Source organism: bacterium (assembly GCA_040755755.1).
Lineage (GTDB): Bacteria > SZUA-182 > SZUA-182 > DTGQ01 > DTGQ01 > DTGQ01.
Map to the genome: position 1 here is coordinate 115,344 of JBFLZW010000001.1, position 57,671 is coordinate 173,014.

At 50.6% G+C, this 57,671-nt stretch carries 46 protein-coding genes and 1 tRNA gene (2 of these 47 cut by a window edge); 24 read left to right on the forward strand and 23 right to left on the reverse strand.

The features are described from left to right. On the reverse strand, positions 1-378 hold the start of the coding sequence (gene terL, locus AB1611_00565; protein MEW6378077.1) for a phage terminase large subunit. 1,158 nt of this gene lie to the left of the window's left edge; the window shows 378 of its 1,536 coding nt (coding positions 1-378); it begins with the start codon at positions 376-378; its stop codon lies off the left edge, out of view. 556 nt (positions 379-934) lie between these two features. After that, a complete protein-coding gene (locus AB1611_00570) occupies positions 935-2,455 on the reverse strand; it encodes a radical SAM protein (GenBank protein ID MEW6378078.1) in 1,521 nt (506 codons plus the stop codon). A gap of 511 nt (positions 2,456-2,966) precedes the next feature. Between AB1611_00570 and AB1611_00575 the strand changes: the two genes are divergently transcribed. From AB1611_00575 to AB1611_00600, 6 genes are all read left to right on the forward strand, one after another. Then, positions 2,967-3,521 (forward strand): hypothetical protein, encoded by a 555-nt coding sequence (locus AB1611_00575; protein MEW6378079.1) that lies wholly within the window; start codon positions 2,967-2,969, stop codon positions 3,519-3,521. A 299-nt stretch (positions 3,522-3,820) separates the two neighbouring features. Beyond that, the gene (gene dusB / locus AB1611_00580) at positions 3,821-4,780 is read left to right on the forward strand and encodes a tRNA dihydrouridine synthase DusB (protein MEW6378080.1); all 960 of its coding nucleotides are present in this window, start codon (positions 3,821-3,823) and stop codon (positions 4,778-4,780) included. A 126-nt stretch (positions 4,781-4,906) separates the two neighbouring features. Next, a complete protein-coding gene (locus AB1611_00585) occupies positions 4,907-5,113 on the forward strand; it encodes a hypothetical protein (GenBank protein MEW6378081.1) in 207 nt (68 codons plus the stop codon). After that, complete coding sequence (locus AB1611_00590) at positions 5,103-5,510, forward strand: PIN domain-containing protein (GenBank protein ID MEW6378082.1); 408 nt, start codon at positions 5,103-5,105, stop codon at positions 5,508-5,510. The genes AB1611_00585 and AB1611_00590 overlap by 11 nt, the downstream gene beginning before the upstream one ends. A gap of 264 nt (positions 5,511-5,774) precedes the next feature. Continuing rightward, the gene (gene uvrA, locus AB1611_00595; protein ID MEW6378083.1) at positions 5,775-8,711 is read left to right on the forward strand and encodes an excinuclease ABC subunit UvrA; all 2,937 of its coding nucleotides are present in this window, start codon (positions 5,775-5,777) and stop codon (positions 8,709-8,711) included. Between the two features lie 276 nt (positions 8,712-8,987). Continuing rightward, positions 8,988-10,505: an AMP-binding protein gene (locus AB1611_00600; protein MEW6378084.1), complete on the forward strand. Its 1,518-nt coding sequence runs from the start codon at positions 8,988-8,990 to the stop codon at positions 10,503-10,505. 32 nt (positions 10,506-10,537) lie between these two features. Here AB1611_00600 and cas4 read toward each other — a convergent pair whose 3' ends face one another. From cas4 to AB1611_00615, 3 genes are all read right to left on the reverse strand, one after another. Next, a complete protein-coding gene (gene cas4, locus AB1611_00605; GenBank protein MEW6378085.1) occupies positions 10,538-11,128 on the reverse strand; it encodes a CRISPR-associated protein Cas4 in 591 nt (196 codons plus the stop codon). Between the two features lie 11 nt (positions 11,129-11,139). Beyond that, positions 11,140-12,351 (reverse strand): CRISPR-associated endonuclease Cas1, encoded by a 1,212-nt coding sequence (gene cas1 / locus AB1611_00610; GenBank protein MEW6378086.1) that lies wholly within the window; start codon positions 12,349-12,351, stop codon positions 11,140-11,142. Positions 12,352-12,716: 365 nt separating this feature from the next. Further along, a complete protein-coding gene (locus tag AB1611_00615) occupies positions 12,717-13,529 on the reverse strand; it encodes a PEP-CTERM sorting domain-containing protein (GenBank protein MEW6378087.1) in 813 nt (270 codons plus the stop codon). A 1,137-nt stretch (positions 13,530-14,666) separates the two neighbouring features. On the opposite strand from AB1611_00615, the gene AB1611_00620 reads away from it, so the two are divergent. From AB1611_00620 to AB1611_00660, 9 genes are all read left to right on the forward strand, one after another. Further along, the gene (locus AB1611_00620) at positions 14,667-15,575 is read left to right on the forward strand and encodes a biotin--[acetyl-CoA-carboxylase] ligase (GenBank protein ID MEW6378088.1); all 909 of its coding nucleotides are present in this window, start codon (positions 14,667-14,669) and stop codon (positions 15,573-15,575) included. Between the two features lie 73 nt (positions 15,576-15,648). Next, positions 15,649-19,344 carry a pyruvate carboxylase gene (locus tag AB1611_00625; protein ID MEW6378089.1) on the forward strand — a complete coding sequence of 1,232 codons (3,696 nt, stop codon included), beginning with the start codon at positions 15,649-15,651 and terminating at the stop codon, positions 19,342-19,344. Between the two features lie 82 nt (positions 19,345-19,426). Beyond that, entirely contained in the window at positions 19,427-19,729 is a 303-nt protein-coding gene (locus AB1611_00630) for a DUF4258 domain-containing protein (protein MEW6378090.1), read from the forward strand. Between the two features lie 3 nt (positions 19,730-19,732). Further along, entirely contained in the window at positions 19,733-19,981 is a 249-nt protein-coding gene (locus AB1611_00635) for a YgiT-type zinc finger protein (GenBank protein ID MEW6378091.1), read from the forward strand. Between the two features lie 235 nt (positions 19,982-20,216). Beyond that, the gene (locus AB1611_00640; protein MEW6378092.1) at positions 20,217-20,465 is read left to right on the forward strand and encodes a hypothetical protein; all 249 of its coding nucleotides are present in this window, start codon (positions 20,217-20,219) and stop codon (positions 20,463-20,465) included. 34 nt (positions 20,466-20,499) lie between these two features. Beyond that, positions 20,500-22,533, forward strand: coding sequence for a tetratricopeptide repeat protein (locus AB1611_00645; GenBank protein ID MEW6378093.1), 2,034 nt, complete (start codon positions 20,500-20,502; stop codon positions 22,531-22,533). Between the two features lie 283 nt (positions 22,534-22,816). Then, positions 22,817-23,197: a HEPN domain-containing protein gene (locus AB1611_00650; GenBank protein ID MEW6378094.1), complete on the forward strand. Its 381-nt coding sequence runs from the start codon at positions 22,817-22,819 to the stop codon at positions 23,195-23,197. Beyond that, complete coding sequence (locus AB1611_00655) at positions 23,176-23,493, forward strand: nucleotidyltransferase domain-containing protein (protein MEW6378095.1); 318 nt, start codon at positions 23,176-23,178, stop codon at positions 23,491-23,493. The genes AB1611_00650 and AB1611_00655 overlap by 22 nt, the downstream gene beginning before the upstream one ends. 19 nt (positions 23,494-23,512) lie before the next feature. Next, positions 23,513-24,580: a 2-dehydropantoate 2-reductase gene (locus tag AB1611_00660; GenBank protein MEW6378096.1), complete on the forward strand. Its 1,068-nt coding sequence runs from the start codon at positions 23,513-23,515 to the stop codon at positions 24,578-24,580. A gap of 9 nt (positions 24,581-24,589) precedes the next feature. Here AB1611_00660 and AB1611_00665 read toward each other — a convergent pair whose 3' ends face one another. Next, on the reverse strand, positions 24,590-26,713 hold the full coding sequence (locus tag AB1611_00665; GenBank protein MEW6378097.1) for a PBP1A family penicillin-binding protein: 2,124 nt from the start codon (positions 26,711-26,713) through the stop codon (positions 24,590-24,592). A gap of 376 nt (positions 26,714-27,089) precedes the next feature. On the opposite strand from AB1611_00665, the gene AB1611_00670 reads away from it, so the two are divergent. Further along, positions 27,090-27,161, forward strand: a tRNA-Gly gene (locus tag AB1611_00670). A 268-nt stretch (positions 27,162-27,429) separates the two neighbouring features. On the opposite strand, the gene larC is transcribed toward AB1611_00670, so the two are convergent. The 3 genes from larC to AB1611_00685 are packed head-to-tail and all read right to left on the reverse strand — an operon-like array spanning position 27,430 to position 31,480. Beyond that, positions 27,430-28,647: a nickel pincer cofactor biosynthesis protein LarC gene (larC, locus tag AB1611_00675; GenBank protein MEW6378098.1), complete on the reverse strand. Its 1,218-nt coding sequence runs from the start codon at positions 28,645-28,647 to the stop codon at positions 27,430-27,432. A gap of 20 nt (positions 28,648-28,667) precedes the next feature. After that, complete coding sequence (gene larB, locus AB1611_00680) at positions 28,668-29,447, reverse strand: nickel pincer cofactor biosynthesis protein LarB (protein ID MEW6378099.1); 780 nt, start codon at positions 29,445-29,447, stop codon at positions 28,668-28,670. A gap of 59 nt (positions 29,448-29,506) precedes the next feature. Then, positions 29,507-31,480, reverse strand: a complete 1,974-nt coding sequence (locus AB1611_00685; protein MEW6378100.1) for a hypothetical protein — start codon at positions 31,478-31,480, stop codon at positions 29,507-29,509. Positions 31,481-31,620: 140 nt separating this feature from the next. On the opposite strand from AB1611_00685, the gene AB1611_00690 reads away from it, so the two are divergent. Together AB1611_00690 and AB1611_00695 are read left to right on the forward strand one after the other, a co-directional pair. Then, positions 31,621-31,860, forward strand: coding sequence for a hypothetical protein (locus tag AB1611_00690; protein ID MEW6378101.1), 240 nt, complete (start codon positions 31,621-31,623; stop codon positions 31,858-31,860). Between the two features lie 49 nt (positions 31,861-31,909). Continuing rightward, positions 31,910-33,076: a hypothetical protein gene (locus AB1611_00695; GenBank protein MEW6378102.1), complete on the forward strand. Its 1,167-nt coding sequence runs from the start codon at positions 31,910-31,912 to the stop codon at positions 33,074-33,076. A 1-nt stretch (position 33,077) separates the two neighbouring features. Here the strand turns inward: AB1611_00695 and AB1611_00700 are convergent, their stop codons facing one another. From AB1611_00700 to AB1611_00710, 3 genes are all read right to left on the reverse strand, one after another. Beyond that, complete coding sequence (locus AB1611_00700) at positions 33,078-33,839, reverse strand: NapC/NirT family cytochrome c (protein MEW6378103.1); 762 nt, start codon at positions 33,837-33,839, stop codon at positions 33,078-33,080. A 735-nt stretch (positions 33,840-34,574) separates the two neighbouring features. Then, positions 34,575-35,786: a tetratricopeptide repeat protein gene (locus AB1611_00705; protein MEW6378104.1), complete on the reverse strand. Its 1,212-nt coding sequence runs from the start codon at positions 35,784-35,786 to the stop codon at positions 34,575-34,577. Between the two features lie 8 nt (positions 35,787-35,794). Further along, positions 35,795-36,712 (reverse strand): hypothetical protein, encoded by a 918-nt coding sequence (locus tag AB1611_00710; protein MEW6378105.1) that lies wholly within the window; start codon positions 36,710-36,712, stop codon positions 35,795-35,797. A 442-nt stretch (positions 36,713-37,154) separates the two neighbouring features. On the opposite strand from AB1611_00710, the gene AB1611_00715 reads away from it, so the two are divergent. The 3 genes from AB1611_00715 to AB1611_00725 all read left to right on the forward strand — a co-directional run bounded on the left by AB1611_00715 (position 37,155) and on the right by AB1611_00725 (position 42,854). After that, a complete protein-coding gene (locus AB1611_00715; protein MEW6378106.1) occupies positions 37,155-40,235 on the forward strand; it encodes a PEP/pyruvate-binding domain-containing protein in 3,081 nt (1,026 codons plus the stop codon). A 92-nt stretch (positions 40,236-40,327) separates the two neighbouring features. Beyond that, positions 40,328-41,536, forward strand: coding sequence for a dual specificity protein phosphatase (locus AB1611_00720; GenBank protein MEW6378107.1), 1,209 nt, complete (start codon positions 40,328-40,330; stop codon positions 41,534-41,536). A gap of 103 nt (positions 41,537-41,639) precedes the next feature. Further along, positions 41,640-42,854 (forward strand): radical SAM protein, encoded by a 1,215-nt coding sequence (locus tag AB1611_00725; GenBank protein ID MEW6378108.1) that lies wholly within the window; start codon positions 41,640-41,642, stop codon positions 42,852-42,854. A gap of 86 nt (positions 42,855-42,940) precedes the next feature. Here the strand turns inward: AB1611_00725 and AB1611_00730 are convergent, their stop codons facing one another. The 10 genes from AB1611_00730 to mqnB all read right to left on the reverse strand — a co-directional run bounded on the left by AB1611_00730 (position 42,941) and on the right by mqnB (position 50,723). After that, positions 42,941-43,684, reverse strand: coding sequence for a Nif3-like dinuclear metal center hexameric protein (locus AB1611_00730; GenBank protein ID MEW6378109.1), 744 nt, complete (start codon positions 43,682-43,684; stop codon positions 42,941-42,943). A gap of 121 nt (positions 43,685-43,805) precedes the next feature. Further along, entirely contained in the window at positions 43,806-45,050 is a 1,245-nt protein-coding gene (gene argJ / locus AB1611_00735; protein MEW6378110.1) for a bifunctional glutamate N-acetyltransferase/amino-acid acetyltransferase ArgJ, read from the reverse strand. Between the two features lie 94 nt (positions 45,051-45,144). Then, positions 45,145-46,191, reverse strand: coding sequence for an N-acetyl-gamma-glutamyl-phosphate reductase (gene argC, locus AB1611_00740; protein MEW6378111.1), 1,047 nt, complete (start codon positions 46,189-46,191; stop codon positions 45,145-45,147). Positions 46,192-46,214: 23 nt separating this feature from the next. Continuing rightward, complete coding sequence (gene rpsI, locus AB1611_00745; protein ID MEW6378112.1) at positions 46,215-46,607, reverse strand: 30S ribosomal protein S9; 393 nt, start codon at positions 46,605-46,607, stop codon at positions 46,215-46,217. 61 nt (positions 46,608-46,668) lie between these two features. After that, positions 46,669-47,169 carry a hypothetical protein gene (locus tag AB1611_00750; protein MEW6378113.1) on the reverse strand — a complete coding sequence of 167 codons (501 nt, stop codon included), beginning with the start codon at positions 47,167-47,169 and terminating at the stop codon, positions 46,669-46,671. Positions 47,170-47,217: 48 nt separating this feature from the next. Continuing rightward, positions 47,218-47,805 (reverse strand): methyl-accepting chemotaxis protein, encoded by a 588-nt coding sequence (locus tag AB1611_00755; GenBank protein MEW6378114.1) that lies wholly within the window; start codon positions 47,803-47,805, stop codon positions 47,218-47,220. Positions 47,806-47,854: 49 nt separating this feature from the next. Continuing rightward, on the reverse strand, positions 47,855-48,286 hold the full coding sequence (gene rplM / locus AB1611_00760) for a 50S ribosomal protein L13 (protein ID MEW6378115.1): 432 nt from the start codon (positions 48,284-48,286) through the stop codon (positions 47,855-47,857). Between the two features lie 262 nt (positions 48,287-48,548). Further along, a complete protein-coding gene (locus AB1611_00765) occupies positions 48,549-48,992 on the reverse strand; it encodes a PPC domain-containing DNA-binding protein (GenBank protein MEW6378116.1) in 444 nt (147 codons plus the stop codon). A gap of 176 nt (positions 48,993-49,168) precedes the next feature. After that, a complete protein-coding gene (locus AB1611_00770; protein MEW6378117.1) occupies positions 49,169-50,008 on the reverse strand; it encodes a 1,4-dihydroxy-6-naphthoate synthase in 840 nt (279 codons plus the stop codon). Continuing rightward, on the reverse strand, positions 50,001-50,723 hold the full coding sequence (gene mqnB / locus AB1611_00775) for a futalosine hydrolase (protein ID MEW6378118.1): 723 nt from the start codon (positions 50,721-50,723) through the stop codon (positions 50,001-50,003). The genes AB1611_00770 and mqnB overlap by 8 nt, the downstream gene beginning before the upstream one ends. Positions 50,724-50,927: 204 nt before the next feature. Here mqnB and AB1611_00780 point away from each other — a divergent pair, with 204 nt between their 5' ends. Continuing rightward, positions 50,928-53,600: a hypothetical protein gene (locus AB1611_00780; GenBank protein MEW6378119.1), complete on the forward strand. Its 2,673-nt coding sequence runs from the start codon at positions 50,928-50,930 to the stop codon at positions 53,598-53,600. Between the two features lie 21 nt (positions 53,601-53,621). On the opposite strand, the gene AB1611_00785 is transcribed toward AB1611_00780, so the two are convergent. Continuing rightward, a complete protein-coding gene (locus AB1611_00785) occupies positions 53,622-54,500 on the reverse strand; it encodes a decaprenyl-phosphate phosphoribosyltransferase (protein ID MEW6378120.1) in 879 nt (292 codons plus the stop codon). Between the two features lie 340 nt (positions 54,501-54,840). Here AB1611_00785 and AB1611_00790 point away from each other — a divergent pair, with 340 nt between their 5' ends. Both AB1611_00790 and AB1611_00795 read left to right on the forward strand, forming a co-directional pair. Continuing rightward, on the forward strand, positions 54,841-55,593 hold the full coding sequence (locus AB1611_00790; protein ID MEW6378121.1) for a NapC/NirT family cytochrome c: 753 nt from the start codon (positions 54,841-54,843) through the stop codon (positions 55,591-55,593). A 486-nt stretch (positions 55,594-56,079) separates the two neighbouring features. Continuing rightward, positions 56,080-57,671 carry the 5' portion of a hypothetical protein gene (locus AB1611_00795; GenBank protein MEW6378122.1) on the forward strand. It continues 1,120 nt past the right edge of the window, so 1,592 of the gene's 2,712 nt are visible here — the first part of the coding sequence; the start codon lies at positions 56,080-56,082; its stop codon lies beyond the right edge, outside the window.

The window sequence follows — 57,671 nt, forward strand, 5'->3', positions numbered from 1 at the left end:
GGTCGCCAGGGCATCCTTGTGCGATCCGGTCAAAAATCGCTTGGTCGGATCCTGCAGCCAGACCCAAACCGGCCACATGACTGAAACAATGGTCGATTTGGATGTCCGGTACGGGACATTAATCACCAGACGACGGATCTCACCTCTGGCCACAGCCTCAAGATGATTGCAGATCGAATCAATATGCCAGTTATCGACAAAGGAACGACCGGGCTCAACTACCGGCCATGCCGCCTCGATGAAGGAGCGAAGGGACTTTTCAGCCCCCTCGTACATTTCCCGCTCAGCAGCGGAAAGTCCGGTCTCCTGACCGCAGGCACCGTATGCTTCCTGAGCACCTTCCCGTACTGCATCCTGCACTTTTGTCCTCTTCTTCATTGCATTATCCTCCAGGTTGCTTTTCATGCTGGGGCTTGTATGCCCCGATGATAATTACCCAGATTACCCAGCGGCTGCAGCCCGAAAAACAAAAAAGCCCGGTAAAACCATCTCTGGTTTCGACCGGGCTTCAAGGTACGCTTTTTCAGAAAGCGTCTTTCAGTAACCGTTACTTATTGATTCAATTGAAGAACTGAACATCCCCTGCACTGCGTTATGAGGTGCGGAGGATGTCAATTTATTTTATTATTATGATATTTATAATTTGCACCCTAGTTTATTATTGGATCGATATGTTTAATTTTTATAACTATATTTTTAATATATCAAACATCAATCGAGATTTCAAGTATTATTTTTATCAAAATTGCCTAAAATTATTTTTCGGCCGTTGGGCGAGAAATCCTAAATTCAGGATCATTCCAGAGTTTTTCAAAATAATCATTATAATATTCAAATCCATTTGAATTAGCCCTAAATTCATAGCCCTCATCTTTCTGAAATCTCTCTATAAAAACCACAAAAAAGGAGGGAGGATATTTACCATGTCCGAAACTCACCTGATAAACTGGTTCAAATACCGTTTGAATCCTTCCTTGAAATAGCTTGGCATGACCTTGAATGTTCTCAGGTAGCTGCCATTCTGTGAAAGCCTGATTACCTGGAAATAGGTAAGTGGCTCACGGATGAACAGAGAGAACAATCGAGCCAGGGTAAAGGTAATTTTAAATCCGAAGGATTCAGGGTCTTTTTTATAGAGGTCCAGCACTTTGTGCATATGCTCTTTCCTGAGAAAAGTGGAGATTCTCAGCATATCGTTGAGGGTGCTTTTCTTGTATACCAGATAATCCTTCCTGAGAGAGCTTTCCATGCTCAGGGAATTCTGCTCTGCTTTTGTGTATAATTCGGTCCCCAGATACAGGCTCAGTGAAAAAAACTGGGTATAGAACGGCTTTGGGGTCTCCATAAGGGTTTGTATTGTTTCAAGCTGGTCTTCCTCTGTTTCAAATGGATTATCGAGAATAACATCGTAAAAAGCAGCTATCTGAAAATCCCTGATAAGACCCGCTGCCTTGAGGAAGTCTGCCTTTAATGACCTTCGCTGATAGATTTCCCTGCAAACCCGGTCGCTTCCGCTTTGCAGGCCAACACTGATCCAGGCAAGCCCGGCCCTTTTCAAGGATTCCATTTTATCCCGGGTGATATAGGTAGGAATGCTTCTCACGATAAAGGGCTTTTTCACCTTTTCCTGATACGCTTCACAAAATTCCCTGAGATATTCGCCGGTGCAGGCTAAAAAGCAATCGTCCTGGAAATTGATGTACTCGATCTCCGGGTTATTCTGCACAGCCCTCTCAAGCTCACTGATAACATTGCCGATGCTCCGCCGCCTGACCTTTTTGGACCCATAGAGCCGTGAGATAAAGTTGTTGCAGCAGTAAGTGCAGGAAAACGGGCATCCTCTGGAGCTCATGACACTATAGGTTGTCCCTGAATACCGGGCATGCTTCTGAAAAGAGCGTTTGCTGACCGGTGCTATGCCCTTATGGTCCTGAACATAGCAGTGAACCGGAATATGATCATAAAACGGGATTTCATCCAGATTTTCGATAAGCGGATACAAGGGGTTTTTCCTGAGCTGCCCATGAACTCTGAAGCAAAGGTTGTTGATGTTGGCCAGGCTTTCGTTTCTGTCAATGGCTCCGGCTGCATCCAGGATCGTTCTCTCGCCTTCTCCGATGCAGACGTAATCAGCGTAATCCAGACACATTTCCGGCGCAATAGTCGGATGTATGCCTCCCCAGATAATTGGAATTGATGGAAAACAGCTTTTCAGATAGGCAGTTAAGCAGCAGGCATTATCATACTCAACCGACATCAAGCTTATTCCGATCAATCCGGGCGAACGATCAGAAACAAATTCCCTGATCTGTTCAAGGGCTTTGGCATCATTCGGGTTAAAGGCTGGTAAACAAAGGAAGAGAGAATCGCAGGAGTTATTGAGTAAGGTATAGTGAAGATATTTCAGTCCGAGAATGTCCAAGTCCTTCTGTAATGAAATCAACAGGATGCTCATTTCTCTTATCCCTGTTTCCGGAAAAATAAGGCTTATTGACTATTTATTATAACTTTATCGGTGATAACACTACTATCCTAATTCATGTATCAGCCAATAGTCAAATATTCATAACTACTCAGGCACAAAGGGGCAAAAGGGCAAAGGCAGAGGTACAAATGTGCCTTTGTGCCTGAGTAGTTACCGCATTTCTTTTAATTTTGGCGTCATAGGGGTTATGAAATCTCTATATAATTTTAAGGAAAGGCATGCTGTTTCTATTACCTGTTAAGGTGATAATAAGTAGTATTACTCATAATTAGGAGAATAATTACTTTCTTCTAATATAGCCTTGTACTCATTTCACTGGTATCAATCTTGCCTTAATAAATCGGCAGACATACTCAAAAAATTAAACTAAGAAAAAGGAGATGAAAAGAGAAGAAAGAGCAAAAGCTAAGAGCATACTGAAAACATACATTGAAATCCTTTAGAAGAACTGCTTTGCGGGTTGGAAAGGGGAATTTCCAAAATGATGATCAAGAAGAGGCTCTCATGGTTATCTTTCACAGCGGTTACTGTATCATTCGCTCTATTCTTAATGTATTCACCCACACCCATAGCTCATGCACAAAACTGGGCAGCCTTACCACCTTATAATACCTTATGGCCTTTATGGTCGTCGGCTCTATCACCTCTCGATGCTGGCGGGGTGCCGGTCCCAATAGTAAGTGAATTAACCAAGTCTACTATCTTGCCTGTTGAACCCGGGTTAACTTGGAATCCATCACTAAACTACCCATGGCTTCTTTATAATACACCATTGGGTATGGCCTATTTTGATCCAATTGGTGGTGTCGATTTCTGGCCCCCTTCAAGCTTAATAAAATCAAACGGATCAATTAAGGTTTTAACCCTTCCAACAGACTACGCAGCATTGCCGGTGACCTCTTCAAGCTTTATAACAGATTTTCTTCCAGTGGCCAATCCAGCAGCCGTAGGGTTTTTAGCTGCTATTCCAGGAGCATTCCCAAACGGTATACTTCCTGTCTATTTAGGTGCCAGCGCCCTTCTTCCTATACTGTAATGCGATTGAAAAGGTGCGCGTGTTCCCCACGGGCGTAGGGATGAACCGCGCACCCATGCCGACAATGGGCCTTGCTCTGGGAGCGGGAATCCAGACAGCCCCTTAAAGATAGCCTTGACAGGGCACTAGATTATTGCTATAGAGAACATGCCGGGAACAAAGACAAGAGAATTTCCCCCGTTGAATAAAAACAGGAGAATTTTCCACTTTCCAGGATGGGAACATGGTATTGACATTGTCCCCTCAGGCTACGTGAGGATATCTCTTTATAAGATCATCTCTTTATAAGACCGCCACGTATGGACCGAAGCGATTTCAGGAAGTTACTCATTCAGGAAAAACTGGTTCTGCCTCCCCTGTGCGGCTACACGGATTATCCCTATCGAAGGATATTAGCCAGATTTGGAGGCATCATCCTTATTACGGAAATGGTCAAGGCCAGGGCTATCCTGGTCAATAATGAGCGAACCATGAAGATGCTGGTGCGCTCAGAGGAAGAGACCTGCACCGGGGCCCAATTGCTGGGCTCTGAGCCCGAGATTATGGCCAGGGCTGCGCTTGTCTGCCAGAACCTGGGCTTTTCCTTTGTGGATATCAATCTGGGGTGTCCGGCCAGAAAAGTGCTCTCCAAACAGGAGGGCGGAGCCCTGCTGAAAAACCCTGACCAGATCGGAAGGATTCTGGGAGCGGTTCGCCGGGCCATAAACATCCCTCTGACCATCAAGATGCGGCTGGGATTTCGGACGAACGAGTTGACTGCCCTGGTTGTGGCCAGGATGGCTGAAGAAAACGGGGTTGACGCTATCACGGTTCATGGCCGCAGCGTGGAGCAGGGGTATTCCGGTCCGGTGGACTGGCAGCGGATCAAAGAGATAGCCCAGTCTGTCAGCGTGCCGGTGATTGCCAATGGCGGCATAGGAACGGCATTTATGCCCAGAGAAATCCTCCAGCAAACCGGGGCAATGGCCGTCATGCCGGGCAGGGCCATTCTGGGCAATCCCTGGCTGATCGGCGAAATCCTGCATCAGTTGCATGGCCGGGAGATAGGCCAATCCCGGTCTATTGACAAAATTAAAGAAACCGCTCTGGATCATTTTGACAGTCTGGCCAGGTTTTATGATGAAAGATCGGCTTGCCTGAGCATGAGGAGATTTCTCTCTTTCTATTTTAAGGGCACACCCCGGATAGTGGAAATGCGAAGAAAACTGAGTACACTGAATAGCCGGTCGGACTTCATCCTACTGCTGGGACAGGGCTAGTCCCCCACCCCCCTGGCCTTTGCTGCCAACTTCCCCCACCCCCATCTTGACCCGCACGCATATTTGCCGTATCATAGTGGAATATGAAAGCTAGTAGTAAGACTTTGAGAAAAGGTGAGTAAAGAGATGAAAGCTATTGAGTTTAAAGCCAGAGTAGATAAAGGGGTCATTAAAATTCCTGACGAGTTCAGAAATAAAATTGACCATGAGGTAAGAGTTATTCTTTTGCTGGAAGAGGAAAAAAAGGAATATGTAGGCAAACCCCGGTTTACCGCAGTCAAAATAAAAACCAAAAGTTTCAAGTTTAACCGGGAAGAGGCCAATGAAAGATAAAGCTTTTATTGACACCAATGTTTTGATTTATTTATATTCGGAAGATGAAACTGAAAAACGGCAGGTTGCAGAAAACCTGGTGGACAATTCTCCACCGATAATCAGCATCCAGGTATTAAATGAAATCTCCAACGTGATGGTAAAGAAACTGAAACTCGCTCCCAAGGCCATTTCCAGGGTAATCGAGGAACTCTCCAGACATTGTATGGTAAGAGAAATAACTGTAGATACGATTCAATCAGCATTAAAGATTGCTGAAAAGTATAGATATTCTTATTATGACAGTCTGATTGTGGCAAGTGCTCTGGAGGATCAATGTAAGATTCTCTATTCCGAAGACATGCAGTCTGGGCAATATATCGAAGATCAGCTAAGAATTACTAATCCCTTTTTATAATAAACAGAACAGGGAGATCATGGAATATTATACTAAAATCTCTCATATATGGTAGCCATCACACTGTTTGGATCTGATGCCTTTAGCGAAGTGAAAATCCTATAGAGGGGATTTCCCGCAGAGACGCAGAGGCGCAGAGAAAATAATTTTGTCTTTTTTACCTCTGCGCCTCTGCGTCTCTGCGGGAGAAATATTAATGTGTTGTCTTACCAATATGAGCGACTAAAATTGACATAATTTTCCATTACCTTACTATATCGAAGTATGAAATTAAGCGATCATGATTATTCCTCCCTGGAGCTCAAGAGCCTGATCATTCAGGGGGCCAGGGAGCATAATCTCAAAAATATCGATCTTGAAATCCCCAAAAAGAAAATGGTGGTTTTCACCGGCGTGAGCGGTTCCGGAAAATCCTCGCTGGCGTTCGATACTATCTATGCCGAAGGACAGCGCCGCTATGTAGAATCGCTGTCCAGCTATGCCCGCCAGTTTCTGGGACAGATGGAAAAGCCCCACTACGACTATATCCGGGGGCTTTCGCCTACCATTGCCATCGAGCAAAAGGCAGCCAGTAAAAATCCCCGCTCGACCGTGGGCACGCTGACCGAAATCTATGACTACCTTCGGGTGTTCTTTGCCCGCCTGGGGGTACAGCACTGCTACCGCTGCGGACGTCCGATCGGCGCCCAATCGCCGGAGCAGATCGTGGCCGAGGTCCTGCGGCTTCCGCCAAAGACCAAAATCCTGCTGCTGGCACCCCTGGTGCGCCAGCGAAAAGGGGAATTCCGAGACCTTCTGACCGAGGTCCAGCGGGGCGGCTTTGTCCGGGTGCGAGTTGACGGCCAGGTGCTGGAGCTTTCTGAAATTCCCGGCCTGGATAAAAAGAAAAAGCACACCATCGAGGTAGTAGTGGATCGGCTGATCATCACCGATCAGGTCAAGGAGCGGCTGACCGATTCGGTCGAGACCGCCCTCCGGGTAGGCAAAGGGCAACTGGTGGTTTCCTGCCTGGCCGATGCCTCCCCCGACAGTGCATCCCGCAGCAGCAGTGCATCCTCATCACCAGGCGGCAGTCAGCAGCCAGCCTGCCAGGATATCCCCTTCAGCGAGCACCTGGCCTGTGACCTGTGCGGGCTCAGTTGTCCTGAGCTTTCGCCGCAGCTTTTCTCCTTCAACAGCCCCCTGGGCATGTGCCGGGAGTGCAACGGCCTTGGCACGCGGGCTGAAATCGACCCCAGCCTGATCGTGCCGGACCCGACCAAGTCCATTCATGAAGGTGCGCTCGAAGCCATCGGCTTTACCATGAAAAACCAGAAGGGCTGGTCGTATCAGATATTTTCCGCTATCGCCAGGGAACTTGGCATCGACCTTGATACTCCCTTTGGCCAGCTCAGCAGGGAGCATCAGCAGGCTATTCTCTATGGCTCAGGCGACCGGGAATTTGTGGTCAATTATACCGGCCAGAAGTTCGATCTTGATTACACTACCAAAAACGAGGGCATTATCCCGACCCTCCTTCGCCGTATGAAACAGACAACCTCAGAGAGTCAGAAGACCCGGTATGAACAGTACATGAGCGACATTCCCTGCACTGACTGCCAGGGAACGCGGCTTCGGCCCGAAGCCCGCAGCGTGCGGGTGGGAGGAAAGACCCTGCCCGAACTCACCTCCATGAGTATCGAGCATTTGTACGGCTTTTTCGATGCCCTTAAGGTCGAGGGCAGCAGCCGGGCACTGATTGCCGCTGAGCTGGTCAAGGAGCTGCAATCCCGGCTGCGGTTCCTGCTGAATGTGGGGCTTGGATATCTGTCCCTCAACAGGTCCGGCCCGTCGCTTTCGGGCGGCGAGTCCCAGCGGCTTCGCCTGGCCAGCCAGATGGGCACCGAGCTGACCGGCGTCCTCTATGTGCTCGATGAGCCGAGCATCGGGCTTCATCAGCGGGATAACCAGAAGCTCCTGAGAGCCCTTCTCCACCTCCGGGATATCGGCAATTCCCTGATCGTGGTCGAACATGACCGCGAGACGATCGAGGCCGCAGATCATGTGGTTGACTTTGGGCCGGGTGCTGGTGTGCATGGCGGAGAAGTTATTTTTTCCGGCCCTCCTGAAATGATGAAAAAGGACCTTAACTCTCTGACCGGCCAATATCTGTCTGGCCACAAGGAAATTCCGGTCCCCACAACCCGCAGGTCTCCCACAGGGTGGATCACCATCCAGGGGGCCAGTGAAAATAACCTCAAAGACATCGATGTCCCCATCCCCCTTGGGGTGCTCTGCTTTGTGACCGGCGTGTCCGGGGCAGGGAAAAGCAGCCTCATCCGCCAGATCCTCTATCCGGCTGCGGCTAACCGCCTGCACAATGCCCGGCTGGCTGTCGGCAGGCATCGAGGCATTCAGGGCTTCGAGCAGCTCGATAAAATCATCAATATTGACCAGCGGCCCATTGGCCGCACTCCCCGCTCCAATCCAGCCACCTACGTCAAGGTCTTTGACCTTATCCGGGAGGTGTTTTCCTGGCAGACCGAGGCCAGGGTCGCCGGATACGGCAAGGAAAGGTTCAGCTTCAATCTGAAGGGCGGGCGGTGCGAGGCATGTTCCGGCGACGGCATGGTCAGGGTGGAGATGCACTTTCTGCCCGATGTCTACGTACCCTGCGAGGTCTGCCACGGGAGCCGCTTTAACGAGGCAACGCTGCGCATCACCTACAAGGGAAAGAACATCGCCCAGGTCCTCGATATGACCGTGGAAGAGGCCATGTCACTGTTTTCCAACCACCCCAAAATCCTCCGCATCCTGCAAACCCTTTCCGATGTGGGACTTGAGTACATCAAGCTTGGCCAGCCCTCCACTACCCTGTCCGGCGGTGAGGCCCAGCGGATAAAGCTCTCCCGTGAGCTGGCCCGGATCGACACCGGAAGAACCCTCTACCTGCTCGACGAGCCGACAACAGGGCTGCATTTTGAGGATATCCGCAAGCTCCTTATCGTCCTCAACCGCCTGGTGGATGCAGGCAACAGCGTCCTGGTCATCGAGCACAACCTGGATACCATCAAGACCGCAGATTACATCCTCGATCTTGGCCCTGAAGGGGGAGACCAGGGCGGCAGGCTGGTGGCTGCCGGAACGCCGGAGGAGGTCTGCCGCGTTCCTGAATCACCGACAGGTCAGGTGCTGCGGGAATTGGTTGGGAGTGGTTGGTGATTAGGGGTCAGTGGTCAGTGGTCAGTAAAAAATACGGAGTACCCCTCATTCCCGCGAAAGCGGGAATCCAGTGGTTTCTTCTAAATAGCCTAAACCCAACATTCAGGACACCATTGGACCTGGCGGCTCATGGGTCAAATGTTGGGTTTACTCCAAGATGGGAAACATCTGTGCCCTGGGGCCAAATTTACCAGCCTTGATTTCTGCCTTAGCTTATGATAAATTAAATGAAGGATAAATTATTTACGGATATCAAGAAAAAGTTAAGGGTCAAAAATGCTTTTACACCAGCAATTTGTATCCGTGGCCAAAAAATATCCAGGCAAACTCTCCATCATTGACCGTACTACGGGGAAGCAGCTTACTTTCTCCAGTGCTCTTGTGGCGTCCCTCATCCTGGCTGATAAATTCCGGGAATATGAACCCGGTTATCTCGGCATCATGATTCCGACCTCTGCGGGTTGTGCCCTGGCTATTTTGGCTGCTTTAATGAGCGGCAGGATTCCGGTCATGATCAACTATTCAACCGGAGCTGCCTATAATGCCGAATTTGCCCGGAAAAAATGCGGCTTCAAGACCATCATCACTTCAAGAACCCTGGTGGAGAAGATACATTGCCGCCTGGTCAGGGGAATGGTCTTCATCGAGGATATCATGAAGAGCATTTCCACGGCAGACAAATTCAAGGCAGCGCTCAAGTCAAGATTACCGCTGCCGCTTCTTCTCAAAGCCATCCATCGAGGGGATGAAGACGACAATCTCGTCATCCTGTTCACCAGCGGCAGTGAAAAAGAGCCGAAAGCCGTCCAGTTGACTCACCGGAATATCGTCTCGAATGTCGAAGGTCTGACCGAAATGTTCGGGTTTTCGGCAAAGGACCGTATGCTGGCCAATCTGCCCTATTTCCATGTGTTTGGTCAGACAGCCAACCTCTGGCTGCCCGTCTATCACGGAATGACGATTATCGCTTATTCCAACCCGCTCGACTATAAGACCATCTGCACCATTGTTCGTGAGGAAAAACCGACCTTAATGGCCGGAACCCCATTTTTTTTCAAAGGCTATCTTCACAAGTCGGAACCGGGTGATTTTCAGAGCATCCGCATCGCCCTGACTGGTGCTGATCGATGCCCGGAGGCGCTGCGCAGGGGATTTATGGATAAACACCGGATACCGCTGCTCGACGCCTATGGAACCACGGAGACATCACCGGCCATTTCCGCCAACACCCCAGAGTTCAACCGGCCCGGCAGTGTCGGCAGGATTCTTCCGAATATACAGGTGAGAATTGAAAATTACGAGACCGGCCGGGAATGCGCTGCCGGTGAAGTTGGCAGGATCCTGGTCAGGGGCGCTTCCGTGATGAAGGGATATCTTCATGATTTTGAAGAGACTTCACTGCACCTTCGGAATGGCTGGTACGATACCGGCGATATGGGATTTATGGACGTGGAAGGTTATCTCTGGCATGTCGGCAGGTTGAGGCGATTCGTTAAAATCGGAGGCGAAATGGTCTCGCTGGTTCGCGTGGAAACCATTCTGGAAAGGCTGCTTCCGGAAAATGTTTCCTGCTGTGTGGTTGAGATCCCCGATGCCCTGAAAGGGACCAGAATAGTGGCTGCGGTTACCCGGAAAGTCGATGAAAAGCGCATCCTGGAACAGATGGCAGAGCTGCTTCCCAACCTTGCCCTTCCAAAGCAGTTTGTGGTTATCGAGGACCTTCCCGGTCTTGAAAGCGTCAAGACAGACTTTCAGGCTGTTTCCGAGATGGTGCGCGCCAGATTGGGGAAGTGAGAAGGGGGAGAGTGTTCCTCCTGCTTCTTTTCCTACCAGACATCGGCGCAAAAGTTTTGGTATGTACATCCGGTACATTGGCCCCGGTTTTTCGTCTGACCGGGCAGCCGCTCTTTCTGCAGCATTTCCCGGATAGAAGATACGAGTTTCAGCACTTCTTCCTTGAGCTCTCCGGTAACGTGAAAGACCTCAACATCCTGGAGCGCAAGCAGATAGACAAACCCTTGGCTGACCTGTACCCCGGAGATATCTTCCAGCAGCAGAGCGTAAGCTGTCAGCGGGTAAAGAGAGCTTTTCGATGGTTTGGGGGCAGTGGTATCACTGAATTCGACGGGAAACAGCCCTTCGCTGGACTTGACGATCATATCCGGCTGTCCGCTCAACCCCAGTCTCGATGATGTCAGGGCAGGCTGAAACACCCGTTCTCCTTCATCCAGGTGGTATTTTCCCAGCTTGCGCCGATGTTCGAGCTTTTCAAGGATGATCTGGTAACACCGGGAGCGTTCCTGGTATTCTGGCGCAGGTTCAGCTTCCGGCCACTGAAGGGATAAAAAATAGGTAAAGAACACTATCCGCGGACAGTTAATATACTGCTTGATATCGGTAACCGTAAGATTTATCACTGTCGGCAGCCTCACCATTTGAAGCGGAAAGGCTTGTATTTGCCCTCCTCGCCTCTGAGAAAAGAGGCCAGATGCCGGGCCTGAATCTGGATAATCGATCTGATCTGATATTCCCGGTCCTCAGAGATCTGCGTCGATCCAAGCCGTTCCAGGATTTTTTGGCCGATGGACTCTCGTGTCTCCGGATCCAGGAGTCCATTGTGCACGCGGTTGATCTCTCCCAGATTCACCTGACTTATGATTGGCAGATCCACTACCGGCTGGCCGAATTCCTCAGCCAGGTCGAGCACGAGCGAGGACCTGCCCGGCTGGTCAACATGCAGAAAGCCTGCAAAGGGTTCAAGACCGGCCTGCAAAACCGCACCCCAGATTTGAGAATATAAAAGACCGTATCCGTAATTGAGCATCGAGCGGATGGCCTCCGCAGCCTGCTGGTGAACCCGGCCCAGGAATTCGAATTTCCGGTCGATAATTTTCCTGACGGCCTCCCAGTACATTCTGTTTCCCTCTTCTTCGACTTCCAGCAGTGCGGCCCGGATTTCATCGATGCTCTCTCCGGTGATCTTTTTGACCTTGCCTCTCAGCACTGTGATGGACCGGGCAGCTTCCTGTATCTTTTCCGCCCGCTGCGGGTCTTTTTGTTTGAGAGATTTATGGAAGAGGAGAACCAGTTTTTCCTGGTTATGGAACTTTCCCGACAGAATGGCTTTGCTCACTTCCACTCCCCGCTGGTCCTGAAAAGCCAGAATCTGTTCCCGCCGGATAAGGGTGGTGGATGTCAGCAGGGGAGAAGTAATCATGGCCAGGGGTCTTCCCGTAGAGCTCAGCAGGCTGAGCCGTATCCCACGCTGGCATAAATCTGCAATCAGGCCACTGGAAATGGAGATTCCCCTTGAAGAAATGATAACCTCATTCATATGGTGCAGAGGAAATTTATAGACTGTTTTCCCCTCCCTGCTCACGATCAGCCGTTCATTCTCCTGCTCAAGAAACACTCCGAACCCGGAGATGAGAAGTTGAGAGGAGTTTTTATTTTTGATCATCGAAAGTCCCTCATCGATGATCACCTCCTCCCCTTCGTCAGGCTCCCAATGAATTCCTATGGGAATTGGATCCGGGGTGCTGGTGAAAAGGGCCAATTGCCGGGGATGGTAAACCCTGGCCGGCCCGGGTGAATAGCCGGGATGCCCGGAGCAGACTTTCAGTCTAGCCTTGGCCTGCATAGCTTTTTCTCCCTCTCTCTCTTTATTTTTTGCTACTAGAGCCAATCTGATACGGATTCAGTTATTGGTGATGACAGATATCTTTTTTCTGCGCCTTTGATCACCTCATAAAACAATTATGGTAGACTTTTATTAATATACCATAATAATACATAAAAATAAACATTTTTTCCAATATGGAAAGAAAGAAAAAATCTCTTGAAGGTTATCTATCCAGGAGAGGATTCGGTAAGGTCTTACGGAAAAAGAATAATTTGATAATTTGTTCTCCAGATTCATCCACCTCATCATAAGACAGCCAGTAGCAATAAAAAAGGCAGAGTCATCCTGACTCTGCCTTTTAAAACTTTCAAATGAAATTTGGATCATCCTCTCCGAACCCTTTTCTTAATCCCACCAACACCGAGCAAGCCAAAGAAGCCAAAGCCAAAAAGAACTATGGTGGAGGGTTCGGGGATAGGACATGCAAAGCTATGCCCTTGAACTGTATAAGTTGTCCCATCCCACGTAAAGGAATGATCTACATTTACTATTTGTGGAAGTGACAGTGTGCCTTGTGTAGGATCATAAGTATACTCGCCTATCCATGACACTCTTACGGGATCGCCATTTGTTCTTATACATTCGCCACTTCCCTCAAAAGTGATACTACCAGGCCCATTGGGTGTTAATAATTGAGACCAAGGAGAAATGGAGACTATATCAATAGGTCCACCATATGTTCCCTCCCAATGAGAATTAACTTCAACTTGCCCTCCTCCTAAGTTCCTAACCTCATAAGTCATATTAGTTTGACTACCATCCTCGTAAAACAACGTCCTTGAGGCATTATAATTCCAGTCTGTAAGTTCATATAACAGTGTTGTATTAGCAGGTGCTAAAGGACACAGTCCAATTCCATTACAACATACTACACAGAGAAAAGAGCTTAATGACCATGCGGCTGGATGAAAATTTATAGGCGTAGTATTAAAAACAACAGAACCGTCTAAATAACCTGTATCTGTCTCAACGCTTCCTGCAAGAACTCCATCAAAAGGCATACCATTAAATATTCCATCTGTTACACCCGTCAATGTTATATTTGTAGCCTGAGCCCATGATCCATGTAACAAAAATATTGCTACCGACAAAATAAGTATAATTTTATAATACCCTTTCATATCAATTTCCTCCATTTTACCAATACCTCTCTCAAGATACATTAGGAATTGGAAATAAATGAGTCTATTGAAATTTACTATGATCTTGAGAATTTTCCAAATTGTGATTCAATGAAAACAATATGTTATGACTACCATTTGGGGAAAAATTCCTCAATTTTGGACTAAATAAACAGAGTCATAAATAAGTAAAGCGATTTTGGGATTTATTATCCCCCATGTCATTTAGTCAAAAGGACAGAAATGGGCTCCTTATTTATTTACGCTGTCTTAGCCATACTATAGAACTTCCCCGCCACTGGTTCCGGAACTGGAAGCGTTATAGAATTACTATTCACTACCGGACACTTTTTCTGTCATTCCCGCGAAAGCGGGAATCCATGCATGGTTGCAGCAAACCCCTGGATTCAAGCCTACGCGGGAATGACGTGAAATACCTGCACTTACAGACGCATACAGAGTCGGGAATAAAAAGTGTCCGGCAGTGAGAATTACTGTTGAATATATGCATTTTTTATTCCAGATAATAAGTTATTGATATTTAACAGAAATTATCTTACTGACAAAGCTAAAATATGTAGCTTTTAACTACAATTATGGTAATTATTTAAGTAGCTAATTAATCACATGATATTATTGATACTAAAAACAGGGTGATTGTAGTGATTTACTACACTTATAGCCATTTACTGATAAGATTATCAAAGATGCATGAAAAGGGCACAATACATGCCAGAGAAAAACATCTAAATTCTTATTGTGGTTGGTTGTAACCATGATCGGTAGAAAAATCAGGTCCCCCTTTTTTCTTCAGACAGACATCATGAGACGCCCGGAAATGGCTCGAAGTATGTGATATGATAATTTCCCCTTTATGGCCTGAAGGTCGAATAGATGTCAGCGTGCGACTGGTGAATTACCTCATCGATTTTTCCTTTGAAATAAGAGAGCAAGGATGCTCAATATTTTCCTTACTAAAACCGATGAGCGGCTATTTTTTCATGCGGGCCTGCCTGGAAGAACACAGTCACCCTGAAAAAATAATGCTGGCATTTTTTTCCAAAAATAGATTATACTCTGTGAAGGTATGGAAAGTTAATAAAATCAGCTATTGGTCAGTCGTCAATTTTCAACGGCAGGTACGTTCTCCTTATGGCAGGAATTCTCCTCTGGGGGACCGGCCTCTGCGGCAGAGCCGAAGAGACCAGTCCTGATCTACTGTCAAAAGCGGCCCCGCCAGGGGTAGTCGATATTTTGGAATTGTCGCCCTGGTTTGATCTTTCCATCGTCAGGGAGGGGCCGAAAAGCAGGTGCTGGGTATCGTCGCAGTGCCGGGAGGGTCCACCTCTGATCATTACCGGCAGTTGCTCTTCCAGTCTCGATCTGGCCTGGCACTTTCATCGGATGGGTATTCTTCCGGTCTGGGGTTCGGTTCTGTCTCACAGCCAATGGGCGGGAAGAGGGCAATTTGGCCGGGTATGGCTTTCTCCGCCGGGGAATATTTATGCTGCCTGGCGTCTGCCCAATCCTCCAAGGCCCTGGGCTGACATGCTTTCCCTGGTGGTGGGATACATGATTATCCGGGGCCTCATGAGCGAGGGGATTTCGGTCCGGCTCAAGTGGCCCAATGACCTTGTTATCGACAGGAAAAAGGTTGGCGGAATTCTGATTGAGGCTAAACGGGATGCGATTATTGCCGGTGTGGGCATTAACCTGGTTTCAAGCCCGGAGAAATTACAGCTCGATGACCCTTTGGCACTTCCACCCATCTCCCTGAAGGCAGCCGGGTATTCGGCCAGACTGCTTGATCTTTGGAACAGGCTGGTATTGATTGGCCAGTCCTGCTGCCATGAAACGATCTTCTCCGGCTCGCCAGAGCGGTTTATTTCGTATCTCCAGCCTCACCTCGCTTTTATGGGCGAAGAGGTCACCATCGACGACCATCGCGGCGCGGGGCTCTATCGGGCGGAAACTGTGGGGCTGGATCGCAGCGGCGGCCTCCTGATACGGGTATCGTCAGGCAGGGAAAGAGTAATCCATTCCGGAAAGATATATCCTTGAGAAGTGGTCAGCGGCCACTATCTTTTGACTCCTGAAAACTATGCTTAAATAGAAATAACGAGAGGAAAAACACATGAAAAAAGGGAAACCATTCGAGCAGGTACTTGAGAGCGTGCGGGGGAAAAGAATACTGGTTGCCAACCGGGGTATTCCGGCCCGGCGGATTGTGCGGTCCATCCGGGAGGTTTTCAATGCGATTCCGATCATGACAGCCACGGATGTGGATAAAACCGCACCCTTTACCTCCGGAGCCCAGGAGTTGCTTCTTCTGGGAGAAAACACCCGGGCTTATCTGGATATGGACCTGATCATCTCCCTGGCCAAGGCGCGGGGCATCTTTGCCATTCATCCCGGCTGGGGGTTTATGTCCGAGGACGACTCATTCCCTGCCAGGTGCGAGGAGGCGGGCATTGTCTTTATCGGCCCAAGCACTGAGGCCATGCGGCTTCTTGGCAATAAAGTGGAGGTCAGGGCTCTGGCCCGGAAGCTGGGGATCCCGGTTGTGCCGGGGTCTTTGGGTGCGGTCAGTGTGGATGAAGCCAGACGGGTGGCCAGAGAGCTTGGCTTTCCGATCATGCTCAAGGCCGAGGGCGGAGGCGGGGGCAGGGGCATTTACGAGATATTTGAAGAGGATCAACTGGAGAAGGCCTTTGGCAAGGCTTCGGCCCTTGCTCAGGCAACGTTCGGCAATCCCGGCCTGTATGTGGAGCGGCTCCTGACCAGTGTCCGCCACCTTGAAATTCAGGTCGCGGCTGACCGCTACGGGAATGTTTTTGCCTTTGACGAGCGCGACTGCACGGTTCAGCGAAAACATCAGAAGCTGGTGGAGATTACCCCTACACCCTGGCCCGGCATGACTCAGGACCTTCGCAACCAGCTGAAGCGCTATGCCGAGGACCTGGTCAGGGAGGTGGGCTACTATTCCCTGGCCACGGTGGAGTTTCTGGTTGATGGGCAGGGGAACCCCTACCTGATCGAAGTCAACACCCGGCTTCAGGTGGAACATGGCATTACCGAGTGCCGCTACGGCATTGATCTGGTGGAAGAGCAGATCGCCATTGCCCTGGGAGCCAGCCTGCGGTTTAATAAAAAGGACACCGTCCCCTTCAACCATGCCATGCAGGTGCGCGTCAACTGCGAGGACCCGCAGAGCAACTTCGCTCCCAATGCCGGGCTGATTACCCGCTACATCTCGCCCGGAGGTCAGGGGATACGGCTTGACTCCTGTGTTTCGTCAGGCTATGAATTCCCTTCGGAGTACGATTCGGCTGCCTCCCTGCTGATCGCCTACGGAAAGACCTGGACCAAGGTGCTGGGAATCATGGACCGGGCCCTTCGGGAATATACCATCAGCGGCCTGAAGACCACCATACCCTTCCATTTGCAGATTATTGACCATCCCCAGTTCAGGGCTGGTGATTTCGATACCAATTTCATTGCCAATACCCCCTCCCTCATGGATTACCAGGTGCATGAGCCCGAACCCCTGCGCCTGTCGCGGCTGGTGGCCGAGATTTCAGCCAGGGGCTACAACCCCTTTGTCCAACTAGGCGAATACCGGGGCAGGCAGGATAAGCGGCTGGGTAGATTTACGCCGGTTGTGCCGGAAAAAAATTTCGACCGCCACCAGCATACCTATCCCAGGGGAGACCGCACGGCCCTGCTGGATTATATCCGCGATTCCAGGCTGGTTCATTTCACCGATACCACGACCCGCGATGTCACCCAGTCAAACAGCGGAAACCGCTTCCGCCTGGCCGAAGACCAGCTCATCGGGCCATATCTTGACCATTGCGGCTTTTTCTCTCTGGAAAACGGCGGCGGAGCGCATTTTCATGTGGCCATGATGGCCAATATGACCTACCCCTTCCAGGAGGCCAGGGACTGGAACCGGTTTGCGCCCAATACCCCCAAGCAGATTCTGATCCGATCGACCAATGTGCTCGGCTACAAGCCCCAGCCCAAAAACCTGATGAGGCTGACCGGCGAGATGATCTGCGAGCACTACGATGTGATCCGCTGCTTTGATTTTCTAAACTATATCGACAGTATGGAGCCTTTTGCCGAGGTGGCCTTAAACTCCAGATCAAATATTTTCGAACCAGCCATATCCCTCTCCTGGGCTGCGGGGTTTGATGTACCCCACTACCTTGGCGTGGTGGAGAAAATAATCGATATGGTAACCAGGGTCAGCGGCACTGGCAGGAAGAAGGCCACCAGCCTTTTTATCCTGGGTCTGAAGGACATGGCCGGAGTCTGTCCGCCCCGGTTCATGAGGGAACTGGTCGGGGCCATCAGGAAACGCTATCCGGATCTGGTCATCCACTATCACCGGCACTACACCGATGGCCTGTTTATCCCGGCAACGGGGGCAGCGGTCGAGGCAGGAGCCCAGATCGTGGATACGGGCCTTGGTCCTGCTGTCCGATGGTATGGTCAAGGGGATGTTCTGGCTACCGCCGCCTTTGTCGAGGGCGAACTTGGCCTGGCCACCAACCTGAATAAAGAGATGATCCGAAGCTGCGGCTTCCTGCTGAAGCAGATCATGCCCTACTATGACCGGTATGCCGCCCCGTATTTTCAGGGGATCGATCATGACGCCGTATCACACGGCATGCCGGGGGGGGCCACATCCTCCTCGCAGGAGGGGGCGATGCAGCAGAATTACATTCACCTTCTGCCCTCCATGCTCCGTTTCCTGGCCGGAATCCGCACCATTGTCCGCTACCATGACGTAACTCCCGGCTCTCAGATCACCTGGAATACGGCCTTTCTGGCCGTGACCAGCGCCTTCAAGCGGGGCGGGGAGCAGGAAGTCCGGCATCTTCTCGCAGTGCTGGACAAGGTGGTCAACACTCCGGAGGGAGAAATGAGCGATGAGCTGAAAAAAGAGCGGCTGATGATTTACCGGGAGAGTAACGACGCTTTCCGTCAACTCCTGCTGGGGCAGTTTGGCCCGCTCCCTCTGGGTTTTCCGCCCGACTGGGTGTACGAGAGTGCCTTTGGCCCGGCATGGAAGGAAGCCGTAGCCGGGAGGACCGAAAAATCTCCCCTCGCTTCCCTGGAGGATGTGGATATCGAGGCCGAGCGCCAGGCACTCTCCTCCCACCTCAACCGCGGACCTTCGGAGGAAGAGCTGGTGATGTACCTGAACCATCCCGGCGATGCCTTAAAGACCATCCGGTTCCAGCAGCAGTTTGGCGATCCGAACCTGATACCCCTGGATGTGTGGTTCGAGGGCCTGACTCCCAAGCAGGAGATGTACTTCAACGACAGCGGCGGAAAACCCCACCTGATGACCATTGTCGATATCTCACGGCCCAATGACCAGGGCATGAGCCTGGTCCGCTATGTCCTTGACGGCGAATTCTTTACCTATCCGGTGAAAGTGGGCGAAGCAGTCAGGGGAAAGGCCGGATCCATCGAGATGGCGGACAAGAACAACCCCTGCCATGTGGCTTCACCCTGTAATGGCGACCTGTGGATCATGTATGTCAATGTCGGTGACATCGTCAAAAAGGGTGAGGAGCTTTTCAATATCACCATCATGAAGCAGGAAAAGGCGGTCCTCTCCCCGATGGACGGAACCGTCAAGCGGATTCTCAAGTTTGCCAACTACAAGGAAGACAAGAAGATGGTGCCGGTCAAGGAAGGAGAGCTGATCGTGGAGCTTGGCCCCATCGGCAGGATCTGCGGCAAATGCTCGTCTCCTGTTTCCGGTGAAGGATTTAACTTCTGCCCCAACTGCGGAGGGAAGCTGGCTGAGTGAAGAGGGGAATTGGATGGGGAAGTTCATATTTTCGGCTTTATTTCCGCCACTACCATAGCTGGGAGTCCAATGGATGGTCGAAGTGCTCGACGGGATTATCAGGAAAATACGAGAAGGCCTGTATGAGTATTCACAGCATGCAGTAGATCAAAGTATTGTACGGATGATTTCAAATCATGAGGTACGGGAAGCTATTTTTCATGGTAAAATAATAGAGGATTATCCAGACGATAAGTATGGTCCAAGTTGCCTTATCTTTGGCAAGACTACCAAAGGGCGTCCGATTCATGTTCAATGCAGTTATCCATCTCGTCCGCTTATCAAGATAATAACTGTTTACGAACCGAATCCCGCCTTATGGATCAATTGGGAGATCAGGAGGTAAAACATGAAATGCGACCTTTGCGGAGGGCCATTAGAAGATCGAACAATCTCTTATGCAATCGAGTATGAGGGACATTTGCATATCATTGAACATGTGCCAGTTAAGGAGTGTTTGCAGTGTGGTGAGAGACTGTACTCTCCTCAAACTGTTGAAAAAATCCAAAACGCTATCTGGCATGGTCAGAAACCGGACAAAGTTATTGAAACACCAGTCATTGACTATGCATCTATTGATATGAATACGGATCTGTAAAAAACTTGGGTTAGACAACCAAATGTCAATACATAGACATTAACTTACTGGATACAGAATAAGCCGCCGCAGGAGGATACCGCATGAAATGGACAAGCCAGGCGGAAGATGCCGTATCGAGAATTCCCTTTTTTATTCGCAAGCATCGAAGAAGAGGCCCTTCGTTGCGGTGTCCGGGAGGTCAGCCTCAGTCACGTTCAGATTCAGACATGCCAAAAAAAGGTTTATTGATAGTATGGAGCAGGAGGTTAAGGGATATCGAATCGAGACCTGCTTTGGTTCATCGGGATGTCCCAACCAGGCAGTACCAGGCTCAGGCTTAGTCCAGAGAGTGGAAGCCCGCCTTTCCGGCAGGAATCTGAGAGATTTTCTGAAAACCCGGGTTAGCGGGCCTTTAAAGATCCACCACGAATTTGTGGTTTCTCTATCTGATTGCCCCAATGCCTGCTCACGGCCGCAAATCGTGGATTTAGGGCTTATCTAAGGAATATAGAACCGGGGTAGGTTATAGGTTTAGTATGTTTAATGATGTCTTATGGACTCTCGATAATGAAATGGACGATAGGCGCTTTGAGCGGCTGTGTACAGATTTACTAGCCCGTGAGGGCTATAAAGATATAGTACCTATTGGTGGCGTTCGTGACCGGGGCCGAGATGCTGAAGTTCGCCTATGGAAGGGGATAAAGGCAACTGGTGGAGTAACCTTTTTTCAATATTCTCTTGAAAAAAGGTGGGAAGTTAAGGTGAACCGAGAGCTTAAAAAGGTGAAAGAGAATGGCCATATAATTCATTTTTATGTTTTTGTGACTAGCCAAAAGGTAACAGGCGAAAAAAGAGACAAACTTGCAGAGATAACTGCAACCACATATGAATGGCAGTTGCTCATTTACGACCGTGAATGGTTACGCCATCGACTTGAAGAAGTGCATCCTGATCTAGCTGCAAAATACCTTGGCATCACAAATGTAATGGGACAAAAATATCCTGCATCAAAACTAAAGACAACAATATCACAAGGCAAAAAAAACGAAAAGGCTTGGCAGCTTTATCTACAGAAAGAATATGAAGCCGCTGTAGTAGAGTTCAACGGGTTACTAAAGAAAAATGATCAAGATGCTATAACCTGGCATGCATTGGCTGAGTGTCAGTATGCACTCTTCCGCTATAATGATGCTCTTATTAGTATAAACCATTCAATTTCCTTAAAAGAGGATAATGAGCATAGCCTAGCATTAAAAGCTTGCATTCTGACAGAATATGGGATTCAAAAGAGGGAAAAAGCCCATCTTTTGTTAGCCAAGGACATATTTAAAAAAATAGCTGAAAAAAGTAACCATTGGTCTGCCCATTATAATTATGCGAATACCTTGCATGCATTAGGTGATTATGAGGGTGCAAAACAGGAACTCCTCATTGCTCTTGACTGTAATTCACAACAACCGGAGATATGGACAAATTTAGGTACAACTTATTCTCATCTACAAGACCATAAGAAAGAAATCGATTGTTACAATAAGGCCCTTGCTATTAATAAAAACCTTTTCCAGGCATTAGTGAGTAAAGGGATAACCTTGCTAAGGGTGTTTGGAAAGGCAGAAGAGTCTATTCAGCTTTTAAGACACGCCATAGAGTCTGATGAAATCGCAGCAGTAAATTGGATCCATATCTGGTATTGGTTAGGTAGAGCTTACTATGAATCAAATGACTTACAAAAAGCATTACGGGAAGTCAATGCAGGTTTGGCAATTGCACCTCATCATGATGGACTTCTTCGTTTAAAATCCTTGATCCTATCACAATTATGGAGAAAAGACTCTCACTTCATCAATGAAGCATTGTCATTTTTCGAATTCCGTGTTGCTTTATCAGACATGGACTATGACAGCTTTGCAGAACTCGTGAGACTATATAATGCTAAGGGCCAAGATGAGGTGGTTTGGAGCCTACTGGAAAAATATATTAATCGATATAAAAAGGGGTTCCTAAAATATATAAAGTTCATGGGACATAGCTTAGAAGAATATCTTATTGGTTTAAGATATCTTTCTGCTTATGAGAGATTTAGATTAATCTGTTCTATTCAAGAGTACATAAAGTTACTAAACCTCCATACAATCTCACCTGATGATGATTTTAAGGACGCGTTATTTATCGTCTGTTCCATTCCATTTGGTCTTGCATGTAATACCCTTGCAAAAATTCCACAAAACCAGCGAAATAGAGTAACAATAAAAGAAGTACAATCCATTATTTTTAACCTGTTAAAATCTTCTCTTCCAAAAGTTAGTATAAAGTTATTACAATCAGTTAGAGTTGATGTTATAGAGCAACTATCAGAAAAATTATCTCAAATTCTTTTTATTTGGTCTGATATAGCACTTTTAGAGTCAAGTAGACAAATTGGATATATTGGAGGAATTTTTGGAATATCCGCAAAGGAATTAGACGATTCAATAGTAGGAACAGATGAGGATCTCGGTAATTGGTACAAGGATGTTTTGATTGAAACTTTATCCGAAATCAACAAGCAATTAAAAATTTTTAAGGAGTAAAGTTTTTGATATAAGTATCTCCTTAATATAACCGAACACAAAGACAACTCAATGCAACAATGAATAACAAATTAATACCATTTCGACATTCAACCGCAGCATAAGTAGAGAATTCAGGAGCCAGGAGTCAGAATTCAGAATAAAGTGCTGTAGCGCTGTAGGGTGGGACTTTTTGCCCCACCAAAATGGTTAATCTTCCCCCTGTTGCTACGCTAGCTCCTTTGGCCAGTTTATGCTCAGTTTCAGATGAGAAATGGTATAAGATCAAGCAAAAGAAAAAATCATGAATAAAGAACCCCAAGAGTGGCTAAAACAAGCTGATTATGATCTGGACACAGCAGAACTTATGTTTGATGGAGGCCGATTTTTCTATGCGGTCTTTATGTGTCATTTATCTATGGAAAAGGCATTAAAGGGGCTCTATCAGGAGAAATTGAAAGAAATACCACCAAAGGTGCATAACCTTATCTACCTGCTGAATAAGATCGGTATTAAGCCATCGGAGGATATTGGAAGATTCCTCATAAAACTTAATGAAGCTAATATTGTTACCAGATATCCCGAAGATATCGATAAGCTTCAAAAAGACTTCACACAACCAGTTGTAAAGGATATACTTGCAACGAGCAAGGTGGTTTTGAGATGGATAAAAACACAGTTTTAGAGATTATATCCCGTTTTATCGAAGTTATTGAGTCTAAAGGTATAAGGGTGAATAAGTTAGTGCTTTTTGGATCTTACGCCAGGGGAACGTACCGGGAAGGAAGCGATATTGATATCGCCGTTATATCCGAAGACTTTGCAGGTAAAGATTATTGGGAAAGAATAGAAATCCTCTCTGATGCTATTTATGATATATTCGAACCTATCGAAGCTATTGCTGTCACCCCTGATGAATGGGAAAGGAAAGAATCGCTGGTTATTGAGTATGCTCAAGATGGTGAAGTAGTTTGTAAGTGAATGGTGAATAGCTCGGCCATTGAACATCCTTTGTGGACATCAGAAAAAAGAGCTTGAGATCAGAAAAAAGCACGAGGTCAAGGTGAAATATTTGGTAGTGGGTACAGGAGCTCTGGGAAGCATCTTCGGCGGATTTCTTCACCTTGGCGGCCAGGATGTAGGGTTTCTGGGAAGAGGGGCTCATTTTGAAGAGATCCGGCGGCAGGGGTTATTCATGAGCGGGATCTGGGGGGAGCATAAGGCAGAGGGGCTGAAAACCTTTTCCTCACCGCAGGAAGTTCCCTCTCCCTGTTCAGTCATACTCCTGTGTGTCAAGTCCTTTGACACCACTGAGGCCGTACGGCAGGTCGTCCCCCTGCTTGATGAAGAGGGCCTGGTTATCTCATTGCAGAATGGCCTTGGCAATGTGGAAAAAATCGCTGCCGAAGTAACCGAAAAGCGCACGCTCGGCGGAAGAGTCATCTTCGGAGCTGAGATTCCCCGGCCCGGCGAGGCCAAAGTAACCGTATGTGCTGACAGGGTCTTATTGGGACCTCCGGGACCGGGAGCAGCTTCAGAACCCGGAGCGGCTTCAGAACCGGGAGCAGATATAGAGAAGATCGGTCAGATTGTCGATGATTTCCAAAGGGCGAATATCCCGACCGGGATGGTTGATAATATCTTTCCCTATATCTGGGCCAAAGTTTTATATAATTGCGCGCTCAATCCGCTGGCAGCATTGCTTCGGGTAACTTACGGGGAATTAGGGGAAAATCAGGAAACACGGGACATCATGAAAGAAATCGTGAGCGAGATCTACCGGGTGGCGGATTGCCAGGGGATTATCCTGCCCCAGAGAACCGCCGAAGAATACTTCGATCACCTCATCAATAACCTCATACCGGCCACAGCCTCACACCATGCCTCCATGCTTCAGGACCTGAACAGGGGGAAAAAGACCGAAATCGATGCCTTAAACGGTGCCATCAGCCGGATGTCATCATCGCTGGGCCTGTCATCGCCTGCTAACCAGCTCATCACCCGGCTGATCCACTTTTCCGAGTCCCGGACTGCCGGGCAAGAGAATTTCCCAGGCGAGAATTCATAAAACAAAGGGTTAATCGATAAAATTCAGATAAAAGTCGTCCTCTTTTATTTTGACCTTCATTTTGACCGGGCTGTATTTTTTCGGCTCAGTCCCTTTCCTGAAAACCTCCAGGAACTTGGTGGGCAGATGATCGTGCGCCAGGAGGCCGGTTTCGGGATCGATAAAGACAAATGATAATCCGCCTGGCACCCTGAAGTTCGGGACTTTTTCCTGCCTGCTCAGAACCTGGCCCATGAATTTTGTCCAGATCGGACAGGCGGCCAGGGCCCCCGTTTCATGCGGTCCCAGGCTTTGGTTATTATCCAGCCCCACCCAGACTCCGGCCACAAGGTCAGGGGAGTAGCCGATAAACCAGGCATCCGAAGCCCGATCGGTAGTTCCAGTCTTTCCAGCCAGCGGATAGGGCAGTGCTCTGGCTGGATATCCTGTCCCCCGCCGTATCGCCCCCTGCAGCATGCTGGTTACGATGTAAGCAGTCTGAGGTGAGATGACTCTGCTTCTTCGGGTCATATTCTCCTCCAGAACCTTCCCGTCCCGGTCAGTCACCCGGCGGATGAATACGGGATTCACCCGGATACCCTCATTTGCCAGGATACCATAGGCTGAAGTCAATTCCAGAAGAGACACCTCACAGGTACCAAGGGCTGTAGACAGGACATGGGCTACCGGACTGGTAACACCCATCTTGTGGATAAAGGAGATGACCGTATCGATTCCCAGTTTATAGGCCAGTTTTACCGTCACGATGTTTCGTGATTCCTCCAGGGCAGTACGCAGGGTAGTCGGGCCGTAAAACCGTCTGGTGAAGTTTTCCGGCTTCCACCGTTTTTCTCCGCTCTGTAAGACGAAGGGAGAATCAATGATAATATCCGCTGGCGTAAACCCGCTCTCAATGGCCGCTGTATAGATGAGCGGTTTTATGGCTGAGCCCGCCTGCCGCATGGCCTGTGTGGCCCGGTTAAATTTACTGCGGAAGAAGTCCCTCCCTCCGACCATGCTCTTCACAAAGCCGGTCCGGGGATCGATAGCCACCAGGCCCGCCTCGGTGGATTGCGCCCCCCGCCTTTGCAGGCCGCTCATTTCCCTGCGCATGTCGATAGCCTCAAGCCCGGCGGCCACGGCCTGTTCGGCAGCCCGCTGCATATCTCTGTCCAGGGTGGTATAAACCTGGAGTCCGCCCCGGTACAGCAGGTTGGCACCATACTTTTCCTCAAGATGCTGACGAATATATTCGATGAAATGCGGAGCAAGTTCTTCTTTTTGCTTCGCGGGGATACGCAGCGGGGACGAGATGGCTGCGCCGAATTGCTCTTTCGAGATACATTCCGCATCCAGCATTCTTCGCAGGACATGGTTTCTTCTCTCCAGGGCCAGATAAAAATCGCTCTGAGGGGAATAGCGGTTCGGTGAGCCGGCCAATCCGGCAATCATGGCGCATTCCGGAAGGCTCAACTCTCTGACACTTTTACCGAATATGGCCCTGGCTGCCGACTCCACGCCATAGGCCCCATTGCCCAGATATATCTGGTTCAGATACAGTTCCAGAATTTCATTCTTGGTATACCGCTGCTCGATCTGCATGGCCAAAATAGCCTCCTTGATCTTTCGGGACAGGTTTCTGTCAGATGTCAGAAACAGCACTTTGGCCAACTGCTGGGTGATGGTGCTCCCTCCCTCTTTAATCTTTCCTGCCCTGAAATTAACATAAAATGCCCGCAAAATACCTGTCAGGGCAATGCCATGATGGGAGTAAAAATGTTCATCTTCCACTGCCAGAAATGCCTTGATGAGCTCTTCGGGCATCTCGGACAGGGGAGTGAACATCCGCTGCTGCTGGTAGAGCTGGCCGATGAGCTTGTCATCATGGGAATAAATCAGGGTGGAGACAGGAGGAAAATATTCTTCCAGCCACTCGAGCTGGGGAAGCTGGGAAAGATAGGCCGTGACCAGCCCGGCGGTCACTCCTCCGAGGATGAAGAAAAAGATCAGGGAGCACAGGATCAGCCGCTTCGGTAATTCTATCGCGCTTATTCGATAAACGGTTGTGCGCTTGAAAAAATCCCACTCGTATTGAATGCCATTCCAGGTGCGCCTGCATCTTCGCCTGCACCTGTCCCAAATTGATTTCACCATGTACTCTCTATGCTCCGCGATGTTACTCCGCGTATGCTCCGTATGTATTCCGCAGTGAAGGCACCTGTTCCCTCTTGATGAGGGCGACTGTTCTCCATCGCCCCTTTGGGGAGAGGGTTGGGGTGAGGGGCTCTTTTGGTAAGTAGCCTAAAGTAAAGTAAGTGACATCGCCCTTAAGGTGGAAGGCCGGGCAGGGATGAATCAAAGAATTACCCTCCTTTGGATATACTACCAATTTTGGGAGCCCCTACCTCACCAAGACTGCCTATACACTATCGTATCGTCCTATCGGACGGTAGCATCATACCATTGTTTCCGGGTTTTAACAATTTTATTGACATCCGCCTGTTTTGCTGGGTATAATGCAGTCTGAAAAGCGGGCATAACTCAGCGGTAGAGTACAAGCTTCCCAAGCTTGGAGTCGCGGGTTCAAATCCCGTTGCCCGCTCTTGTTTATCCTCTTGCAGAAAAAAGAGAAAAAAGGTCAGCGCTGAGTTCACATCACCGGAAACCCACCCACGAGTCGCCACAAGCCTCACTTCTCTTCCTTACGAATTATGTGGCTAACTCCGGGCGGGGGTAAAGTGAGAAACTCGATCCTCAGTACGGAGATCGCCTCAGTCCCCTGCCCAGGGAATGTGATTGCCCTTTTGGGTGGTGGATATTGGAACCGTAATTGATGATAACCTTAAGGCTATGGCGGGCGGGACGGCCAGTCATTCCCCGCCCGGCATTGCCTGCAAAGCCTGCAGCGCCGCCTGGTAAATTTCCTTCAAGGGCCGGTGGCTTTTCACAGCAATTTGCCGGCAGTCCTCGTATTCCGGCGAAGCGGTGACAACCTTTCCGTTGAGTTTGCCAGTCTTGACCCTGACAGGCCCGAAGGGCGTGATCACGGAGACGACCTGGCGGGGCAGGGTTTTTCTCCAGCTATCCTTGATGCGGATACCCAGGGTGGAGGTTTCCTGAAAAATGATCGAGCACAGCTCATCGATCACAGGTGGGGTGGTAAGCACGCTGAGGCGGGTGGCTGGACGGTTTTTTTTCATGGCCAGGGGGATAAGCGAGACATCGAGGGCTCCGGCTGAGAACAGGCGGTGGATGAGATAATCGTATATTTCCGGGTTCATGTCATCGATATCGGTCTCCAGCATCGATACTTGCTCCAGGTGCCAGTCAGGGACGGTGGTTCCCATGATTACCCGCAGGAAATTCGGTATTTGCTCAATCTCCCGGGTTCCGGCACCATAGCCTGTCTTTTGGATGCAGAGGGAAGGCAGCGGTCCGAAACCTGAAGCCAGATGGGAAATGATGGCCGCACCAGTCGGGGTGACCAGTTCATGAGGGATGCCGGTCGAGTATACCGGCACATCGGTAAGAAGCTCCAGGGTGGCCGGACCGGGGACGGGGATGGTGCCGTGCTCGGTTTGAACAAAGCCGGTCCCCAGGTTCAGGGGAGAGGAGAAAATTTTGTCAATGCCAAGGGCCTTGACTCCCATGACCGCACCGACGATATCGACCACCGAGTCCAGATAGCCAAGCTCGTGAAAGTGAATTTCGTCGATGCTCTTGCCGTGAGCTTTGGCTTCAGCCCGGGCAATGGCGGTAAAAATCCGGATGCTGAGGCTTCGGATATCCTCGGAAAGCGGACTTTGTTCCAGGAGGCTGACAAAATCCCGCAGGGTCCTTCGGTGATGATGGGAGGAACCGGATTCAGATTTAGACTCAGGTTCAGGTTCGGGAATGCAGACCTTGATGAGGGTGCCGCTCAGGGCTCCCCGGACCGTGGGCTGCGGTTCCAGGACCAGTCCCCTGAGGGAGGAGATTGACTGTAATTGTCCGGTCAGCCAATGAATGTCCAGCCCTAATTCTGTGAGCGCGCCTAAAATCATATCACCGCTGATACCGGAATAGCAGTCAAAATAGAGGACTTTCAACTTTCTGTCTCCTCTGTAGACTACTGTCCAGGCAATTCCGGACTGCCGTCCGGCGCATCGAGGGTATTGATGAGATGGGCGATGCATCCGGCAGAATAGCCATTATCGATATTGACCACAGCCACGCCGCCGACACAACTGTTGAGCATGGACAGGAGGGCTGCCACACCGCCGAAACTTGCCCCATAGCCGATGCTGGTAGGCACGGCAATGACCGGCTTATTGACCAGGCCGCCGACCACACTGGCCAGAGCCCCCTCCATCCCGGCCACGACCACGATGACTCTGGCCTCATCGAGAAGGTGCTGATGGTCAAGCAGCCGGTGGATGCCCGCCACGCCAACATCAAAGAGATTGGTTACCCTGCTGCCGTGGACCCGGGCTGTAATGGCTGCCTCCTGGGCAATGGGGATATCGGCGGTTCCGGCAGACAGGACCATGACCTGCCCTTTTGGGGGCAGCGGCTCCTTCTGGACAACGATCATCCGGCCCTGCGGGTAAAACAGGGCATCGGAAGCGATCGCTTTGATGGCTTCGTAGATCTGCGGATCAGCTTTAGTGGCCAGGAGTGTCGATCCAGCGGCAATGATTCTTTGGGCAATGTGGACGATCTGCTCCAGGGTCTTGCCAGGGCAGAAAACCGCCTCCGGAAACCCCCGGCGCAGGTGCCGGTGGTGGTCAAGCTTGGCAAAGACCAGGTCCTCGTACGGGAGGTTCTTCAGCTCTCCAAGGGCCTCATCAAGGTTAATATCCCCCTTTTGCAGGGATTCCAATATGCTTCGGATTCGTGCCGGGTTCATGAGGGATTTTAGCCATATTCAGGTGAGTTTGTCAACCGCAAAACTGGAAGCTCGCTCTTTCATTGTTCCTGACTCCGGGGGACCTGCGGTTGGTCCTCGCCGGTATAGACAAGGAGGGTTCCGCTGAGAGTGCCAAAGTAAATATTGCCATCCTGCCCCTCAGTCAAAGAGCAGACTTTGCCGGTCGATTGGAACATTCTCGGATTAGCTTCGGGCCTGTCCTGTGATCTGTCATAGGGATTCGCGGTCCAGGGATCCTGAGGGTTGTAGCGGATGAAATAGCCGCTTACCGCAGAACCCAGGTAGATAGTGCCGTTGTCAGCGCAGATCATATCCAGCACTTCGGTACTGCCACCAAGAAACCCTTTCGAATCGAATGAATCGGAGTTGGGATCATAACTGAAAATCCTGTTCATGTCACCGGTCCCGGCAGCATATACCAGGCCGTCTTTCCCGATAGTGAGCCCCAGGGCTCCCTCATCGGCTGGCTTGGGATCGATTATGGTGAAGGATTTGTCAGCAGGGTCAAAGGAAAATATCTTGCCTGCCGGTCGCTTATAGGCATTGACCGGAGCTGGCAGTACGAGGCCGTAGAGGATCCCGTCGGCAGCAATGGCCAGGCAGTCGATACTGTTCTGGTTCGAAACCGGCTGGCCAAGATACTCGAATTTTTCTGTCGCGGGATCGTAGGAAAAAAGACAGGCATAAGATTCTCCCGGCGCTGCATATTGCCATCCCGTACAGCCATAGATCTTCCCGTCCTGGGCTGTAACCAGATCCTTGATCATAATCGGTCTTCCCCGTGCATCCCCGGCGAAGGAAATCACCCGGCCAAAATCACGGGGATTGGACTCCGGGCTGCTGCCCGGGTTCCATTCCCCGGCAGGGTCATAAATGGCAAAATTGGCATATCCTGCTGTTTCGCCCGTTGAAATGAGCCTGTTTCCTCCGCCGATATAAATCAGGCCATTGGTTCCGGTGGTCATGGCCGCGCATTCGTAGTCCAGAGTGCCAAGGTCAGTGATTGTATCGGCGGCGGGATCATAAACAAACATACGCGCTCCCCGCGGGGAGCTGATATTCGTCCCACCGTAAATGCGGCCATCCGGCCCGCCCGTCAGGGAGAGAATCCGGCTGGCTTCCGTGTCGGGCTTTCCCAACTCCCTGATTGCTTCGGTATCGGGTTTTGGATCGGGTTTACTGACCGGTACCGGCACCGTGAGTTTGAACGTTCCCCGCTCTGCCTCCCGGCCAAGATCATCGGTAATGATATAACTTCCTTCAACCTCGAAAGAACCGGCGAAAGCGCAAGAAACACCACGAGGACAGAGCAAGTTTTCGGCTTCTCCACTCAACTCGGCCGTGTGGCCTGACGGGAATTCAGCGGTAAAGGAGATCGGGGCCTTGCCAAGAGCCGGAGTGTACTGAAACCGGGTAACGGTCCCCCGGTCAAGGAGCAGAGGAGAATCTTTAATCTCAATGACTTGCCGGTCATTATCGGCATCGAGGATCAGTGCTCCTTTTCCTGGCGCGCTACCTTCCGCACCGGATGTCGTCTGCTGGCTTTGCCATTCTCCCTCCAGCCTGTCAGGAGCAGGGGCGGGCTTTTCCCCGACCTGTGGCCATTGCGGAAGCGGCACGACAGTAGTCACTGGAATAACAGGTGTAACGGGGAGTGACCATTGCCATCGGGGAAGAGTTATCACCGGTAAAGAGTATGCGGGAGTAAGAGAAAACCCGGAAGAGAAAGCGGGGGCTCTCCAGGTGTAAGCGGTGGAGTTTCCCCATGCTCTCGACCATGATCCTGAAAATGGAGAAAATAATCCTGCGCTGGAGTAATTGCCGGCAAGCGGATTCAAGGAGAAAACTGGAGAACCAAAAGAAAATCCGCTGCCAGGATACCCCCATTGCGATAATGCTGCGGAGGCATTGGTCAAACTGATCAAGACCACGATCAAACCCGTGGTTAACCAGGATTTCAATGCGTTTGCTTTCTTACTATTTAATTTCCCTGTTTCATTGTCCGGTATCATTCCCTCACCCTCTCCTTAACCCATTTTTGAAGATTAATCAGTCAATTAAGCCCGATTAGACCTACAACGCATTATTTGTACCATTTACAATAGTTGCAAGGTTCTAACCGGCTTTCCGTGTCAGACGGGAACTTTCTTCATTGGTTACGCAACCTCACTACCAGAGCCGGAGCTCTTTCATTCCTGCTCAAGATCATACGGGAATCGCTCAGTTATCAGTGATCAGAAAAAAACTCATAGCCGCTAACCAACGGCTGGCAGCTTCTTTTTATCAACTGGGCGGTAGGGAAAAGGGCCTGAAAGGTACGAGAAATTATCGGCAGTCAGGTTTTACCTGCGCGATGCGCTTCCTGGAAGTCAGCAGCAGCAGCCCAGGGTAAAAGTGATCTGAACAGAACAGCACCGGCGCAGAAAGGAGATCAGTGCAGGATGATGGAGTTGCTGAACATAGATAACCTCAAAATGCTTCTGAAAGAGCATCAGAAGCCGTGTATCTCGATTTTCATGCCAACCCACCGCAGGGGCAAGGATGTTGAACAGGACCCCATTCGGTTTAAAAACCTCCTCCACGGGACTGCAAAGTCGGCAATGGATCAGGGCTTTCGCTCTTCTGAGGTAAAAGAGCTTATATATCCGGCAGAGAGACTCTTGGACGATACCAACTTCTGGCGGCATCAAAATGAGGGACTGGCGGTTTTTATCGCCCCGCAGGAGTTCTCCTGTTTCCGTCTTCCTGTTCAATTTGAGGAATTGGCCGTTGTATCTCATCGCTTCCATATCAAACCGCTCATTCCTCTGGTCAGCGTAAACGGGCATTTCTTTATTTTAGCCATCGGCCAAAAGTATCCCCGGCTGTTCCACGGCTCGCATTACAGCCTGAGTGAAGTCGAGATCAAAGAGGTCATTCCCCAGAGCCTGGAGGAAGCCCTGAAATTCGATGAGCCGGAAAAACAAACGCAATTTCATACCCGAACGCCCGAAGTAAAAGGAGGAAGACGCGCGGCAGTATTTCATGGCCAGGGAGTTGATACCGACGAGGTCAGACACAAGAAGGACATTCTCCGGTATTTTCAGATGATTGACCGAGGCCTTCATGCGATGATCGCCGGAGAGCACTCACCATTAGTCATTGCGGGAGTAGAGTATCTGCTTCCAATCTACCGGGAGGCAAACACCTATCCCCACCTCATTGAGGAGGGCATCCCTGCAAACCCCGAAGATATGAGCGAGGATGAGCTGCACGACCGTGCCTGGAAGGCTGTTGAGCCTGAGTTCCAAAAATCACAGATGGAAGCGTCTTCACTCTACCGGCAGCTTGCCGGCTCTGGACGCACTTCTCATGATCTTCAGGAGATTATCGAAGCATCATATCATGACCGGATTGATATCCTCTTTGTCACCTCGGGGCTGCAGAAATGGGGCACCTTTGATCCACAGTCAATCAAGGTGATCATCCACCGGGAAAGGCAACCCGGCGATGAAGACCTTTTGGACCTTGCAGCCGTGCAAACCCTTCTGCACCGGGGAGATGTCTATATCCTGCAGCCAGAGCAAATGCCAGACCATTATCCCCTGGCCGCTGTTTTCCGCTTTTAGGTTATGAGTTTTTTCCCCTCCGGATAATACTCAGGTTGCCGTAACCCTTACCCTCATGGCATTGCTCACAGGTACTTTCCGAAGACCGGCAAAACCCTTCGTGGCATTCAATGCAGGCAACCTCTGGATGGAGATCGAGTAAGGAGACTTCCTTCCCCTCGAACCGGATGCCCAGATGAGCCGGGTGACACGAAGTACACTTCGCGGCATTGATATCCTGATTAGTATGGCATGTTCCAAAGCAATCTTTTTTCATGTCCGGCAGATGGGTAGCCTCTCCATGAGCAATTCTGCGATGGCAGGGCATGCATTGGTTCCTTGTGCCAACTTTTTGCATCAGCTTAATATGCTTCAGGTGATTCAAATTGACCGTTTTATCAGGACGAATAGCTCTATCCATATCTTCAAGTTGATGGCAGCCATCCCGGATGCATACTATCGGCTGAGCAGCCTCGAAATGATAGTTGCCGGTGATATGATAAACCAGAGAGAGAAGACCGGTGACTTTGGCCTTGAAAAGCCCCACCAGCCCTGGTTGAGAATGGCATTTCATACAATTGTGCATTTTGGGATTGGCAGCATTATACGGGCCGTGTTTTGAAAATTTCCAATTATTACCAAGCTCCTTCATCTCATGACAACTGATGCAAAACCATGAGCTGAAGGTAATCTCGATTCCCCCAAGAGTTATTATTCCAAATAACGCCAGTCCGGCTGCAACTATGACCAGCTTCTTTGCCAAGCTCCTGACTCTTTTATTCATACAACTGCCTTCCCTCTCTCACTCTCACTCTCCCACCCTTTTCTCTCTTCTTCTTTACTCCACAGAAATCCGGTGAGCACCTATCCTGAAAGTCCCAGGCTGGACATCCGTGCTCCATCCCCCAGCTAACCCTCTTCCCCAGGGGAGATGGAGTGAACGGTTACGCACCTTCAGCATTGGAGTCAAAGGCCGGGGGTCTTTCGAAGTCTTTCGGATAGGCACCTGGTGCCTGATAATCCTGGTCGATCAAATGACCGGCCGATATGCACACCATAACAATTACGACCGCGGGAGTTGCCACAATAGAGGTTGCTCACCGGGTTTTGAACGTGCATCCTTGGGTACAGCATGGTTGTAAAGATGACGGCAAGCGGACACCGTGTCAGCATGTCATCTGATCAGAGAAAAGGAAATCCATCCCCTGATTCAGAGAACAGGATATATTCTCATCGGTATTATTTGGTAAGCAAGGAAAATGCCGGACTGGTTTATTAGTGGTCAGAGGAGAGAAGAGAGTGGTCAGTGGCCAGTGGTCAGTGATCGGTGGAACGAGGAATTGGCCTTGCATAATGGCTGAAACACCACAGGAAAAGTGGAACTTCATCTCGTCCCGGAGGCAGAGAATGAGTGACGGTATGATAATATACAGGTTTCCTCTGTATAATTTTCATGACATTACCGGCAATTCGGACATAGATGGTATGACTGGAAACAGTATCCCCTGGCCACTGACCACTATTCATAGAGTTGATTAAACAGGTTATTGGCCAGATCCCTGTTCAGGTCCTTGAGTATCCTGTACTCATCGAGAGCGGAACTGTTATCTCCCAGTATCATATAGGTTACGCCCAGGTTATAGTGCGCTTCGGCATACTTTGGATCAAGACGGACTGCCTGCCTGAAGGCTTCCAGTGAATCCCTGTGGCGTCCGAGGACGGCATAGGCAGAGCCCAACAGGTAATGAGTTTCTGCACGGTCGGGTTGCAGCCGGATTGCCTGCTTAAAGATTTTCAATGCCTCCCGGTCACGTTTGAGCCTGAAATAGGCCGTGCCAAGATTACAGTGTGCCTCGGCATAGTCAGGTTTCAGGCGGATCGCCTGTTTAAAGGCTTCGATGGCCTCCTGGTGACGGGCAAGCACGGCATATTCCGCACCCAGGGCGCGATGCGCTTCAACATAATCGGGTTTTAAGCGGATCACCTGTCTGAAGACTCTGATTGCCTCGCTGTGAAGGCCAAGTGCAGCGTAGGAGGTACCCAGAGAATAGTATGCTTCGACATAGTCGGGCCTGAGCCGGATTGCCTGTTTAAAGGCTTCCACCGCATCCCGGTGACGCTTCAGCACGGCATAGGTCGAACCCAGAGAATAATATACCTCAACATAGTCGGGCTTCAGGCGAATCACTTGTTTCAGAGCCTTGGCTGCCTCCTCATGGCGTCCGAGTTTCATATTACAATAAACGATTCTGAAGTAGGCATCGATGAACTCCGCATCTATCTCAACAGCCCTGGTGAAATCAGCGATAGCCCGCTCATACTTTTCCCTCCTGAGATATGCACCCCCCCGGCTGTAATACGCCCTGGGATTCTCGGGGTTAAGCTCTATGGCCCTGGTAAAATCAGCGATAGCCCGCTCACTCTCGCCCTGGCCTTCATATGCATTGCCCCGCTGGTAGTAGGCATCGGCGTACTGTGAGCTTGCCTCTATGGCCTTGGTTAAATCGGAGATTGCCTGCCTGTATGCACCCTTTTTCCGTAAGGCGACTCCCTGCCGATAATAAACCTCGGCCCTCTCCTGCTTTTTCGTAACCATGAATGACCATGCAGCAAGGATAATCGATAGGGAAACAACAATTATCAATGAGATCAGTACTTTTGCTTTCAGCTTATTATCCTCCGGCAATAAGTATTCCTGAAAGGGATGAGCGTCATTTGCCTGATAGAACATTATCATAATCAATATGCGTAGCCAAGAGCCAGCATATGCTGCACATCTGCGATCGTTTCCCAGTACATGCAGCCATAGTCTACCTTCCATCCTGCAAATTTCCAACCAAATCCGGCTGTATCTGCCCTCAGTTTGCTGTCGAATACATGGTACCTGCCAAGCCGTATTACCAGGCTGTCCAAAGCGCGGGCTTCCATACCGAGTCGAACGTCTCTATCTCCCCGCGAATTATTCAGGGCATCATAAACATCAGCGGCAAGAACGATGTTTTTTACCGGTCTCCAGGCGATTCCCGGCCGCAGGTTAAAAATATATATCTCTCCTTTCATTATCTCAGGGTAGTACATCCTGGGCTCGTTCAAGTTCTGGGCCAGAACACCAAGACTGATACCTGAACCGACTTTCCAGAGAAGGCCAAGGTCAAGCAGGTATGTGTCATCGGAACAGGTAAAAGGAACACCGCTCTTGACATCGGTCCCCTGGTAATCCGTCTTGATAGTATTGATATTCAATCCAAGGGATAGAGCTTTTCCGAGAGATACCCCGCATCCACAGTTTACATATCTATCTTCTTCCTTGTTTATCACGTATCTCTTATACCTGGGATTGCTCCATTCATTCTTTTTATCATGGTTGCAGGTCAAGCCAACTCCCAGGGTGCAAATACCCAGGGAAAGTGCACCGGCGGCAAAATCATCGTAATTGACGATGTCTCGTCTGCTGAGCCAGCGGCTATAGGTTAAATCAAAATGTTTAACCCCGGTCAGACCGGCAGGGTTCCAGTAGATGCCGTGAACGTCGTCCGAAACAGCGGAAAAGGCACCGCCCATGGACAATGGTCTTGTACCCCAGCAGGCAATGGAGTCAGATGCAACACCAAGAATCAGGGCAAGAAAAACCACCCACCCCCACCTCGCTCGATTCATTCACTTCCCTCGTTGATTTTGGATCCCCGCCCCTATAGAATATTTATCGACCTTAAGTATATCGTTATACATCGAAGATGACAATCTTATTTTTGGTAAAGCCTGCTCAACTATTCGAATAAAAATTTTACCACATTTCCCCTCCTCGTATTGTTTCGTGCTCCGGGGAAAGGTTTTCATTTGTATTGATCCGACAGGCCAGATTTAGTACTATAAGCAGAGTATCTGAGCCGACCTGTATACCTGAGACCGTAATCATTCAACCAAGGAGAACCAGATCGTTACTGCCCAGGATAAGGAAAGAGAGCTTGCAGCCGCAACCGGGCCGGTTCTGCTCTCAGGGAACGAGAATGACATCTTCTGGCAGCTTTCGCTGGAGCAGCCGGAGCCGGAGCGACAGTATCTGACCCTGACCATAACCGCCCATCGCCCTGATCAGCCCATGCTTCATTGGGGTGTAACTTATGAAAAATGGTCGGAGTGGATCGCTCCGCCACCGATCATTCGACCGCCGGGAACCGGAGACAGCCGGGATGGGCTGGCAGTGCAGACTCCCATGATTGACGAGGGCAATAACCGTTTTTCGGTAACTATAACCATTCCAACAGGCCTGAATATCAGGCAGGTTTTCTTTGTGCTCTATTTTCCCCGGAGTCATCAGTGGGATAACAACCTTCAGCAGGATTATGCCATTCCCCTGCCCTCGGATCCGGACATTCTGTCGCTGCTGGTGCGGCAGAAGGAAAACACCCCGGTTCGGTCACTGGCAGGATTGATCCTTGGCCGGGAGAACAGAAAATCCTGGGAAATGGGGATGCGGCTCGAATTCATCGGGCAGCTTCTGGATGAGTTTGAGCCCGCCGAATCCATGCTCAGCCTGCTGGAGATTTATTTACAGTATGCGGCTCAAGGTCATCTTCCCTGGCGACGGCACTATGATCGCCAGACGTATATACTGGCCCCGAAGATTCTGGGACTGGCGATAAAAATATCCGGCATGGTTTCCTCATATCCCCGGTTTTTGCACTTTTTCCGGCGAATGCTGGGAAATCTCCCCTCTTCGGGCCGCAATTTGCAGGATATCGGGCTGGCCATCCGGCTCAAGATTCTGGAGTGCAAGGACCATCAGAACCGGCTCATCTATGACCGGTTCGTATCCGAGTTCCACCAGAAGCTGCACAATGCCAGCGGCCCTGAAGATGTGGCTGTCTGCCGGGCTTATCTGGCCTTTCTGGACTCGCACGGGGATATCGACCGCTTCGGCGAAAGCCTTTGGCAGGCGGGGCTGGCCAAAAAGGAAAACCGGGATGGGCAGGAAGTAATCATCCCCCTGCTGGATATTTACGGAGATTATCGCTCCATTCAGCATCTTCCGACCTATGAGCCCGGGAAAGCCCAACCTACCCGGAAGGTCTTTCAGGAGCTTCTCACCCTTCTGGAGAATTTTTTCGGGGGTATGGAAGTGGAGGAAGCGATCGCCCTGGTCCAGCTCCGGGCTGATTCGGCCCTCCGGCAAGGGTTGCTGGACTTTCTGGCCCATAAAGAAAAACCGAAGGAGCAGGGGACCGGACCTGACATCATTCGGCATCTGTCACACCTTCGGCATCAGCTTCACGCAAAAGTACTGTGCACCTCCACTGCCGAGGAAATCCGCGACCTTCTGCACCTTGATCTGGTTCTGGATAATTACGCCAGAGCCCTGGCCGGTTCATTACTGAATGACCTGGTATTCCGGAGCAACGATCAACCTGCCGAATCGCTGTCTGTCTGCCTTGAGCTTTTCCCGGCCATCCTCCTGCACCTTTTCCCCGGCGGCCTGCTGGATCCTGAAATCCTCCTGATCCAGCAGCAGGTGCACCAGTGGGGGAAGAGGGGCGACTGCCGGGGCAATGAATGTGACCATGAGTATGATGAAGACTGGTGTTTACAGGGAAAGGCTATTTTTGACCGCCTCAGCCGGGTTGTTCAGGCACAGGTCAGCAGGCAGGTGGCGCTCTACCAGCCGAAGGCGGAATTACTCGGCCGTTTGCTCGAAATCAGGCCGCAGGTCTGGCAGACTTTCAGCGAGGAGAACCTGCGCAATGACTGGCTGTTTTACCTCTCCCGGCTGGTCACTCTCATCAGGCAGGTTCTGCGGCGGATAGCGGGATGGAGCCCGACCGAAGTACTGGTGCCCGGCCGTGTCCGGGGGATAGTAACCAGATTGCCTGATCTTTCATCCATCCCCTCATCCTCATCCTTCCCTCTGATTCTGCTGGTAAACCACCTGCGGGGAGATGAGGATATACCGGGGAGCGTGGCTGCTCTTATCAGCCGGGTGCCGCGGGACCGGATGAGCCACTTTGGCATCCGCGCCCGGGAGCAGGGCGTGGTCTGGATTTATTGTGAGGAGGAATCTGGCTACCGGCAGCTCGAAGCCTATGAGGGGAGGTGGATTGAACTTGCAGCCGACGAGGACCATTTCCACACCGCTCCCATCGAACCCTCATCAGCCATGCACCAACCTGCCACAAGAGCCGCACGGCCAGGATTTTCCGTTCCCCCGGTGCGCCTGGCCGAATCATTCACCCTGCTGACCCCCGACCGGTATGAGCTTTCGACCGTCGGCCCCAAAGCCTGTCAACTGCGTCTGCTTACGGAGCGCCTCTCCGGCCAGGTGCAGGTGCCGGATTCCCTAGCCGTGCCCTTTGGCGTGTTCGACCTGGTGTTACGGAGTAACCCAAAAGGATGCAGCCAGTACCGGCACATCACTGCTGCCCTGGCTGCGGAATCGGGGGGCGGGGTATCCGGCCTGCTGGAAACCGTGCGCGGCCTGATTGAATCGCTCGATATCGATGAGGCTTACAGTGCGGAATTGAAAAGGACTGTCCGGGAAAGATTCGGCCGGGAAGTGCCGCTGATTGTCCGTTCAAGCTCCAATGCCGAGGACCTTGAAGGGTACAGCGGGGCTGGCCTGTATGAGTCCTATCCCGGCGTGGGCTGTGAGGAATTGCCCCGGTACCTGAAAAAGGTATGGGCTTCCCAATGGACACAGCGGGCAGTGAGTAACCGTGCCCGCTCAGGGGTCCTTCCTGAAGATGTTCACCTGGCTGTGTTGATCCAGGAGTTGATTCCGGCCGATTATGCCTTTGTGACTCACACCCGCTATCCCTTGACCGGAAGGCAGCAGGGTCAGGTATATATCGAGGTGGTCCAGGGGCTGGGAGAATCGCTGGTCGGAGGATCCGAAGGGCAGGGATACCGCTTTCTGTATGACCGGACCTCACAGGAAGTGAAACGGGCAGGTTTTGCCAACAAGGGACATCGCTGGGTGATCGGGCAGGACGGCCTTCCTGCCAGGATCTTGGCTGACTACTCGAACGATTTCCTGTCCCTGGAAAAGAAGAATTGGGAAACCCTGATTGGCCACATTGGCCGCATCTCGGTCATGATCGAAGCAGCCTGGGGAAATCAGCCCCAGGATATCGAAGGAGTTATCAGGGGCAGAGAGGTTTTTATCGTTCAGACCAGGCCGCAGGTTTGACCTGCACGGGCCTGATCTTTTGCTTGAACAATAGGGAATATTACTGCACTGAACCTGAGTAATCACTAACGAACGATGGAGATTAACAGGCCATGACTGATCAATTTGTCCTGATCAAAGAGATTCATCCACCCCTGGGGTCCTCACGCACGCTGTATATGCTGGAGCCTTTTGGCGTGATTGTTAAGGTTGCATCCCGCTCTTCACCCCAGAACCTGACCGCGGAAATCTGGACCAATGTCATCGATAAGCTCAGCCCCGACGGAGTGTGGCATGGAGTTCCCATGTACCTTAATTCCCGGCATTCAGCGGGGATTCTGGAGTTTCACGGCTCTTTCATGCCCACCGACCAGGGCCGGTTCGAGTACACGGTCCGGATCGGCCTCAAACGAAGCGGGCAGTATTACCCTTCTCAATGGCAGTGGGCCGGAGCGTATGGGCAGAACGGATCGTTGACTGTCCTTCCCCCTTCACCGGAAATGCAGTGGACCCAGGGGCCGCAGGCTGAGGAGATTGCTCCCGGAGTATTTGTCGGAAATCTCATTGCTGCCTCCAAAGCCCCTGAGCTTGGCTTTCAGGCTGTATTGAATATGGCTGAAGAACTGAATATCGGCTTTCCTTCCGGCGGGGTTGAATATAAAAAGATCGCCCTGGCTGATGGGGCCCATAATCCGATCCCTCCGGAGAAAATCCTGGATGCCGTATCCTGGATTCAGCAGCAGGTTAAAAAAGGGCATAAGGTTTGCGTTAATTGCCGGGCCGGAATCGGCAGGTCAGGGTCGATCGGGATCGCCTATCTGTATGCTTCCAATCCTGCCTGGCCATACTCCAGGGCATTGCAGGCTGCCTGGGATAAAAAGCCGAATATCTATCCCCATAAAAATCTGCAGGAAACTCTTGAAGCTCTCTTTCCCAGAAAGCCGAAAGAGCATACCCTGTCCAGCCATGAAAACCCTTCGGGTTTATCGTCCTCCGGCCAGATTCAATGGGTGAAATATGTTGATTTTCAGCCAGGCCAGCATATCGAAATCTCCCGCTATCAGCCCCTGATCATCCGGATCAGAATCAAAGCTGCTGATGCCGATCATCAGGCCCTGGTGACTCTTCGAACCAACCTCAATCAGGACCCCTTTGAAGAAGTGGAGCTGTATAATAGCCGGGGCGACGGAATTTACGAAGGACAAATTCAGGCCAAAAGGGGTGGTGAATACTGGCTTACCGCCTCAGCCTCTTTGCATGAGAAGCTCCCGGATAATGAACGCTCATGGGCTGGAGACAATCTGATCATCCGGGTGAGATAAGGCTTAAAAAAAGTAGCTGAAAAGTACCTTCTGATACGATCTACCTAAGTATAAGGTCACTCATTCTAAGAACCCATCTTTTTTGTATCGGGAGGGAAAGGCTTTGAGGGTCGATAACGAAGAGAAGGCACTCAGAAAGTTAAAAAACCGCATTAAACTTTGTTCCCGGGGTATTACCCTGCCAACTGGATCAAAACCCGTGCTTCACCTGCAATCGAAACAGGGAGGGGCAGGGCCGCAGGGAGTGGCTTCCTATGTTGGCGAAACTCCGGGAGATCACACCAGTCAGATAAGCCTGCTGATTTTTCCCGAAGAGCATTATCTGGCCCGGTATGCCCTGCCCACGCACTGGCACGAAACAGGTTTAAACGGCAGGGGAGAGAAAGAGGGAAAAATCCTCCAGGCAGGGCCGGACATCTTCCTGGAAAAGGTGCCGAGCAACTGGAGAGGATCATTACCGGATGGCCGCAGAGCAAATATGCTTTCAAAGGCGCGGTTTCATCCCTATCGGACCTTCTCCATTTGTCTGTACCGGGATTGCAGGCATCTTGAAAATGACGAGGGATGCAAGTATTGCACCGCCAATTTGCTGATCAATAAACTTAACCTGCATGAACGGTTGTCGGATCAGGAAAACCTGGATTACCTCAAGCTGGCTATTACCAATAATCCTATTCGCTCGGTAACCCTGACCAGCGGTACTTTTGAATCTCCGGAAAAGACTGCCAGGGAGCTGATATCTCAAGCCAGGCTGATCAAGGAGAAAACCGGCATGTCGATCCATGTTCAAATCGAACCGATTTTCGATCGGACCCTTATGAAAGAGTTGAGCGAAGCCTGTGATTCAATCGGCCTGTTCCTGGAATTCTTCGATGAGCGGGTTCGCCGTGAAATCTGCCCCGGCAAAGCCAGAGCATTCTCTCAGGAAGATTACCTGAGGAGCTGGGAACTTGCCGCCTCCTGCTTTGGCTGGGGAAAAGTATTCACCACCAACATTCTCGGTTTCAATGAGGATTACGAGGTTATCCTCCAGGGAATTGAACGCGCGGCTAAGGTCGGCGTAATGACCTCTCTTCTCTGGCTCCGGGTCGGCAGCCCGCAGTTAGGTGAATTTATTCCATCCTATCTTGAAAAAGATGAAAAATTGCTCTTGCAGCTCCATATGGATGCAGGGAAAATCCTGGTGGAAAACTCGGTGGACAGCATTGCCGGAGAAAATTCCGGCTGCCTGGGCTGTCATGGATGCAGTGCGAGCAGCGAGGCTATTTCCTGGGCACGAATAGCCTCCAAGAAGAGCGAGGCGGTAAAAGTTGGCTGATAAATTTTGGGGAGCTCCGAATGGTGGTTGATGGGCACGTGCAGAGGGGCTCATCAACCACTTCAATCTTCTCTTGATGAAACCGGTTAGACGGGTGCAGGGATATCGACGTAAGCGACCTCGATCTGAAACCTTTCCTGAAGGAATTCGGACAGGGCCTTGATCCCCAGGGTTTCGGTGTGATAATGCCCGGCTACGAAGACGTTGAATCCGGCCTCTTCGATCTTTCGAACCAGAGATTCTTTCATATCTCCGCAGATAAAAAGGTCCGCTCCGGCCTGTTGAGCTTCCTCCCACAGGTAGGAGCTTCCGCCGCTGATAATGGCTATTCTTTTGACCTCAGGAAGGCCGAATTCGAAGGTCATGACTTCCCGGCCATACATGTCCTGAACCTCACCCGCCAGGGCATCCAGTTTTGCGGGAGCAGGCAGATCCCCGATAAATCCCACATCCAGGGCCTCAATGTTTTGCATCCGGAGCTTTCGACAGACCAGGATATTATTTCCGATCTCCGGATGGGCATCCAGCGGCAAATGGTAGCCGGCCAGATTGATGTCCTGGGAGAGCAGCAGGGACAGCCGCTCCCGCAGGCCACCGCACAAGCGGGGCGGATCGGGGATATCCCCCTTGAACAGGCCATGATGAACCAGAATAAGCTCCGCTTTCCGGAGAATAGCCTCCTGAATCAACCGCTGGCTGAAGGTGACTCCTGAAACAATCTTGTTCACTGTCCGGCTGCCCTGCACCTGAAGGCCATTATGGCAGTAATCCTCAAACCGGTCCACCTCCAGGTAATCATCAAGAAAGAATAGCAATTCATCCCGATCCAATGGAGAATCCTCCTGTCTGGTTTTTCAAAGGCCTAAATACAAAAGAAACCACAGAGACACAGAGGCACAGAGAAAAGCGCCAGAGTGAAAATCTCTGAGGCCTGATCGCACATGTTTCTTATCAGCTATAGCCCATATTAATGGTTACATACTCAGTCGAGAGGTCGCAGGTGTAAATTTTCGCTTCTTCCCGGCCAAGGTCAAGGTCAATGGTAATCTGGAGCTCTTTCGCTTCCATGATGGTATTGGCTTCGGCATCTTTGCCTGTGCCAAGACCCTTTGAGACGACCTGAACGGGGCCGTAGAAAACGTCAATCTTATCAGGCTCGATTGGTATTCCCGCATAACCGACCGCAGCCAGTATCCGGCCCCACATGCACCGGCCTGCGCTGAAGGATGTTTTCACCAGAGGGGATTCAGCAACCGCGAAGGCAATCTGTCTGGCTTCTTCGCGGTCACGTGCCCTGCGGACCGTAATTTCTACAAATTTCCTGGCACCTTCCCCGTCCCGGACAATCATCTTGGCCAGTTTCAGGGTGACATGGTTCATGGCATCCTGGAACCTGGCAAAGTCAGGGTCATTTTCTTCAGCCAGACAGGTATTGTGCGCCAGTCCATTGGCCAGAATGATCACCATGTCGTTGGTGCTGGTATCCCCGTCGATGGTGATGGCATGGAAGGACTGGTCAACAGCCTGCCGGAGCGCCTTATTCAGCAGTTTGGGTTCGATAGCGGCATCGGTGCAGAGGAAGGAAAGCATGGTAGCCATATTCGGCTTGATCATGCCCGCTCCCTTGGCGATACCGGCCAGGTAGACCTTCCTGCCTGACAGGTCCATCTCGACAGCCACGGATTTAAGAAAAGTATCGGTGGTCATAATCGCTTCAGCCGCTTCCTGACTGTCTGCCGAGTTGGAGAGCTTTGCGGAAGCGGCCAGGATTCCGTCGCGGATTTTATCCATGGGTAATCGCTGGCCGATCATTCCCGTTGAGGCAACGATGACCTTGTCACTGGATATGTGCAGGGCATCGGCGGTGATATCGGCCATTTTTTCGGCATCTTCCAGCCCCGCCGCCCCGGTGCAGGCATTAGCGTTGCCGCTGTTAACGACAATCGCCTGGGCCAGTGAATTCTGAAGGTGGGATTCGGAAACAATGACCGGTGCGGCCCGGAAGGGGTTGATGGTAAATACTCCGGCAGCGGTGCAGACCGTCTCCGAATAGATTATGGCCAGATCTTTCTTATTCTTTTTAATCCCGCAGTTGACTCCGGCGGTCAGTATTCCTCTTACCAGAGAAAGCCCTCCGCCCGAAGGCACTTCCCTCACCGAAACCAAGCTTTCACTGACTTCAGCAGAGTAGTCCATCTATTCTCTCCATCTGTATTTTTTCTCTCCATCTGTATTTTTCTCCGGTCCTCTGTGTCTTGAGTGGTGTCCTTTGCTTTTTCTTTTTGTCTCTTTAAGGATACGGAACAAATGCCCCCAGCCCGGCTCTCTCATCCAGGCCGAGCATGATGTTCAGGTTCTGGACCGCCTGCCCGGCTGCTCCTTTCAGCAGGTTATCGAGAACCGAGATGACAACCAGCGTCCTGGTCCGCTGATCAAGAACCAGTCCAAGACGGCAGTAATTCGAGAGGTAGACATCCTTCAGGCAGGGTATACTGCCCGCAGGATTAACCAGGACAAAGGGCTCATCCTGGTAAAACCGGCAGTAGATTTCCCGGATTTCATCGAGGGATGGATGATCCGGCTGTAATGGCACATAGATATTGCTGAGTATTCCCCGGCGGACAGGTACCAGTTGAGGGGTAAACAGGACCGAAACGGCGGAATGGGCAAACAGGCCAAGTTCCTGTTCGATTTCAGGAACATGCCGATGCTTTCCGATATTATACGGTTTGACGTTCTGATCACATTCGGTAAACAGATAAGTCGCTTCAAGCTTTCTGCCTGCTCCGGAGATACCCGATTTGGAGTCGGCGATAATCGGCATTTGGTCATTGAGCAGTCCTGCTTGCAGGCAGGGGACCAGGCCAAGAATGATACTGGTGGCATAACAGCCGGGATTGGCAACCAGCGAGGAGGCACGGATCTTCTGACGATGGATTTCCGGCAGGCCATAGACCGCCTGGGCTGCCAGAGATTCATCGGCATGACTTTTCCCATAAACCCGCTCATAGGTCGCAAGGTCCTGGAACCGGTAGTCCGCGCTCAGATCGATGACCATCTTGCCCTCGCCCCGCAGCACGGGTGTCAGCGAGAGAGAGATGCCGTTCGGGAGGGCCAGAAAAAAGATATCCGCCGCAGGAAGAGCTGACCTGATATCCAGGGCCTGATATTCCAGGCTCAGGGAGGGATGCAGAAAAGGAAAGCAATCCCGGACTCTCTTTCCTGCCAGCCGTTCGGAAGTTACATACGTCAGCTCAAGGTCAGGGTGAGCGAGAACGAGGCGGATCAATTCAAGACCCGTATATCCGCTGCCTCCGATAACTGCAACTCTGGTCAGGTCAGGCTTCACTGTCACAACTGTTATCTCTTGGAGAACTGATACCGGGCCCGTGCACCCCGCTGGCCGTACTTCTTTCTTTCCTTGGCCCTGGGGTCCCGCGTAATAAGACCGGCCCTTTTCAGCTTCTGGCGAAGATCCGGGTTGATCTGGAGAAGGGCTTTCGATATGCCGTGCCGCACGGCTCCTGCCTGTCCGTAAATCCCCCCTCCGGCAACATTGATGGAAATGTCGTATTTATTGATGTACTCGGTTATATTCAGCGGCTGCAAAACCGTGGCTTTCATCCGTTCGGTAGGAAAATATTCCTCAAATGGCCGCTCGTTGATGAGAATCTTGCCATTTCCCGGACGCAGGAATACTCTCGCTACCGAGGTTTTGCGTTTGCCCGTCCCGTAATACTGTACCAGTGCCATAGTGTTTTTCTCCTTTCTTCCCTTACCGGTTTTCGGCGTTGGTAATTACTCAGGTAATTCCCTATTGTTTATCATGGCAGGCAATGCATAATGCACTGCGGATGTTTGTCCGCCGTAAAAAATATGATCTATATTGATTCGTACCAGCAACCCTGGTTTCCCTCGCCACCATAGGTATGGACGAGGTCCAGTTTCCATGAGGGTTGTGGCAGGTTACACAGGTTATCCTCATATTTTCATCGAGATGCAGGTCTTCCGGAATTTTCATATCCTTGCCGGGTTCCACATCGACCGAATGGGTACGCCCCAGTTTTTCCACGGAATGGCATTTAGTACCGTTGATCCCCTCATCCCCTCTCATGCAGGAGGCCGTGACTCCCTGCTTCAGGCGGACATCGAGGTAACTGACCACCGTGTTGGGATCATTGGCATGACATTCCCTGCAGAAGGTATGATTCTCATCGTTTGACCATGTATGCGGGTTCCTCTCATCCACGGCAAAAGATTTTGCGTACACCAGGAATGCACAGGAGAACAGCAGCGATAAGAATATAACTCTCATCTTTTGTTTCACGGCCACGTATCAGAATTACCGATTAATATGCTTCATTTACAGCTTAAAATGCTCCAAAGCCTGCTGCAAGCTTGAAGATATGTGTGATAACCGGGTTATAATGCCCGTCAGTTCTTCGGAGGATACTGTTTTCTTCTGACTCAAAACCTTCATCTCATCGAGCAGTACCGGCAGCTCTTCCGACTCCTTGCGGACGTCGAGTAATTTTTCCCGCAACTCCAGAGTCATCCTGCTCAGGGCATCCGCCAGACCCTTGGCCTGGTCGGATTGCCGCAGCCTGGTGACAATGGTCAAATCTCCCTGGGCAATTCGCTCGGTGTTTTTTTCAAAACGGTAGAGGGGTCCGGCAATCCTGTGGGAGATGAAAACAGTCAAAGCTACCGTCGCCATCCCAATGATAACTATGGCTATGACATTGCCGATCAGGACATTCGGGAGAATAAGCTCTCCTGTTGTTTTCAGCTTCGAGTGGGCCTCTCCGTATGAATTTCCCAAATCCACCGAAGTCTTTTGGTAAAGCAACCCCCCTGATATGATACTGCCCAGGATAACCAAAAAGAGAAAGAGTATAATAAATTTCGTTTGAAAAACCTGTTGAATAAGATACTTTTTTCTCCGTATCATACCCTCTTCCCTGGACATTACTCTTCCTTCCTGGTTTTTTGGGATTGGATCACGAAAGCTTTAAGACTTGTGGCTCTTGAGCTTGGTGGGGATGATCCGGTCCCGTGTATACCTTCAGTTTCCGGTAAACCTGTCTCCCCAGCCGGTTTTTGGGCAGCATGCCTTTAACCGCTTTTCTGATAATCTCTTCGGGCTTTTCCTTCATCATCTTGTGGGCTGGCGTCGCTTTGATCGCTCCCGGATAGCCGGAGTGACGGTAATAGATCTTTTGCTGAATCTTTCTGCCAGTCATCAGGACCTTGTCCGCGTTGACGATAATAACGAAATCACCAGTGTCAACGTGAGGGGTAAAATCTGGTTTCGCTTTCCCCCGCAGGATGACGGCGACTTTTGTGGCCAGCCGGCCCAGGACCTCACCCTTGGCATCCAAAACGTACCAACATCTTTTCTGATCTTCCTCTTTGGCCATAAATGTTTTCATTTTCTACCTCTTGCCTGACTTTCTGTTCCTCTGTAAGTTAGCGGGTGCAGAGTGGTTTAATTACTCGAGAACAAGATAATATAATACCAACGATATTAAATTAGCAGCATAAATACTCATTATATAAGCAATTATCTGCATATGTCAAGTAAAACTCTCTTACTGGGGATATTTTCGATTGGAAATCCATGCTACTATAGCATACCGGAGTAGTTTAATCAATTATCGACATCAGTACATGAATGCTCCCCCCTTTTCCTTATTATGGTACGAGCAGTCCAAAACCAGTCTCAGCATCAAGAATACGCACTCCGGTGGATTCTACCAATTCGAAGAGAATAACTTCCATAATGTGCCATACCTTTACACCTTTGCGAACACATCCGCTGATTGTGGATGTACCCCTGCCACAGGCAATGTGCATGTGTAATACCGGATTGCCCCGCTCATCCGGAAAAAGTGTTCCCGTACCTGCTATTTCGTGAACGTTGTCAAGAACATGTTCCATAGGCTGAACAGGTCTTACCCGTCCCTGTTCCGGTCCGACCACAAGCCTGCTGCCGGTGTCAGCTCCTCCGATTATGATGAGAGAGGCGCATGAAATGGACTGCTCACGGGCAAACTGTTCAATCTTCTCGTGAACAATGTCCCCATCTTCCAATCGTATGACAAATATGCGCCCCTGTTTTGCTGGTGAATATTTCATGGTAAGCCTCCTCAATAAAAGTTTCCAAAAACAGCAGGTTTAATGAGTTATTCACAATAATTGTGGATAAGCTGTAGGTAAGTCTGGGATTGATCTCCGTAAGTAGCCGAAAGATAATTGGAAATAGCATTTCGATCCCGGAGGGGAAACGTGCTTTGCCGGTGATTTTTGCACTACTACCGGAAAAGATCAAAGGATGATGGGGGGACAATTCCTCTGGCTTCGGCTTTGGCCAGGAGCAGGCGTATGGCATCTTCTCCATCCTGGCCGATATCCAGGGTATACTCGTTGACATAAAGATCAATATGGCTGAAGATAACAGAATCCTCCATCTCCTGAGCATGGTGTCGGATGTAGTCTTTCGCCTCTTCCGGATGAGCCCGGGCATAGCGGACACTCTGACGGATTGCATCTTCGATCGTTCGGGCAGTTTCCCGGCCCAGAGCCCGCCGCACCATGATGCCCCCAAGGGGCAGCGGGCAGCCGCCGCTCTCTTTTTCCCAGAAATCGCCAAGGTCAAGGATTTTCCGGAGCCCGAAGCTCTGGTAGGTAAAGCGGCTTTCGTGGATAATCAATCCTGCATCCGCTTCACCCCGTCGGACAGCCTGAAGTATTTGATTAAAGGGAAGAATAATGATATTTTGTGCTTTCGGCTCATACATCCGCAGCAGAAGAAAGGCAGTGGTGAATTCACCGGGCACGGCAATGCGCTGTCTGGTCAGGTCAACCGCCGGTGCATCTTCTCCCCGCTCCACCAGGAGCGGACCGCATCCCTTGCCCAGGGCGAAGCCGGAGCGCAGCAGGACATAGCGGTTTCGCACATGCCCGAAGGCGTGGCATGAAACCTTGCTGATATCCAGCTTCTCCTGAAAAGCCATCCGGTTCAGGGTCTCGACATCCTCCAGTCGTTCCCGCAGGGTGATCCCCTCCGGCAGGGGAACCTTTCCCTGGACCAGCGCAGAGAAAATAAAGGTGTCATTCGGGCAGGGAGAGTAGCCAAGCGAAAGATCAATCATGCGTTTTTTCCCACTGGGTGGCCAGATCCAGGGCAGCCTGCTGACTGATATGAGCGGCGGCGGACAGGTCCCACTCTTCCCGGTTTCTTTCCTTGACCAGGTTGCTGATTCCCCGGATTTCCAGGAATGGGACTTCATACAGGGTGCATAACTGGGCTACGGCCGCACCCTCCATATTTTCACAGATGCCGTGAAAGCGCTGCTCCATCTCTTCGGCCTTCTGCTGTGTGCCGCTGACTTCGGAAATGGTAATGAAGGGGCCGACCTTGGGATTGAACTTGTGCAGAATGGCCATCGCCCGGTTTAAAACAGCCTGATCTATCTCAAAGGAATTGTAATAAGCCCGGTCTCCCTTGCGAAGGAGAGGCAGATTCAGAAAATGGGTCGATCTCCACCCCTGCGGCGTGATCACCCCTTCTTCTCCAAAAATTTCCCTGTTGGCTATGGCCAGATCCCCGGGCTGCAAGCCCGACCCCCGATAAGCGCCGCCGCAGCCGATAAGGAGCAGAATCTTTGGATAGAACTTCTCCAGCAGCAGGGTGGTGCCATGAGCTGCATTGGTTTTTCCGATGCCAAGATGAAATATCAATACCTTAAACTCGTGAAGGCATCCCTGGAGGGCGGTAAACTTACCCAGGATAATATGACGGGGATGGGTCAACTGGCTGGATATCCAGGCAGTTTCAAAAGGCATGGCCGCGGTGAGTACAATCACAATTCAGACCTCCGCATACAAGCTGGGGATGAAACTCGGATAGGTTTTTGCTATCTTTATATACTATCCATTTCTTTTTTTCAAGGGGATATTCGTGGTATGCGATCCCGATCATCCAGATAACCTCGGTCATGTTGCCGATGTAAGAATATAAGCAGGGAATAAATCCCTGATAAGCAAACTCAGTGGAGAAGAGGAACTCTGATGCAAAAAGCGGGAGAAAAATTACCCTGCCGAAACACCATTACGAATGCCGTAACCATCATCGGTATTTCTTTTCTGTTGGTGCTCTCTCCATCTCTTGCATCCCTGGCCGCGGCTGAAGAGACAGCACCCCGTCTTGAGTCCATCACTCCATCCCTGGTCTATGCAGGCGGGGTGACACCGATTACCATCCTGGGAGAGAACTTCTCTCCGCAGGCGGTGGTCAGTATCTATGGCGAGGGTCTGGTATTATCCGGCAAATGTGATACCCCGGACTTTGCCCGCGAGGTGACAATTGCCGGAGAATATGCTTATGTCGCTGATGACAGCGGCGGGCTGAAAGTCATCCGCATCCAGGACCAAAGACACCTTATTCAGGCCGGAAGCTGTGATACTCCCGGCACAGCCTGCGGAGTCTGGACAGGCGGAAAGTACGTCTACCTGGCCGATGGTAATCACGGCCTGGAGGTGATAGATGTCAGTGCCCCTGAAAATCCCGTGATCTGCGCCAGTCTGCCCCTGCCCGGCTATTCCTGGAAGGTCACGGGAAGGGATAGCCTGGTTTATCTTGCCAATGATCAGGGGCTGGCCATTGTCGATGTTCATGACCCCCGAAATCCCGCTCTGAAGGCTGTCTGTGAGACGCCAGGGTCTGCCTGCGGAGTCTCTCTGTCTGGAAATTACGCCTATGTTGCGGACTGGTCAAAGGGAATCGCGATTATCCGCATATCCGATCCCAATTCCCCGCACCTGCTCCAAACCTTCGATACCAACGGCCTGGCCAAGGGAGTGTTCACCCTGGGTGAATATGCCTATGTGGCCGATGGTGCGGCAGGTTTGAAAGTGATTCATATCAACGATCCGCAGAATCCAGCCCTGACTGCAAGTCTGAACGTTCCGGGTGATGCCGAAGGAATCAGGGCTGTCGGAAGCCGCGTCTACCTTGCTGCTGCCGATGGAGGCCTTCAGATGATCGATATCCGGGATCCGCAAAAACCCGCCCTGATCGGCAGTTTTACTACAGCCGGTCTTGCCTGCGGTCTCTGGGTTGAAGATGATTATGTCTATATGGCCGATGGACCGGAGGGATTGCAGGTTATCAATACCCACCGGTTCCCCTCTCTGGGAGGATGCGACACCCCCGGCGATGTCCAGGGGCTCTGGGTGGATGAAAACCATGTCTATCTGGCCGGGGGGCAGAAAGGGCTTGAGGTTGTCGCCCTGGAAGATGCCCAGCAACCGGCCCTTATAGTCAATTATAACCTTCAGGGAATTGCCCGGAAAGTACAGGTGTCCGGCAGCTATGCCTATGTGGTCGATGCGCGGACAGGGGTCTATATCATCAACATTCAAAATCCCGACTACCCCCTGCCGGCAGGGAGCTACTACAGCCGTGGCACTGCCTATGGAGTCTTCCCGGATTTTCCCCTGGTCTATGTGGCTGACGGGTCCGACGGTGTGGCTGTTCTGAATGTCAGTAATCCGGTCAGCCCCCAGGTCCTGGGGAGATGCCGTACACCCGGAACAACAATGGATGTTTGGGTCTCCGGAAAGGTTGTCTATGCGGCGGATGGAGACCAGGGTCTGGTGATTATCAGGGCGGATTTGCCAACCGCACCCACACCCGCAGGATATTGCGATACACCAGGTACGGCCCAGGGGGTCTGGGTTGATGGCGATATCGCCTATGTAGCAGACGGGAACCAGGGGCTTGCCCTGATCAATGTGCAGGACAAGACCCGCCCTGCACTCATTGCCCGGGTGGATACCCCTGGTGAAGCCTGTGATGTAGCGGTGAGCGATGGTTTTGCTTATATCGCTGACGGCCCCGGTGATCTTGCCGTCGTCGATGTCCATGATCAGCATAAGCCGGTGCTGATCGGCCATGTGGAAGTTCCCGGCATAGTCAGGGAAGTCTGTCTGCACAACGGGAAAATTTACCTTGCCGCCGGAGAAGCCGGTCTGCAGATTTTATCCCAGTCATTCTGCTGGAGGCTGCAAGTCCAGCAGGTGAACAGCGAAGGGACACAAATTCAGGCACTTTTGCCATCCGGACTTCGTCGCGGAGACTATACCCTGCGGGTAACCAACCCTGACGGCCAGGCAGACTGGCAAACCGATATGATCGGCATCAGCGGGATGGTCTACATTCCCGCAGGCTTCAACATTCTGGTCTGTCCCGACGGCAGGGAGGGAATCCGCTATTCCGATGAGCTTCTGGCTTATCTGGAAGAGGGCTATGCCAAGTCAGTGCAGGCCTATGATCCGGTAAGCCAGAAATTTCTGACCACAGCCTGGGTGAATGGCGAAATTCAAGGCGAGGAATTTACCCTGAGTGAGTCACGAGGATGTCTGCTCTATATGAAGCGGGGAAGAATGGTCGATTTTTCCATCGACCAGATCGAGGTATTCTCGTTATCCCAGACAATGGACAGATTAACTCCCGGCCTGAACCTGCTTGGCATCCCGACGGGCATCTCCTCCGATGGCCTGACCTCCTATCAACTGCTGGCCACCTTTCTGAAAACCGGAGATGTTTCCAGCCTTCAGCGGTATAACCAGCAGTCCGGCAACTGGCTTGCTGCCTACCAGTTCATGGGCCGAAGCTGTGGGATTCCCTACTCCCTGCCAGGTGGCGAAGGCTGCCTGCTGTACCTTCCTGATCAGCTCTGAGCGTTCCTGTCCTCCGCAGAGCTAAAAGTATAAAATCAGAATCACAACCAGGCCATAGATCAGGACATTAATTAACAGGGGCTTATCCGTTACCAGAAGCTCTTCGGGCTTTCCGCCTGCTTGTTTCTGGTGGATTAAATAGAGGTACCGCAGGATCCCATATAAAACAAAGGGCACCGTATAAATCAACCGGGTGGTGTGAAACTTCTGCACGGTCTCGGGAGCCAAGGTATACAAGGCATAGGCAACCACTGTAGCCGAGGTTACTACGGCAATCATCTGATCCAAAAGATAGGGACTGTATTCCTGCAGGGTCTTGCGGTGACTGATGGCTTCGTCTTTTAAAAATACCAGCTCATGTCTCCTCTTGCTCAGGGCAAGGAAGAGAGAAAGCAGCATGGTACAGACTAAAAGCCATGAGGATATGGGAACGTGAATGACTTCAGCTCCGGCAATGACCCGAAGCACGAAACCGGAGGCTATGGAAAAAACGTCCAGGATAACTATTTGCTTTAATCTATACGAATAGGCTACCTGGAGCAGGAAATACGAGAGAGCAATGAAGAAAAACGGCCTGCCCAGGAACCAGGCAGAAACAGACCCTCCCAGGCCGATGGCCACTGTTCCCCAGATGGCCGTGGATTTTCCGAGATTCCCGGAGGCTATCGGCCTGCGGCACTTCAGGGGATGCTTCCGGTCCGATTCAATGTCGAGAAGATCGTTGAGAATGTAGACACATCCTGAAAAAACACAGAAAAGCAGAAAAGCAGCCATTACCCGGGCGAGCATATTCCATCGCACAATGTTATAGGAAAAGATTATTGCAGCAAAAATTACTATATTTTTGACCCATTGATGGGGACGCATGCTCAGGATGAAATATTTAAACTGATATCTCAAGATGTCTCCTCGGTTTTTGTTTTCTGCCGGATAGCGATGACACAGCGTATGAGCCGAATAGTAATAAGCCTTATCAGAATCAGTAAAATATTAATTTCATCATAAATGACTGAAGATATAAATATAAGTTAACCGCTTTATTTATAGGTAAACAAAAGTAAAAATTTTAACTTTACAAACATTGTTCTAATGAGCTATAATCTTAAGTGTTTTTTCCGTAAAAATCAATCAAAACAATTAACCAAAGGTTTTATCCATATCCCAGCATGGCCAAAAATAAAATCATACCGTAAATCTAACCGTTGTTCCAATAAGTGTTATAAAGAGGAGGGTAAAGGTTGTGGCTGAGAAGAAAAAGATGAGCATGGGTAAGAAACTGACCTTAGTCGCTGTTGGAGTTGTATTGTTCGGGGCAATTGCTTTCGCGGGAATCGAACTCACGTGTACTTCGTGGTTTTGTCTCAGTTGCCATGAAATGAAGGAGCTTGGTGCTGCGTGGAAATTATCCAAACACGGACCGGATAATCCTGAGATGCACAATTGCATGAAATGTCACTCACAACCGGGTCTTTTGGGACTTCTGAAGGCTAAAATCGCCGGCCTTTTCTCTCTTGTCTATCACATTACGGGAGATTACCACCTTGAGGCCACGCAGCCGGTAGTATGCGTTCGGTCGGAGTGCCACCACATTGAGGATCTCGACAGGGCTACCCGGCCAGACCAGACGGTTACTTTAAACCATGCCAAACATATCAAGGTGATGAAGAGTATCGGAACAAGATACCAGTGTATGCCCTGTCACCGTGATATTGCGCATGGTGAACAAAAATTTCTCCCGGATATGAAAACCAGTTGTTTCCTGTGCCATACGAACCAGGATATCGGTGCTTCGAATTGCGCCCTGTGCCATCCGAAACACCCTGTTGTCCGGCTGACGGACGACGAGACCCCCATTCTTGAATATCATCAGGATGTGAAATGCGTCGAATGTCATACGGAGGCCTGCAAGGCTACCAAAGCTACCTGCGATACTTGCCATGAGGGTGAAAACTATGGTGATCGGGTTGTCTACAAAGGAAAAGCCCTGAAATAATCTTTCCTGATTTTTGCGGCGTAAGGATTTTCCGGTTCTTTCGCCTGATAAGGCAAGATTCAAGGAAAAAATTCCATATGGCTGTCTAATGAAAAGTACGTTACCGGATCTTTAAAATCGAGAAAGGAGAATAAGAGATTTTTTAGAACTGTTAAATGACGGTTAGACGGTCCATATGTTCTTTATGAAAAAGGCAGAAAGTGATCTTTTTATTTTCTGCCTTTTTTGTTTTCCGCACAGGGTGTTTATTGACAGCCAATGCGGGTTTTTTCGTAATGGCCTGAAAGAAAAATATCCGATCTGTATCTCACCTGACTTGAGAGTCCCAATCGTTCACCCGATGATTCACATTACCATAGGGTGAAACGATGGCGACGAAAAACTCCATGTCCCGGAAGCTAAAATTTTCGCCACATCTGTCGACGGTAATCTCTTGAAGGGAAATATCTATTATTAACCATAATCCTAACTGACGGGAGGAGTAACATGGAATCAGGGAGAAAAAAAGTCTTCAAGATGGCCTGGATCATGGCTGTACTTGTCCTTGTATCTATCGGGTTTACCGGCAGGATTGAAGCCGGTTGCTGTACCGGAGAAGCGTCCTCTCCTCTGGCAACCGGGGATGACACCGGTTCGATTCAATCGGCCCAGACAGGACCTTGTCCGATCCTGGATCGGGAATTGCTGGGCAAGGCCGAGCCTGATGAATGCTACAATGGAATTGGCAAGCCCTATCCTCCCGGACCTCCGTGTTCGGAGGGTGTACCCAAGGTAAATCAGACCTATGTCTGGGGCATGACCATGTCCGGAGACGATATCTGGTTTGCAAGCTCCGCCAATGTAACCTGTATGGCTATGGCCAGCAGCAGTTTAACCGATCTGACTCCACGGGAGAGATCGAACTCTGTGTGTGAATATGGCGAGTCGCAATTTTGTCCTCCTCTGCTCCCTCCGCAGGGTGATTGGAGGCCGCCCAAAATCTATGTCTATCATACCAGGACAAAGACGCTGGTCGAGAAAACACCCGAATGTACCGCGCTTGATTCAAGGATCAAAACCACCATGGGGATTCGCTCAGCCGGTGCGCTCGGCAATGTGGTCATCTTCGGCGGCCCCTGTCTGCCTACCGGGGGCGCAGGGATCAATCTCTTTGCCTTTCGGGCCGATACGGGAGATTATCTGGGGTCAACGACCCTGGCTGCTTATGCCGACATCCGGAAATGGCGGGTGGTAAACGATGTCCTCTATACAGCGGTGCGTGACACCGCCGGAGGGGGAAGTGTGCTGCGATGGAGAGGCAACCTGATTGACCCTTTCATATTTGAGGTGGTTGGCAAGCTGGACAGTGAGGGCGTAGAGCTGGCCGAACACGAAGGCAGGCTCTTTGTAACAACCTGGCCGGAGGTGATAGTTCCGCCGCCGGCATTGGCCGGTCTCTATATGAGTCCGCCTATTCCGCCCGGAGGACTGTTGTCGATCCATGCAAATTCCTGGACCAAGGTCTGGCAGGCGAATGACTACGAGCCTGACCTGTTTATGGCAGGCACCTATGGAGGCGGTCCTCTGGCTTCATTCAAAGGCTACCTCTACTGGGGAACCATGCATGTGCCCGGTGTGGCCCAAAGTCTTCATTTCACGGTGTTCGGAGAGCCGGAAGATCCGAATCAACGTGCCCAGGCCGTCACGGGGACCACTCGAAGAACCAGTCTGTTCCGCGGGCGGAATTTTGGCACCAGCGCCCAGGAGATCAAGCTCCTCTATGGAGAGGAAAAACTGTGGAAATATACTCCTGATTTGTCTGATCCCGGTACCTATGGTACATGGGAGGAAGTGGCCAATAACATGGGCGGGGCAAAACCGCTCTTTGGCTCATCCGGTCTGGGCCAGCCGGGTAATTATTATACCTGGTCAATGGCTGTTTTTCAGGATCAGCTTTATGTCGGGACTATGGATGCTGGAGGGAGGAGGAGCAGCGGCAGTCAGAATTCCTCCGGGGGTGATCTTTTCCGCTTTTGCGATGCCGACACCCCGGCATTTTGCGAGTCCTGGGATGGACTTGGTAATACGAACAATATCGG

Excerpts from the sequence above, each read along its gene's own strand:
- AB1611_00570 (MEW6378078.1), bottom strand. The coding sequence starts at position 2,455 with ATGAGCATCCTGTTGATTTCATTACAGAAGGACTTGGACATTCTCGGA.
- AB1611_00575 (MEW6378079.1), top strand. The coding sequence starts at position 2,967 with ATGATGATCAAGAAGAGGCTCTCATGGTTATCTTTCACAGCGGTTACT.
- dusB (MEW6378080.1), top strand. The coding sequence starts at position 3,821 with ATGGACCGAAGCGATTTCAGGAAGTTACTCATTCAGGAAAAACTGGTT.
- AB1611_00585 (MEW6378081.1), top strand. The coding sequence starts at position 4,907 with ATGAAAGCTATTGAGTTTAAAGCCAGAGTAGATAAAGGGGTCATTAAA.
- AB1611_00590 (MEW6378082.1), top strand. The coding sequence starts at position 5,103 with ATGAAAGATAAAGCTTTTATTGACACCAATGTTTTGATTTATTTATAT.
- uvrA (MEW6378083.1), top strand. The coding sequence starts at position 5,775 with ATGAAATTAAGCGATCATGATTATTCCTCCCTGGAGCTCAAGAGCCTG.
- AB1611_00600 (MEW6378084.1), top strand. The coding sequence starts at position 8,988 with ATGCTTTTACACCAGCAATTTGTATCCGTGGCCAAAAAATATCCAGGC.
- cas1 (MEW6378086.1), bottom strand. The coding sequence starts at position 12,351 with ATGCAGGCCAAGGCTAGACTGAAAGTCTGCTCCGGGCATCCCGGCTAT.
- AB1611_00615 (MEW6378087.1), bottom strand. The coding sequence starts at position 13,529 with ATGGAGGAAATTGATATGAAAGGGTATTATAAAATTATACTTATTTTG.
- AB1611_00620 (MEW6378088.1), top strand. The coding sequence starts at position 14,667 with ATGGCAGGAATTCTCCTCTGGGGGACCGGCCTCTGCGGCAGAGCCGAA.
- AB1611_00625 (MEW6378089.1), top strand. The coding sequence starts at position 15,649 with ATGAAAAAAGGGAAACCATTCGAGCAGGTACTTGAGAGCGTGCGGGGG.
- AB1611_00635 (MEW6378091.1), top strand. The coding sequence starts at position 19,733 with ATGAAATGCGACCTTTGCGGAGGGCCATTAGAAGATCGAACAATCTCT.
- AB1611_00640 (MEW6378092.1), top strand. The coding sequence starts at position 20,217 with ATGGAGCAGGAGGTTAAGGGATATCGAATCGAGACCTGCTTTGGTTCA.
- AB1611_00645 (MEW6378093.1), top strand. The coding sequence starts at position 20,500 with ATGTTTAATGATGTCTTATGGACTCTCGATAATGAAATGGACGATAGG.
- AB1611_00650 (MEW6378094.1), top strand. The coding sequence starts at position 22,817 with ATGAATAAAGAACCCCAAGAGTGGCTAAAACAAGCTGATTATGATCTG.
- AB1611_00655 (MEW6378095.1), top strand. The coding sequence starts at position 23,176 with ATGGATAAAAACACAGTTTTAGAGATTATATCCCGTTTTATCGAAGTT.
- AB1611_00665 (MEW6378097.1), bottom strand. The coding sequence starts at position 26,713 with ATGGTGAAATCAATTTGGGACAGGTGCAGGCGAAGATGCAGGCGCACC.
- larB (MEW6378099.1), bottom strand. The coding sequence starts at position 29,447 with ATGAACCCGGCACGAATCCGAAGCATATTGGAATCCCTGCAAAAGGGG.
- AB1611_00685 (MEW6378100.1), bottom strand. The coding sequence starts at position 31,480 with ATGATACCGGACAATGAAACAGGGAAATTAAATAGTAAGAAAGCAAAC.
- AB1611_00695 (MEW6378102.1), top strand. The coding sequence starts at position 31,910 with ATGATGGAGTTGCTGAACATAGATAACCTCAAAATGCTTCTGAAAGAG.
- AB1611_00700 (MEW6378103.1), bottom strand. The coding sequence starts at position 33,839 with ATGAATAAAAGAGTCAGGAGCTTGGCAAAGAAGCTGGTCATAGTTGCA.
- AB1611_00705 (MEW6378104.1), bottom strand. The coding sequence starts at position 35,786 with ATGTTCTATCAGGCAAATGACGCTCATCCCTTTCAGGAATACTTATTG.
- AB1611_00710 (MEW6378105.1), bottom strand. The coding sequence starts at position 36,712 with ATGAATCGAGCGAGGTGGGGGTGGGTGGTTTTTCTTGCCCTGATTCTT.
- AB1611_00715 (MEW6378106.1), top strand. The coding sequence starts at position 37,155 with ATGCTTCATTGGGGTGTAACTTATGAAAAATGGTCGGAGTGGATCGCT.
- AB1611_00720 (MEW6378107.1), top strand. The coding sequence starts at position 40,328 with ATGACTGATCAATTTGTCCTGATCAAAGAGATTCATCCACCCCTGGGG.
- argJ (MEW6378110.1), bottom strand. The coding sequence starts at position 45,050 with ATGGACTACTCTGCTGAAGTCAGTGAAAGCTTGGTTTCGGTGAGGGAA.
- rpsI (MEW6378112.1), bottom strand. The coding sequence starts at position 46,607 with ATGGCACTGGTACAGTATTACGGGACGGGCAAACGCAAAACCTCGGTA.
- AB1611_00750 (MEW6378113.1), bottom strand. The coding sequence starts at position 47,169 with ATGAGAGTTATATTCTTATCGCTGCTGTTCTCCTGTGCATTCCTGGTG.
- AB1611_00755 (MEW6378114.1), bottom strand. The coding sequence starts at position 47,805 with ATGATACGGAGAAAAAAGTATCTTATTCAACAGGTTTTTCAAACGAAA.
- rplM (MEW6378115.1), bottom strand. The coding sequence starts at position 48,286 with ATGAAAACATTTATGGCCAAAGAGGAAGATCAGAAAAGATGTTGGTAC.
- AB1611_00765 (MEW6378116.1), bottom strand. The coding sequence starts at position 48,992 with ATGAAATATTCACCAGCAAAACAGGGGCGCATATTTGTCATACGATTG.
- AB1611_00770 (MEW6378117.1), bottom strand. The coding sequence starts at position 50,008 with ATGATTGATCTTTCGCTTGGCTACTCTCCCTGCCCGAATGACACCTTT.
- AB1611_00780 (MEW6378119.1), top strand. The coding sequence starts at position 50,928 with ATGCAAAAAGCGGGAGAAAAATTACCCTGCCGAAACACCATTACGAAT.